Genomic DNA, 57,671 nt, shown 5'->3' with positions numbered 1-57,671 from the left:
GATCTTATATTGAAACCTATGATCATTGGATAGCTTTCATTCTTTTGATCTATTTGGGAATCAACATGCTGCGTGAGGCCGATGCTGCTGACAGCTGTAATTTAAAGCAGCATTATAATATCAGGGAAATGCTGACATTGGCTGTAGCTACCAGCATCGATGCTTTAGCGGTTGGTGTGAGTTTTGCTTTTTTAGATGTGGATATCTGGACTGCGGCCGGGCTGATCGGTCTGGTAACTTTTATCTTTTCTATGGTAGGTGGTTTGGCTGGCTTCAGGTTAGGAGAGAGGATCGGCAGCAGAGCTACGTTAGTGGGCGGCTGTGTCCTTATCATTATTGGGACGAAGATTCTTTTGGAACATACCGGCTGGCTGTAATTTATAATTTTGAAAGGTAGTGTTGACAATGGCAGAAGCAAACAAAGAAAGAATTTTTGATGAATTTGTGGAATTGGTTTCTGTTCCCTGTCATACTCTGAAAGAAAGGCAGGTTTTTGAACTTCTGCAGCAGAAGCTGAAAGATCTGGGTTTTGTGACACAGGAAGATGATGCAGGTAAAGAATTAGGCGGCGAATGCGGCAATTTATGGGGATGGTTGCCGGGGAACAAAGTCGGAGCGAAACGTGTGCTGCTGACCGCGCATATGGATTGCGTGGAACCATGCGAAGGCATCAAGGTCGTTAAAAAAGATGGTAAGATCCTGTCAGATGGGACTACTATTTTAGGCAGTGATGATAAATCCGGTGTAGTGGCTATTCTGGAAGCAGTGCGGATGCTGCAGGAAACAAAGGCTGAACACGGTGATATCCAGGTTTTGTTCACGATTGCTGAAGAAGGCGGTGTTAACGGATCGCGCTGTATGGACAAGAGCCTGCTGCATGCCGATGTTGGCTATGCTCTGGATAGTGAGGGCCATCCGGGAGAAATCGTTACGGCTGCTCCTGGACAGGACAGGGTACATTTTAAAGTGCACGGTAAAACTGCCCACGGCGGACTTGCTCCTGAAAAAGGCATCAATGCGATTCTGGTTGCAGCTAAAGCTTTAGCCGGTGTTGAAAAATATGCCAGGATTGATGAAGAAACGACTTGTAATATCGGCGTTATCCATGGCGGGTTAGCTACTAATATTGTTCCTGATCTAGTAGAGATCCAAAGCGACGTTCGCAGCCGTAATCTGGATAAACTGGCTGCTCAGCGTGATTATCTGGTTAATACTGTCAATGCAGGTGTTGTTGCTAATGGCGGTAAGGTGGATGTGGAGATCATTCATAAGTATCAGCCTTTTGACCTTAGTCATGATTCTGACGTTGTGACGCTGGCACTGGAGTCCTGCAAGGCAAACGGTTTTACACCGGATGTTACGGTGACTGGCGGCGGCAGTGATGCAAACTTTATTAATGCTTATGGTGTGCCCTGTGTCATTTTAGGCACTGGTATGAGTGAAGTGCATACGGTCGATGAATTTATACTGGAAGAAGATCTTTATAACAGTGTGCTGATGGTTTACGGAATTCTGCAGGCTGCGGCAAAATAAAAAATAAAAATACCTGTTATCTAAACGTTGATTATGTTTAAATAACAGGTATTTTTTTATCCCAGCTGCACGCTGAGCTCGACACCGAAAACTTTGGCAAACCAACGGATATGCTGTTTGATCTGATGCATCTCGATGCTGGGTATACCTTCGGCATGTAATGTCAGTACAGCATGTTTTTTTTCGATACGTGGCTGAATGCCGCGTATCTGATTGGTTTGTGAATAATCAAGGCTTTCCGCAAGCGCCAGCAATAAAGATAATTTATTGATAGCCTGCCAGTGATTTTCGTTTAACAATTCTTTGTAGTTTCGATCCCGAAAATAATTTTTGGAGATGCCGTTATGCCAGCCGGCGATAGCGGAAGTTATCAGCTGTTCACGATGTGAAAGCCCAAAAATCTGAGCGTTTTGGATCATATACGCACTGTGCCGGGCGTGGCTGTAGAAGTTGATGGTGATACCGATATCATGCAGCAGAGCCGCTGTTTTCAGCAGCTTTCGATAATCCTTGTCCAGCTTATGTAAATCTTTCCAGGCGTCAAACATAGTCAGTGCAAGCTCGGTGATATGTTTGCTGTGCGTAGTGTCAGGGGTATAGAGAGTTAAAATATTCTGCGTACTGCGATCCAGGATATCGGGCGCGATCAGGGGCATATTTTCGGATTTGGAATAGTAATCGAAAAATAATCCTTCACGTAAACCGCAGCCGGAAATGATCATTTGTTTACAACCGGTTGTTTCCAGTAAACAATTAATGATACCGGCACCGGCTAAAATAATATCGGCACGTTCGCTGCTGAGGCCGGCTATTTTACGGCGCTGTTCTAAAGTTGTGCTGCGCAGCTGGCTGAAAATATCATGGAAAGCCTGTGCTGAAAATTTGTAGTTATGGATTTTTGAAGACGGGTATTTACTGCGCTTCTGCTGCATTTTGCCAAGGGTACGCGCCGTACCGCCGACGCCTATAAGCGGCAGTCTGTTTTGTTTGAGCCAGGGATGCTGTGAAAGACGGCTGAGCAGGAAAAAGCTCATATCGCTGTAAACATTAGGTGACATAGTACCGCGTGTATTGAACATATCGGTAGTGTTTACTGCGCCGAAGGGCAGAGAAACAGACTCAACGATCTGCCTGTTTTTAAAGAGGATCAATTCGGTACTGCCGCCGCCCAGGTCAAAGATAATACCATCTTTAACCGGCAGCGTATTGATAACGCCCAGATAACTGATGTAGGCCTCGGTATTACCTGTAATGATATGCAGGGTAATACCTGTTTCTGCTTCTACAAGACGCGTCAGTTCAGGGCCGTTTGGAGCTGAGCGGATAGCGGCTGTAGCCACGGCAATGGTTTTGTCGGCATTATAAAGCCGGCACATATAAGCGAAGCTTTTCATCGTTTCCAGGGTTGAAGCGAAAGCTTCTTCTGTTAAACGACCGGTTTTATCAAGCTTCTGACTGAGCCGCAATGCTTCTTTTTGATTATAAACCATGTTGTAAGCGCCATTTTTATAAATATGGCTGATTACAAGACGGGCTGAGTTAGAACCGATATCGATGATTGCGATACGCTGCATATTTTTCACTCCCAGTAAATAGAAAACGTTCCTCGATTAAAAAGATATATTTTATATATTACTCACAGATTAAAAAAATCCTGCGTAATTTAAGTGATTTTGTAAAATTTTACGTAAAAAATTGTAAAAAGTAACGTTTGTGCAAGGATTTAGAGGTCTGATGTCGAATTTAATATAAAATAGAGGAGGTTTGTTTGTGAAAAAGAAAAGCTATACAACCTTTGCCGCGATACATCTCGGATCAGAGATGATCAGCATGCAAATAGTTGAATACCGCAATATGAATAAGGTAAAAGTAATCGAACAATGTAACCACAGAGTCAAATTGGGCGAAGAAACTTTTAAAAATAAAATTATCCCTTTCAGTATGGTCAGCGAAATCTGTGAACTGCTGCAGGGCTACAAACGCCTGATGTCCGAATATGGTGTGGAAGAATGCAGTGTGCAGGCAACGACCGCTGTGCGTGAAGCGTTGAACCAGGTGTTTTTGCTGGATCAGATTTATATCAAAACTGGTTTGAAAGTAAAAGTTGTTGATATGCCACAGGAAATTTATACGAAGTATACGGCGATTAGGCAGACTTTGCGCAGTGAAGGCATTAACGGCAAAGATTATGGTATGCTGCTGATGGATATTTCTTCGGGTGGGTTGGGCATCACTTTTGTTGATGATGAAAAAATTAAATATCAGCAGAATTTTCATGTAGGCATCATCAGGATTAAAGAAAGTTTTAACCGTAATCAGCGTAATGGTATGCAGTTCAATCTGGCGCTGACAGAGTTTCTGGCTAGTACGATGGGGCCTGTGCGTGAAGCTCTGAAGGATGCCAATATCCGCTATTTGATCCTTTCCGGTACGGAAACCGAACTGCTTTTACAGATGTTGGGACTGGATACTCAGGCTAAGGTAACAAGGATTAAAGCCGAGGAGTTTATGGAACTTTTTAATAAGGTCCACAAACTAAATCTGCCGCAGATCATAAAGGTATTCAAGATAAAGGAAAGTGTGGCAGAATTAGTACTGCCGACGATTCTTTTATATGAACAGCTGCTGGCTTTAGTGCCGACAAAAGAGATAATTATTACCGCCGATCGTTTTATCGATGGTATTCAGCTGCTGCATATAGGACCGAAGACAGATAAAGAGTATGCTGCCGAGCTTGAAAAAGAGCAATTAAGCCTGATCCATAATATCGGCGAACATTATAATTATGACGTTAAGCACGCCAAACAGGTAGAACGGCTGGCGCTGGCAATGTTTGATAAATTAAGTAAAAGCCATGGTATGGATGAGCACTGCCGCACTTTAGTGCAGGCTACGGCGCTGCTGCATGATATCGGTAAATATATTTCGATGCGCAGTCATTCGCTTTATACCTATAAGCTTATTATGTCAACGGACATTTTAGGGTTCAGTGATAATGATAAAAAAATCGTGGCGCTGGCAAGCTATTACCATGCCAATCAGCTCTTTGAAAACAAGGCCGGCAGCCCGGAAATGGAAAAAGAACTGACGCCGTTAGTAGCGAAAATAGCTGCCTTAGTGCGTCTAGCTGATGCGATGGACCGCAGTTATCAGCAGAAAATCAAATTTTGCAAAGTCAGCATTAAAGATGGGACGATGTTAATTGAAGCTAAAAGCAAGGTCGATTTGACTTTGGAAGAATGGACTTTCGCTGGTAAAGCGACATTTTTTGAAGAAGTTTACGGCTTGAAAGCAATTTTAGAACGGGTGAGTGAATAGATGAAAAGCATAGATTTGAACAAACCTGAATATTTTTTTAACCGTGAATTGAGTTGGCTGAAATTTAATCTGCGCGTACTGAAGGAAGCTGCAGTCAAAACGACGCCGCTGCTGGAACGCTTGAAGTTTGTTGCGATTACCGCGTCTAATCTGGATGAATTTTTTATGGTGCGTGTGGCCGGACTATGGGATAAGTGGGAAGATGGAATCAATCAGCGCGATGCTTCCGGACTTACAGTCAAGGAACAATTGGATGAAATCAGCGCTTCTGCGCATGAACAGGTCAAGCTCCAGTATAAATATATGCTGTCGATTCTTAAAGAGCTGGAAAGTAATGGTATCAGGATCTGCCGTGTAAGTAAGATCAGTGAAAAAGGACGCGGCTGGCTGGATGAATATTACCGTGAGGTTGTTTATCCGGTTTTGACGCCTATGGCTGTTGATGCTTCCAGACCGTTTCCGTTTTTGGCGAATAAGACACTGAATTTGGCGGTAGAGATCATTAATCAGGACGAAGAGCAAAGCATGGGTTTGGTACAGGTCCCTTCAGTATTGCCGCGGCTCGTCGAGGTAGAGGGTGAAGGCAAGCGGACCTTTGTATTTTTGGAAGATATTATCATTGAAAATTGCCATGATCTTTTTAACGGCTGCCAAATTTTGGATGTAGTGCCGTTTAGACTTACGCGTGACTCTGATCTTGACGTTGATGAAGACGATATAGATAATTTGCTGAAGGAAGTAGAGAAATCTCTGCGTAAACGAAAACGCGGCGCAGCAGTGCGTTTGGAATTAAATAAAACAGCTAATCTGCGTATCAAAAAATTCCTCAGTAACAATCTTGATTTATCAGAACAGGAAATTTTTGAAATTAACGGACCGCTTGATGCGACCTGTTTCTTTAAATTTGCCAGTCTGTCTGGTATGTGGCCGTGGCTCTATGAGCCTTTTGTGCCGCAGCGTCCTTTAGAATTGCCGGATGACAGCGATTTATTTAGCGCTATCAGGAAAAAAGATATTTTACTGCACCATCCCTATGAAAGCTTTGATCCTGTTGTAAAGCTGGTTAGTGATGCCGCCTCAGACCCCAAGGTTCTGGCGATTAAGCAGACTTTATACCGTGTCAGCGGTAATTCACCTATCGTAGCCGCACTGGCGCGTGCTGCTGAGAATGGAAAGCAGGTCACGGTATTAGTAGAGCTTAAGGCACGGTTTGATGAAGAAAATAATATTATCTGGGCCAGACGTCTGGAACAAGCCGGATGCCATGTTATTTACGGACTTGTAGGACTGAAAACTCATGCTAAGATCATTCTTATCGTACGTAAGGAAGCCGATGGCATTAAACGTTATGTTCATCTTGGCACTGGCAATTATAACGACAATACAGCCAAGCTGTATACAGATATGGGACTTTTAACCGCTAACGATCAGTTCGGCAGCGACGCCTCGGCGTTTTTTAATCTGCTGTCAGGTTATTCGCAGCCGCCATTATGGAATAAACTGGTAATGGCGCCTTTAGGGCTGCGCGATAAAATTTATGAGCTTATTGATAATGAAATAGCGCAGGTCAAAGCTGGCAACAAGGGACACATCATTGTAAAAATGAATTCTTTGATCGATCAGCAGGTCATTCAAAAATTATATGAAGCTTCGATCGGAGGCGTACAGGTAGAATTGATTGTACGCGGTATTTGCGGATTGCGGGCAGGAGTGGAAGGTATCAGCGAAAACATCACTGTTCGCAGTATTGTAGGCAGGCAACTGGAGCATAGCCGCATCTTCTGGTTTGCTAACGGCGGAGAACAGCAGCTGTATCTGTCCAGTGCCGATTGGATGCCCAGAAATCTCAATGATCGTGTGGAACTGTTTTTCCCGGTCGAGAGCGAAGAGCATATTAAGCGTATCAAAGAGATTCTTGACTTGTATCTGCGGGATAATGTCGGTGCGCATATGATGCAGTCTAACGGGACCTACAGACGTGTCACCAATAAAGCAACGCCTGTAAGCGCTCAGAGCTCCTTATATGAGGAAGCGCTTTTGGCGGCCGCTGCTGATAAAATTCCGATGGAAGTAAGACTGCGGCCCATGTACAGCAAAGACAGTAAAGAGTAATTTAATCGCGTAAGTAATACTGCTTATTGTAGAATTTGCTGCGAGTTGCTATAATGTATGCAGAAGTTTTGAGGAGGAAAAAGAATGAGCAAATTTGCTGTAACCTTGAACTATCATGGCAATTATGGCTATGTTGAATATGATAGCGAAAATAAAAAAGCAGAAATTGTTTTAGGCGTTGCTGAAGCAAAAGCCAAAGTAGAAAAATTTTTAAATGAAAAGCTGACTTTGGATGTGCAGGAAGGCGATACGGTCCGGCAATTTGTTACTAAAACACTGGATCCGTTGGAAAACCTTGATAATTTTAAAATTTGCCTGACAAGACTTTGGTTCAATACGGACGTATTGGTGGAATGGAGTATGCCTCCGGGAATGACAGAAAATTTGTGATTGAACGCTTTCTCTATTTGTGTTATAGTAAAAGGGTTCTGAAAACAATAGAACATTTACGTCTTGGTAGCTCAGTAGGATAGAGCGATCGCCTCCTAAGCGATAGGTCGGGGGTTCGATTCCCTTCCAGGACACCAGTAAACACACGCGTTTGCCGATTTTGGCAGACGCGTTTTTTTGTTGGCCAAACTATTATTGGAAAAATGTGGATATGCGTTTTAGTACTAAGGATATGAAACTCATGAAATTTTATTTTAGTTCAGATTAATATGGAATAATTGACTTTCAAAGCAGTAGAGAAAAAATAACTGAATAATAATCAAAACAAAAAAGCCCTGCCTTATAAAGGCGGGACTTTTTTGTTTTTAGCTGTGAGGATATTTAACAATTGGTTTATTTACAATATAAAAAGCTGCCAAGGTTTGCTTGAGGCTTAAGCTACTGCTGTATTAGCGCACAGTTTATTTTTGTGTGGAAAATACTTTAGTAAATTAAGCAAAGTAAAAAAATAACTCAGATCAGTAAGACGTAAAAATGATTTGGAGATTATTTCTCCGTAGAAAATTATATGTTGGCGGCAAGCCCATGCAGGCGGGATTGTTACGATAGAAGTTCTGGCGTTTTACTCTAACTTTTTTAAAAAAACATATTAAAAAGTAAATGAAAATTTCTTGCTTGGATATTTTGTTTGTAACGGGTGTAAGATTTATCCGAAGCAAGAAACCGCATAAAGAAAAATGCTGCAAAGCTGGCTTTATGTATGATTTGCCGAAAGCCAAGATTCCCATCCGCTGCTGACGGCAAATAATCGAAAGGAGAGGTTTTATTATGAATCAAGACGACAACAGTAATAAAATAGGTGTCGTTGCTGCAACATTGATGGTTGCCGGTAATATGATGGGTTCCGGCGTATTTATGTTGCCTGCGAATTTGGCGGCAATAGGAGGCGTTGCAGTATTTGGCTGGATAGTTACCTGTATAGGTGCTATTGCTCTGGCACTTACATTTGCAAAGTTATCTTCTATTGATCCTGCTGCCGGCGGTCCTTACGCTTATACGCGTCAAGCCTTCGGCGATTATATGGGGTATCAGACAAACCTCATTTACTGGCTGGCAAATGTTATCGGTAACGTTGGTCTGGCAGTTGTAGGTATCGGTTATCTGATCAGTTTTTTCCCGGCTTTAAAAAATCCATTTGCTTTTGCTCTGGCGCAGATCTGCGTTATCTGGCTGTTTGCTTACGCTAATATGATCGGCCCTAAACTGGTCGGGCGTATTCAATCAGTAACCACTACTCTGGCATTGATTCCTATTATCGGTACCGCAATCTTAGGCTGGTTCTGGTTTGACGGCAAAACCTACATGGATGCATGGAACGTAACGGGTAAAAGCACTGTCAGTGCTATTGGTATGACATTGAACTTTACTTTGTGGGCTTTTATTGGCGTCGAGAGTGCTTCTGTATCTGCCGGCGTTGTTAAAAATCCTAAAAAGAATGTTCCAATTGCAACTATTGGTGGTGTAATTTTAGCCGCTGTCTGCTATGTTTTAAGTTCTTCTGTTATTATGGGCATGATTCCGAACCATGCACTTGCAAATTCATCGGCACCTTTTGCTGATGCCGCAAGACTGGCCTTCGGTGAAATCGCTGGTAACGGCGTAGCTATCTGTGCGGCTTTAGGCTGCCTGGGTTCGCTGGCAGGCTGGACGCTGCTGGTTGGACAAAGTGCTAAAGCTGCTGCTGATGACGGTTTGTTCGGTAATGTTTTTGCCCGTACCAACTCTAAAGGCGTGCCTTCTGCAGGCTTGGCTATTGTTGCTGGTATCATGACAATACAGGTTTTGGCAACCATGTCGCCTTCTGCCAGTCAGCAATTTGGTAAGATCGCATCAATAGCCGTTATCCTGACTTTACTGCCTTATATTTATTCCAGTATTTCTATCAAGGTTTTAGGTTATGGAAAGTTATCACCGAAAGATTACAATAAATCATGTATCATCGGTTTGATAGCAGCTGTCTACAGTATGGCTGCACTTGTAACATCCAATGGTAACCAGACACGGTGGTCACTGATCTTCGTTATCGCTACGATCGTATTCTTCTCCGGCGCTGTTACCAGAAAACATGAGCTGGAAGAGCTGCACGAAACTCCTGGCGGATTCTCGCCGAGATGGGTTCGTTACACTTCCCTGGCTATTACGATCCTTACCTTGGTCGGTACGTTCTGGTACTCTGTCGGTATCGATAAAAATATGGAACTCAAACATCGTACTAACATAACGACTACTACACAAGCTCCGGATAAGGTAGGTTCTACTACTACTCAATCTGTTAGCATAGATAACTAAAAAATTAATTAAGGAGTGAAAAAAATGATTATTTCCAAAACAAAAGGCAAAAGAATTTTGTTGGTACATGACCTTTGCGATCATAATACCCTGGATGAAAGTGCTCTCGATAAACTGAGTAATGTTTTAGGAGAACATGAAATTGAAGTGCTCACCGCTACAACAGCATTCGATGCCGAAATGATGATTGTCGCTGACCCGATGATCCAAGCAATACTTCTGGACTGGGATCTGGCAGAAGACAATACACATCAGGCTGCTAAAGATGTTTTAAACAAACTACGCAGCCGTGCCGAAAACGTACCTGTATTTTTATTTGCAGATCGTGCCGACGTTGCTGATATTCCTCTGGAAGTATTGAAAGAAACCAGTGACTTCATCTGGTTGTATGAAGATACTGCTAACTTTATTGCCGGCCGTATCGAAGCAGCGATTGATACTTATTTGAAAAATCTGCTGCCGCCGATGTTTAAGGCTTTGGCTAAATTCTCTCAGGTGCATGAATATTCCTGGCATACTCCGGGTCATACCGGTGGTACTGCTTTTATGAAAGCACCTGCAGGACGTGCTTATTTTGATTTCTTTGGCGAAAATCTGTTCCGCAGCGATTTATCGATCTCTGTCGGCGAGCTTGGTTCTTTGCTTGATCATTCCGGACCGATCGGTGCCAGTGAAAAATATGCCGCTAAAGTATTCGGCGCTCATCGTACCTATCATGTTACCAACGGTTCTTCTACCTCTAACAGAGTAATCTTTATGGCTTGCGTAACTCATAATCAGGTTGCATTGTGTGACCGTAACTGCCATAAATCCATAGAACAGGCGATGACCATGAGCGGCGCTATCCCTAACTATATGATGCCGCTGCGTAACTTCTACGGTATTATCGGCCCTATTCCGCCGCAAGCTTTGCAGGCTGAAGCAATCAAGAAAACTATTTCTGAAAACTCCTTGATTACTAAAGATATAGATTCTACTCCTGTACATGCAATCGTTACCAACTCCACCTATGATGGTTTGTGTTACAATGCCCGTCGTGTTGAAGAATTACTTGGACAAAGCGTTGACCGCATGCATTTTGACGAAGCATGGTATGGCTATGCCCGCTTCAATCCTATTTATAAAGACCGCTTTGCCATGTACGGCAATCCTGCCGACCACAAACCAACTGATATGACGGTTTTTGCAACTCAATCCACCCATAAATTACTGGCTGCTCTTTCTCAGGCTTCCTTCATTCATATCCGTGAAGGTAAAAAGAATGTCGATCACAGCCGTTTTAATGAATCCTTTATGATGCAGGCATCTACCTCCCCGAACTATCCGATTATTGCTTCTAACGATATCACAGCAGCAATGATGGATGGTAAAGGCGGTAAAGCTCTGACTGACGAATCGATCCATGAAGCAGTAGCCTTCCGTCAATTGATGGCAAAACTGAATGCAGACTTTGCCAATCAGGGCGAATGGTTCTTTAACTGCTGGCAGCCTGATTTTGTTAAAGACGCTGAAGGCAAGAAAATTGCTTTTCGTTTGGCCAATCCCGAATACCTGGCTACCGAACCGGAATGCTGGGTCCTGCATCCTAATGACGCATGGCACGGCTTCGGTGATATCGAAGACGGATACTGCATGTTAGACCCGATCAAAGTATCTATCACCACTCCGGGCATCGGCCCTGACGGGTTGGGTAAAATGGGCGTACCTGCTTCCATTTTGTCCGCTTATCTTACTGCCAATGGCATCATTCCTGAGAAGACAACTGACTTTACTGTTCTGATGCTGTTTTCTATCGGTATTACTAAAGGTAAATGGGGCACTTTGATCGATACCTTGATCAAATTTAAAGAAGACTATGACAACAACACTGCTTTGGAAGAAGTATTGCCTGATGTTGTTAAAGCAGCTCCGCAGCGTTATGCAGGTATGGGCCTGCGCGACTTGTGCGAGGAAATGTTTGCAGCAATGAAAGAGCTCAAAACGACAGAATTTATGTCCGAAGGTTTCGCTGTATTGCCGCATCCTGATATGAGCCCGGCGGCAGCTTATGAACAACTGGTGCTTGATAATGTTGAAAAAGTAGATCTTGACGGTGTTGCTGAGCGTACCTTAGCTACAGGTATTGTTCCTTATCCGCCTGGAATTCCGCTGATCATGCCTGGTGAAAATGCCGGTCCTGCCGATGGCCCTGCACTTGGTTATCTGAAAGCCTTAGAAGGCTTTGACAGACAATTCCCTGCTTTTGAACATGATTCCCATGGCGTAGAAGTAGAAAATGGTAAATATTACGTTACCGTTTTGAAAAAATAACGGTCAGCTACCGTTCATATAGATACCCTTTCCCCTTGATAACAGGCGTCATCAGTTTCGGTGGCGCCTGTTATTTTTATACCTTTTTAAAGGTGGTAATGTAAAATACAAAACCAGGTCTGAGAGTGAAGAAATAAATAAAGCTTGCGTTTTTACTGTGTATGGCTGACAATAAAAGCAGAGAACTTTTGGTAAAGGTTGTGAATTGTGATGAAGAATATAGATTTGACAGAGGTCTTGGCTGCTGCTAGAGGCGAAGTCCCAGCTGACATAGTGTTAAAAGGCGGTTGTATTTTCAATAGTTTTACAGGTGAATGGGAAATTGGCGATGTAGCTATAGTTGGAGAAACTATTGCCGGTATCGGCAGCTACAGCGGCAAAAAAGAAATTGATGTTACCGGTAAATATGTGACTCCCGGTTTGATGGACTCTCATCTTCATATTGAAAGTACAATGGTTGCTCCGCGTGAGCTGGCAAAAATTTTACTTTTGAATGGAGTAACGACGATTTTTGCCGATCCTCATGAAATTGCTAATGTCCTTGGAACAGCAGGGATTGAATTGATGCTTACAGAAACAGAGGCAATACCTTTAGACGTTTTCTTTATGTTGCCTTCTTGTGTGCCTGCTACTGAAATGGAGACCAGCGGGACCGTGCTTACGGCTGCAAAGCTGAAGCCGCTGGTCAGTCATCCAAGAGTGCTGGGATTGGGTGAGATGATGAATTATCCGGGGACGATCAATGCTGCGGCAGCAGTGCTTGATAAACTTGCGTTGGCTGGCTGCAGCCTGTATGACGGGCATGCTCCAGGTGTAAGCGGTAAAGCTCTCAATGCTTATCTGGCCGCAGGGATCAGTTCTGACCACGAAGCAACAACGGCGGATGAAGCAATGGAGAAACTGCGCCGAGGTGCTTATCTGATGCTGAGAGAGGCTTCTGGGGCCCATAATTTGTTAGCCTTACTGCCGGCAGTAACGCCGCTTAATTGCCGCCGCTGCTGTCTGGCAACAGATGACAGGCATTTAGATGAGCTTGTGAGTGAAGGCAGCATCAATTATTTGATTGAGATTGGTACAGCGCATGGTTATCCTGTTGAACAGTTATTACAGATGGCGACCTTGAATACAGCAGAAAGGTTTCGACTGTATGACAGAGGTGCATTAGCACCCGGTTATAAGGCGGATATCTGTGTTTTTAATAATCTGGTAAATTTTCAGCCACAGCTGGTCCTAAAAAACGGTGTCGTTATTGTAAATAAACAAAAACTGCTCTGGCAGTCACCGCCGCTGCTAAAAGCTCCTGAGAATACCATGCACTTGGAAGATGTGCGTGAACAGCAGCTGCGCTTGCCGGTAATGAATGGCAGAAAGGCCCGTGTTATCCGCATTGTTCCAGAGCAGATTTTGACTGAAACAGAATATGTGCAGCCTAAAGCAGAAGCTGGTTTCGTTGTGAGTGATACTGAGCGTGATATTCTAAAACTGGCAGTTTGGGAAAGACATGGTAGTAATGGGAATACAGGTGTAGGCCTGGTACGGGGCTTTGGTTTGCAGCGCGGTGCTTTGGCTTCGACTGTAGCGCATGATTCGCATAATCTGATTGTGGTCGGGGTTGACGATCAGGATATGCTGACGGCTGCAGTTGCTTTGCAGGAAGCAGGTGGTGGTCTGGCAGTGGTGGCAGATGGAGAAGTAAAAGCTATGCTGCCTCTGCCTCTTGCCGGTCTGATGAGTGATCAGAATACTGAATATGTGCAGCATAAGCTGCAGCAGCTGAACTTTTGGACTGCTGAACTGGGAGTGCCGGAAAATGTGAATGCTTTTAATTGCCTTTCATTTCTGGCGTTACCGGTTATTCCCAGTTTGAGGCTCAGCGATAAAGGCTTGGTCGATGTTGGTAAATTCGCAATTGTTGATCTATGGGAATAAAATATAAAAAAAACGCTCCTTAAAAAAGGAGCGTTTTTTATGTTTCAGGCTTGTACTTCAGTTTTAGGGGCATCTGTTGGTGGAGCTGCTTGCTTTTGGACCAGCGGTGTTTCAAAATAAACGCTGGTACTTGGGAATGCACAGCCAAGATTTTCTTCTTCTAACATTTTCATAATATCGATGTTGATTTGCTGGCGGACATCCATAAAACTGGCGTAAGCGCTGGCCTTAGTATAGCAGATTATTCTGATGTCCAGGCTGCTGCCACCGAAATCCTGAAAATTGACGGTGATGCCGTCGTCATAAACACCATCATGATGCATGAGATATTCGCGCAGGCGGCCGACAAATTTTTCCATTTGCTGATAGGTCGTGTCGTAGGTCAATCCCAACACAAAATCAAGCCGTCTTTTTTCACGTTTACTGAAATTGGTGATGGCCGTGTTGGAGAGCAGGGAGTTGGGGATATAGACAAGTTCCTGTGGAAAAGTACGCAGACAAGTGCTGCGGAAAGTGATTTTTTCTACAGTGCCTTCGATGCCGTTAGCCGAGATCCAGTCGCCGATCACAAAAGGTTTGTCAATGATGATGACCAGACTGCCGAATACGTTGGCCAGAGAATCTTTAGCGGCTAGGGCGACAGCCAGTGAGCCAATACTCAAACTGGCGATAAACCCGGTAATATCGTAATTCCATTCTTTGGCGATCATGACAAAACCCAAAATGATAAGCAGGATGCGTAAGGTTGTGGAAACCACATTGGATAGCGCCAGATCAAATTCAACGCCTGCTTTAAGGAGTACCTTCATGGCGATACCATGCGTAGTGTCGCTGAGGTTGTAAAGGCCCCAGATGAAACAGATGATGAAAAAGCTGCGCAGAAGCTGATCGATAGAAGGATGGTCAGCTATAAAGGTCAAAGGCGAGCAATTAAGCGCTGCATAAATAGCAAAAATAAATAGGAAAAAATGCACTGGCTTTTCAAAAGCGTTCAGCAGGTCTTCTCCGTATTCAAAGGATGTTTTGCTGTTAAAACGATGCAGTACACGCAGTAATACGGCTCTGTAAAAATAACGTAAAAATGTAAAAAAAACAAACGCCAGAAAAGGTCTGAGCCAGGGCTGCAGAAGAATAAAAAGAGCGTCCAGATCCATTGTAGTTACTCCTCTAAAAGATATTTGTAGATATTGTAACATTTGCGTAAACAAAAAACAATAATTCACATAAGAGTCATACAATTATCTAACTATTTATCATAAATATGTTATAATATATTTTAATCTTCGTTAAGGAGGACTTTGTGTGGAATTTTTAGTAGAGTGGGCATTCGGAGCCTTGATCGTGGTTGTAGGTCCGTTGCTGACGCTGCTCGACCTGCCGGGCAATACAATTATGTTAGCTGCAGGCATAGGTTATGCTTTTTTTGATGAAGCCAGATACTTTGATGGACGTCTTTTATCGGCGCTGGTGCTGGTTTATGCTTTTGGTGAGATTTGGGAATTTATCGTATCGTTTTTTGGAATTCGGCGGCATAAAGTATCGTGGGGTGCGGTATTTCTGATTGCTGTCGGTACTTTTATAGGCGCTGTCATCGGTACAGGCTTTTTCCCGGTGCTGGGCTCTGTTTTGGGCGGCGCAGTTGGTTCGTATATCGTTGCCTTCGGTTACGAGTTTATGCGTACCAGGAATAAGGAGAATGCGTTCGCGCTGGCCTGGAAGGCAGCACAGACACAGTTTGTTGCCATGCTTGGCAAAATTGTCGCATCGTTTGCGATGGCGCTGCTGCTTTTTAAGCAGATTTTTTTGAATAATTGAAACAGTACAATATTAAAGGAGGGTAAAAAATGGCATTTAAATTTTTACACAACAATTTTAATGTGCTTGACTTGGAAAAAAGCCTGAAATTTTATGAGGGCGCTTTGGGACTAAAAGAGGTCCGCCGTAAAGTAGCAGGTGACGGCAGTTTTATTTTGGTTTATTTAGGCGACGGACAGACTCCGCATCAGTTGGAATTGACCTGGCTGCGTGACCGTAAGGAACCGTATAATTTGGGCGAGAATGAGTTCCATCTTGCATTTGAAGCTGAAGACTATTCTGCTGCCCATAAAAAACATCAGGAAATGGGCTGTATCGTGTATGAAAATCCAGCGATGGGTATTTATTTTATTGCTGATCCTGATAATTATTGGCTGGAAATTATTCCCAAACATTAATTTTTAAAGAGAGGTGACAGTAATGACCGATCTGAAAAAAATGACTGTGGCTGCCAGCGGTAAACTGCGGCAGGTGGCCTATGATATATTGAATGAACAGACTAGACTGCTGTCATGGCAGCAGGGCGGCAAAGTGCCGCAGGAACAATTTGACAGCTGGCTTGCAGAAGCTGAAGGACTTTATTCTATTGGCAATATTAAGGTTGATGAAGCTTTCCTGGCCAAAGCACCGAAGCTGAAGGTAATTGCTCAGGCATCGGTTGGATATGATAATATTGATATCGCTGCCTGCAGCGCACACGGAATTGCAGTAGGTAATACGCCGGGCGTACTGGTGGATGCTGTTGCCGATCTTGCGTACGGGCTGATTTTAGATAGTGCCAGAAGTATTGCCCGTGGCTGGCGGCACGTTGAAAGCGGCAAATGGGGCGAACGGAAGGGCCTTGGCTTCGGCGTTGATCTGGCTGGAAAAACTCTGGGAATTGTCGGGTTGGGTGACATTGGCAGTGCCGTAGTGCCCAGGGCCCAGGCCAGTAAAATGAAGGTTATTTATCATAACAGGCACCGGCGTGCTGATGAAGCAGCGCTGGGCATCAGTTATGCTGGATTTGACGATTTGCTGCAAACGGCGGATTTTGTTTTGGTAACAGTTAATTTAACACCGGCAACGGCTGGAATGTTCAATGAAGAAGCTTTTGCTAAAATGAAACCAACGGCGCGTTTTATCAATATTTCCCGCGGCAGAGTCGTCGAGACGCAGGCACTTTATGAAGCTCTGCGAAGCGGGCAGATCGCTTATGCGGCGATTGATGTGGTTGAACCGGAACCATTGCCCGGTGATCATCCGCTGCTGACACTCTCCAATATTACGGTAACCCCGCACATTGCCGCATCAACGGTGGAAACACGTGATGCCATGGCGAAGCTGGCAGCTGCGAATATTTTGGCAGGTTTGGCGGGGTATCCCTTACCGGCGCAGGTGCAAATAAAAGACTGACAAGTAAAACAGACCAGAAGAAAGGAGGGGGAGCAGTGAAGAAAATGTTATGCCTGCAAGATGTATCAGGTGTGAGCGAAGTCGATTTGGCTGAACGCCTGCGTATCATTACCGGCTGGAAAGCCTGCAGAACTGAAGAATGTGAACGGCGGTTTGAGATCGACGGGGAAGAGGCAGTATTGAGATGCCGCGAAACGGAGTTGCAGCCGCCGGTAAAAAACAGTGAATTAAGGCTTATTGCGAAAGAAGGCATCGTAATCATGGCGGCGAAGCTGCTTCCTCTTCGCGAGATGACTGTTGTTTATACCAGTAAGGAGCTAACGAAGCTGAGTACGGTTGTCGAAAAACTTTGCTGCCGGATGTCGCTGATTATAGCCGAACCGGATCTGAAGCAGCGTTTGGCCCAGGAGAACGGAACCTATGATTTTAGGAAGCTGCCTGCCTATAAAAATGGCAGTCTGCAGGCGATGGCCGTTTGCCATCTTCCTTGGCAGATTTATGTGGTCAGTAAAGCCTGGCAGCAATTTCTGCAGCAGCCGGAAGAAAAGGTTTTTGTCAGACAGCTGCGGGTAAAATTGCGCCGGCTGCGTTCGACTTTGAGTTTTTTTAAACCGGTGCTGCAAAAAAACAGTACAGTTGCCTGGCAAAATACCCTGCGGCAGCAGGGTGAAATACTGTCACGGCTGCGTGAGCTGGATGTGGCTTTAATGACCTGTGAAAAAATAAAGTTGCAGGCAGCCGCTTCAGGCGGTAAGCTGACAGTACCAACTCAGGTGGAAGAGCTCCTGCAGAAGCTGCGTGTGGAGGAAACTGCAGCATGTCTGCAGAAGGCGGACCTTAGCATCATGACCAAAACGCTGGCGCAGTTTAGTATTTGGTTGCATGAGAGGCCACTGGCTTCAAATCTGGCTGATAAAAAAATCAGGAAATTTATCAGCAGACGTTTGAATGAGTGGAGTGAAAAACTGGAAACTATTGATAGAAAATATCCGGATTTTCATAATATGCTGGAACTGCACCAGATCAGGATTAAGATCAAACGTTTTCGTTATGCGCTGCAGACTTTGCCGGAAGTACCGCGCGACAGTAATCTGCTGCGGCGGTTGAAAAGACTGCAGGATATGCTGGGCTTTTTACATGATGATTTTATCAACGCTAAGTTAGTGCAGTGTTTTCTCGAGGATGCTGGTAATGTGCAGCTGCGCTATGAGGCAGGGCTGTTTGCCGGATGGGAACGCGCTAAAGCAGAGGCGGCGGTAGAAATGCTGCCCCAGTTGTGGGAAGATTTCTGCGGCGCGTTGAACGCCTGGCGTAAAGCAAACTTGTAGACAGGAGCGCTGTATGAAAGAGTGGGAAGATTTTTTAAAAGGTTATGGCTTTGTGCCCTGGTCAGCTGGCGGGATGCAGGGATGGTATCGTCAGACTGCATTTGTCAAGGATTGTCTGGCAGGTGAAATTGCCCGCTATTATGCGGATGATTATATAGTGATCCGTCATGAAGGCGATAGATCAGTAAATTGGCTGCGGGAACATTGGCAGAGCAGGGAAGACGTTATGACGCACAGGTTTCTGCTGTTGGACTGCCATGAGACCAGATTGACAAAAAAAGTTTTTTGGCTTGGTATACGCGGCTGGTTGGAAATATTGCAGTATAAGGAGGGGGATGCGGAAAAGCGTTTTGATGATTTGATCTATTTAGCGCAGCAACGGCGCTGCGGCAGAATAATTCTGCAATAAGTTCGTGAAGGGGATATTTTATGTTACTGACCATTTTTGTAATTACGATTCTTTGTTTTGCTGTCGCTTACAAATTTTATGGCGGCTTTCAAAGCCGTTTTTACGATTTAGACCCAAATCGTAAAACTCCGGCTACTGAATTACAGGACGATATTGATTATTGCCCTGCTCATCCGGCGGTTTTGATGGGGCATCATTTTGCCTCGATTGCTGGTGCCGGACCTGTTGTAGGTCCCATTGCGGCAGCGGCAGCACTTGGCTGGCTGCCAACATTACTTTGGATTATTATCGGTTGTATTTTTTTTGGTGGTGTACACGACATGGGTGCTTTGGTTGCGTCTATTCGTCATAAAGGTATGTCGATCGGCGAAGTTGTCCGTCAATGGATCGGTGCCCGCGGCCACAAGTTATTTCTTGCTTTTACCTGGCTCAGTTTAACACTGGTAATTGCTGTATTTTTGGAATTAGCAGCACAGACCTTTGCTGCTGACCCCGCTGTCGCTTTCACAGCGACCCTGTATATTTTTCTGGCGATGGTTTTTGGTGTCGCTATTTATCACTATGGTATATCTTTAAAAGTCAGTACGATTATTATGCTGCCGATTTTATTCGGTTCGCTGATATTTGGTATAGAAAGCTCCTGGGTGCAGTCAACCTTTGCTCTGAGCCTTGATACCTGGCGTATGGCTTTGATCGTGTATATCTTTGCCGCTTCAGTATTGCCTGTTTGGCTGCTTCTGCAGCCTCGCGATTATCTGGCCTCGTATATGTTATATTTTTCCGTGTTTATCGGCGGTGTGGGCATGATTTTTGGCGGTGCCAGCTATGAAGTAAAATTACCTGCATTTAAGGGGTTTGTTACTGCTTCCGGAGACTGGCTCTGGCCTCTGCTTTTTATTACAGTAGCCTGCGGTGCTATTTCAGGCTTCCATTCTCTGGTTGCTTCCGGCACTACGTCCAAACAGCTGAAGCGCGAAACTGATGCTGTTCCTGTTGGTTATGGTGCTATGCTGCTGGAAGGTGTTGTTGGCGTTATTGCGTTGGGTACGATTATGATGAGCGGCGAAATGCTGCAAGGCGGTCCGACTGTTGTGTATGGCAACGGCTTAGGCCAGTTTGCTTCGCTGCTGGGTATTTCTCCGCGCGTTGGTACTGCACTTGGCTTACTGGCTCTCAACTCCTTTATTCTTACCTCGCTTGATACGGCTACCCGTTTGGCGCGTTATCAGCTGCAGGAATTTACAGGCATGAGCTTGAACAAATATCTTGCTACAGCTATCAGTGTTGGTGTGGCCTTAGCTCTTATTTTTGTTAAGACCGGTAAAGTTGCTGCATGGCAGATGATCTGGCCTGTTTTCGGCGCTACTAACCAGCTGGTTGCTGCGATTGCGCTTTTGGCAATGGGTGTTTGGGTAATTCGTTCTCTGAAAAAAAGCGCCGGATTCATTATGTACCCGATGGCTTTTATGCTGGTAACTACTATTGTGGCTTTGGTACAGATGATTGCCGCTAATTTGAATAACTATATCGTATCAGGAATTTCTACTGTTTTGCTGATACTGACTGTTTTACTGCTCAAAGAAGCATATGCGGCGCTGAAGGCCGCTAAAGCAGAATAGAAAGGACGGTGACTTATGACAAAAATACCATATAAAATCAATTTATCCGAAGATGAGCTGCCGAAATATTGGCAGAATATTCGCCCTTATATGCAGGAGGCTCCGGACCCGTTTATCAATCCGGTGACCTTTAAGCCTTGTACTGCTGATGATCTGCGCCCTGTTTTCTGTGACGAGCTGATTGAGCAGGAGCTGGATAATACCAATAAATTTATTGAAATTCCGGAAGAAATCCGTGATTTTTATAAAATGTATCGTCCATCACCATTGACCAGAGCCTATAATTTGGAAAAAGCGTTGGGTACGCCGGCAGAAATTTACTACAAATTCGAAGGCACTAATACTTCCGGTTCGCATAAACTCAATTCTGCTGTTGCTCAGGTTTATTATGCGAAGCAGCAAGGGCTGACTCACCTGACTACGGAAACAGGTGCCGGACAATGGGGGACTGCTCTTTCGATGGCCTGCGGTTATTTTGGCATTGATCTTTCCGTATATATGGTTAAGGTTTCAGCCGAGCAAAAACCTTATCGTAAGGCCGTTATGGAAACTTATGGTGCCAGAGTTATTCCTTCACCTTCGGATACTACTGAAGTAGGACGCAGGATTTTGGCAGAAAACCCCGGTACAGGCGGGTCCTTGGGCTGTGCTATCTCAGAAGCAATGGAAGTATCGATGAAAACAGATAACTGCCGCTATGTATTAGGCAGTGTACTTAATCATGTAGTGCTGCACCAAAGTATTATCGGCCTGGAAACTAAGCTCGGACTTGATAAATACGGTGTTCAGCCGGATATAGTCATCGGCTGTGCCGGTGGCGGTTCGAACCTTGGCGGGTTGATTACGCCGTTTATGGCAGATAAGCTTGAAGGAAAAAATAATATTCATTTTATTGCCGTTGAACCGGCTTCCTGCCCTTCCTTGACCCGCGGCAGATATGCTTTTGATTTCGGTGATACCGGACAAACTACACCGCTGATGCGGATGTATACTTTAGGCAGTGGATTTATGCCTTCACCTAACCATTCCGGTGGACTCCGTTATCATGGTATGTCGCCGATCGTCTCTAAACTTTATCATGATGGGATGATGGAAGCGCGCAGCGTGGAACAGACAAAAGTGTTTGAAGCAGCTACGATGTTCTGCCGCTGTGAAGGTACATTGCCTGCTCCTGAAAGTTCACATGCTATTCGTGTAGCGATGGACGAAGCAATTAAATGTCGTGAGACCGGCGAGAAAAAAGTTATTATTTTTGGTTTGACCGGTACTGGCTATTTTGATTTAGCCGCTTATCAGGCTTATAATCAGGGAACTATGGTAGATTATGTTCCTACTGATGAAGATTTGAAAAAAGGCTTTGCTACGCTGCCAAAAGTAGAATATTAAAATTAAACTCCTGCCGCATATTGCGGCAGGAGTTTTTTGTTAATCTTCACAGCAGTCTTCCAGCAGTTTTTTTGCATCGATATATTGAGCAATACCTGCCGCTACTTTTTTAGATTCCTTCATTGCCAAAACTACGGTTGCAGGGCCGTGTACTACATCACCGCTGCTGAAAACCCCGGCTCTGGTAGTCATACCGTAAGGGCGTTCACGGGTAATAACAAAACCACGGTCGTCGACCTGGATACCTTTGGTAGTAGAAACGATACGGGCGGCAGGTCGCTGTCCGATAGCCAGGATAACACAATCACAGGGAATGACTTCCTGACCGCCTTCGGTTACGAACTGACCGTCATCAGTTTTGGTGATGTTTTGTACTAAAAGTCCAGCCAGATCTGTTTCGTCAGATTCTGCCGGTTTGCGGCGGATATTGTTTAAAGCACGCATCTGCTTTTTGTTCAGATAAGCGATGGGCTGCTTCAGAAAATTGAATTGTACGCCTTCTTTAACTGCCGCTTCGTATTCAGATGGGAAGCTGGAAATTTCGGCTTCGGTTTTATGATAGACGATAGTCACGTTTTCTGCACCGCGGCGTATTGCCGTACGAGCGGCGTCCATAGCCACGTTGCCGGCACCGATAACTACTACGTTATCGCCGTCATGCAGCAGTGTTTCACTTTCGTCTAATTTTCCGGAATCTGAAAGTACTACCATACGCAGAAAATATGTGGCAGTCAGAATGCCGGACAGTTCTTTACCTGGGATATCTAAAGTACGTGGCAGAGAAGTGCCTGTACCCATAAAAACAGCATCATAGCCCTGTTCGAATAAATCATCAACTGTAAAGTCCGGCCCGACCAGCATGTTGGTCTTGATTTCTACGCCTAAATGCAGCAGTTCAGTGATCTCGCGGCGGACAACGTCTTTTTGCAGACGAAATTCCGGTATGCCGAACAGCAGAATGCCACCAGGTTCTGATTGTCCCTCAAGAATAGTGACGGCGAAATTCATTTTAGCCAGATCGCCTGCCACCGTCAGACCTGCAGGTCCGCTGCCGATAACGGCAACTTTTCCGCGTTTGCCGGTAGAAGGAGGAAGTGGCTTCAGATTATTTTCGTGAGCGAAATCAGCGATAAACATTTCCAAACTGCCGATTTCGATTCCGTGTTTATTTTTAGTTAAAACGCAGTGAGCTTCGCATTGACGTTCATGCGGGCATACACGTCCGCAGATAGCGGGCAGGTTGCTGCGTTCGGCAATTGTTTCGTAGGCCAGACCGATATTGCCTTCACTGAGTGCGCGGATAAACTGCGGGATATTGTTGGCTATCGGGCAGCCGGTGCGGCAGGTGGGACGTGCACAATTCAAACAGCGGCGCGCTTCATTGATAGCTTCCGACATGGTCATTGTTCTGCTCATTCGTTGTTACCTCGCTTTTCATTTTGCTCGCGATGTTTTTTGATGATTTCTTCCAGTTCTTCCAGTCTGCTGTCCATACGTACCATATAATCTGCTAGACGGTCTTCGTAATCGGCAACTGGATCGGGAAGCTGGTTATGGTTCAGATCTATCATGCTGTCAGGGCTGCTCATATCGCTGGCGGCAATGCGGACTCCATCTTTGGTAACGATACGGCCGGGAACACCTACTACTACCGAGTTTGGCGGTACTTCCTTTAATACTACCGAACCGGCGCCGATCTTGGAATTGGAGCCGACTGTAAAGGATCCCAGTACTTTAGCACCGCTGGAAACGACTACGTTATCGCCGATCGTAGGATGACGTTTGCCTTTTTCCTTGCCGGTACCACCGAGGGTTACTCCCTGATAGAGCGTGACATTAGAACCAAGTTCTGCGGTTTCGCCAATAACAAGGCCCATACCATGGTCGATAAAAAGTCCGGGTCCAAGAGTTGCTCCGGGGTGGATATCGATACCGGTCAGAAATCTGGAAAATGTATTAAGCAGTCGGGGAATCAGTACCCAGCCTTTTAAGTATAATTTATGCGCTAAACGGTGGAGCCAGATAGCATGCAGACCGGGATAACAAAGTGCTGCCTCCAGCCTGGTTTTGGCTGCAGGATCGCGGTGCATAACTGCATCAATGTCGGTTTTAATTTGGTCTAACATGACAGACTCCTTTCGTAAACAGTTTTAAAGTGACTTCTTAACTTATATATTTTAGCACAGGGTATTTTCCAATGCAAATTATTGCAATGACAGACATTATCGCAGAAAGTTAAAAATATGAATAAAATATACAAAATATAATGGAATTGTAAAATTTTGTAAGTTGTGGTAAAGTTTAAAGAAATAAAAGTTCATAATCAAACAAAATGCTGAGAATTAAACCTGTACCACTGATAGTATTTATGCTATAATTAAAAGCGATTTACAAGAATAAAGTGTATACTATTTCAAAGCGAGGTGTTTATTACGGACAAAGATGTGATGAAAGCAAAAGTATGCGCCGCTATTGATGCCTGGGCCGCTAAAGTCGAAGCTTTAGCGCAGGATATCGAAAGGGAACCGGAACTTGGCTTTAAAGAAACTAAAACAGCAGCTAAAGTCACTGCTTTTTTACAGCAATTAGGTTTGGCACCTCAGACTGGTTTGGCCCTGACGGGTGTCAAAGCCCGCGTTGTAAGCGGACGTCCCGGACCTACTGTGGCAGTGTTGGGCGAACTGGATGCGATAGGGTGTCCGGACAGTTGTAAAGCAGATCCTCTGACCGGTGCGGCGCATGCCTGCGGCCATAATTTACAGGTTGCAACAATGGCTGCTGTAGCCTGCGGGATTACGCAGTCTGGTGTTTTGAGTGAATTATCAGGCGATGCCGTATTTTTTGGCGTTCCTGCTGAGGAGTATGTAGAACTTGCTTACCGCAACAAATTGATCAAAGAAGGCAAACTACATTTTCTTACCGGCAAGGGGCAACTTATTTATGAAGGCGCTTTTGACGATATCGATATGGCGATGCAGATGCATGCTGATAAAAATATGCCGGCAGCAACTGTATCCATTGGTGAAAGCAGCAACGGCTTTATTGGTAAAACAATTCAGTATGTAGGTAAAACAGCTCATGCAGCCGATGCGCCTGATCAAGGTATTAATGCTCTCAATGCGGCTATGCTGGGACTGATGGGAATCAACGCTTTGCGTGAAACTTTTCGTGAAGCAGACGTTGTTCGTGTTCATCCGATCATTACTAAAGGCGGCGACTTAGTAAACTCTGTTCCTGCCGATGTCAGGATCGAGACCTATGTACGCGCTAAAACCATGGAAGCGATCGAAGCGACTCATAAAAAGGTGGATACTGCATTGAAAGCCGGCGGCGATGCCGTAGGAGCACAGACGGTTATTGCCACGATGCCGGGGCAGTTGCCTTTGGCCTGCAATAACAGGCTGAACGAGTTGTTCGTAACCAATGCTAAAATTGCCGAACCCAATGTAGCAGTTAAAGACGCCGGACATTTCAGTGCTTCAACTGATATGGGTGACGTATCGCATTTACTGCCGGTTATTCATCCCTTTATTGGCGGGGTCGACGGCTTTTTGCATACGGCAGATTTTCATGTAGTCGATTTTAAGCATGCTGTATTGTTGCCTGCTAAGGCTTTTGCGATGATGATCATTGATTTGCTGGCCGACGATGCCGAATTGGCGCGTCAGATCAAAGCGGAGCACCACCCGCTGCTGACAAAAGAAGAATACATCGCCAAGCTTGATAAATATTTTCAGTAATTATAAGCTGTAACAGGAAAATGATGGAAAAGGGAAGGTGGATTTTGTGAAAAACATTAAAGTTCATGCCATCGTTTTAGCATTGATCATCATTGCGGAAATGATTGGTAACGTTTCTTTCAAGATCGGCGTAGGTACTATTGTACTGCTGCCGATGCTGTATGCCCTGATTATGGGTATTTTTATGGCACCTAAATTCTTAAAGGTAGTTAATCAAAAGGATATGCTGGATGCAAGCTCGCTGATCGGCATTACACTGATGCTGCTGATGGCACGTTACGGTACTTTGGTTGGGCCGACGCTGCCTAAAATTCTGGCGGCTTCTCCGGCTTTGATACTGCAGGAGTTTGGTAATCTGGGCACTGTTTTCATCGGTGTGCCTGTGGCTATTTATTTGGGCCTCAAACGTGAAACTATCGGTGCGGCTCACTCCATTGCCCGTGAACCTAACGTAGCTTTGATCGGCGAGCGTTATGGTCTTGACTCTGCTGAAGGGCGCGGAGTTATGGGAGTGTATATTGCCGGTACGGTTTTTGGGACTATTTTCTTTGGTGTTATGGCCAGTTTTGCAGCTGCGTACCTGCCCTTCCATCCTTATGCGCTGGCAATGGCAGCCGGCGTCGGCTCTGCCAGTATGATGACTGCTGCTGTAGGTTCTTTAAGCGTTATGTATCCGCAGATGGCGGATCAGATCGCTGCCTTTGGTGCAGCCAGCAATATGCTCTCCGGTCTTGACGGCCTGTATATGTGCATCTGGATGGCTTTGCCGCTGACAGAGTGGCTGTATAAGAAAATCTACCGCTTCAAATACGGTGTTGAACCGACAGGAAAGGATGCTGCAAAATGAAAATCAAAGATACACTGATCGTATTATTTATTGTCGGCGCCATGTCTCTTGTCGCCAACGCTATTGGCACCAAATATACTATCGTGGAAGCAATTCCCGGTCTGCTATTTTTAATATTTTTGGCAATTGCCGGTGTTGTTCTGGCAAAATATTTGCCGGGACGTATCCCTGCTGTTGCTTATATCGTAACTTTGGGCTGTATCCTGACTTATCCGACTATGCCCGGCAGTGACGTGATCAATGAAGCTGTTAAAAAAGTAGGCTTTTTACAGCTTTGTACTCCGATTCTCGCTTATGCCGGTATCGCTATCGGCAAAGACCTTGATGCTTTTGCCAAGAGCGGCTGGCGGATCGTTGTAGTTGCCTGTGTAGTTTTTACAGGCACTTATATCGGCAGCGCGATTATTGCGCAGACTATCTTGAAGGCACTGGGACAGATTTAATCAGCAGTATTTTCAGGCACTGGCCTTTGGCCAGTGCTTTTTCTTTGACCACGTTACTAAATTTACAGAGGTAAAAGCGAATGAGTTGAATTTATCGGCAAGATAAAGTACAATAGAAGTTAGAATTTTACCATATGGGAGGTATGATTATGGCTGAAGTTTTAGCAAAAACTACATTTTCCAGTGTTATTCACAACAACGAAGTTTGTGATGAAATAGTTAAATGGGGCAATGCTAACGGTTATCCTGTTACGAAAGCAAAATTACAAAATAAATTAGATGCGTATGTAGGGTTTTCGCCTGAGTATATGATTTTGGCAAAACGGCTGCCGCCTATTCCCGGAGGCTGGGATGTGACTGTCGAAAGCTACGAACCCGAAGAACGTATCATTCCGCTCAATGTTAAACCGGAAACAGGAGAGATCAACCGCTTTATCGTTAAAATGATGGAAGAATATGTCAAAGAAGGTCTGAAAATGGAGCTTGCTGAAAATATTTATGAATCTTATGGTACGCACCTGCGTGATTTAAAGGTCGTAGGTCATCCGATTCTCATCAATAATTTTGAAGATTTTATCGAAAATATGCGTTGATTGCCAGAACCTGCGTTTTACGCAGGTTCTTTTATAATTGCAGTCAATATTATACAAGATGGCACGGTAGATTTTTGGTAGGATAAGAAAAAGGAGCCTGCGGTGAAAAATGAAAAACGTTTTGTAAAATATGATAAAGAACTGCAGATAGAAGCCTATTGGTTTCAGGGAATCCTGCAGAAATTCCCGCAGCATTTTCACGAATATTATGTGCTCGGGTTTGTTGAGAAGAGTGGCCTGCGTCATATGTGCTACGATAATGTGGATTATTATATAACTACCGGTGATGTGCTGCTGTTCAATCCCTGCGTGCCGCATAACTGCGAACCAATGGATAATGATCTGCTTGATCTGCGCTGCCTGAATATTAAACCGGAGATTATGAGTCAGTTTATGCAGGAATTGACAGGCAGTGAGGAAGTGCCGCTGTTTGCCAGCCCTGTTTTACGCGGTGACGAATTGTCTGGATCACTCCTGCGTGAACTGCATCAAATGATTATGCAGGAACGGGAAGACCTGGTGAAGGAAGAAACTTTTTATTTTTTGCTGGAACAGCTTGTTGCTGCCGGTATCAGTAAAACCTCTATCGAGGCGAAAGCCCCGCCTGTACGCAGAGTAACAGAATATCTGCTGGGGCATTATACAGAAAAAGTGACGCTGGAAGAACTGGCAGCTGTGGCTTGTATGAACAAATATTCCCTGCTGCGGCTGTTTACAAAAACGGAAGGTATCACGCCTTATCGTTACCTGGAAACAATAAGGATCGGCAAAGCTAAGGAACTGCTTGCTCAGGACCTGGAGCCTGCTGAGGTTGCATTGATGACCGGCTTTAGCGATCAAAGCCATTTCAGTAAATTTTTTAAAGAGGTCATTGGTCTGACACCAGGGCAATACCGTAATATTTTTAAAGTAAAACAATAGGAGAAGCTATGCAGAATAAAATTTTGATGGGGCATCTTTTTGCTCTTGTAACGATCTTGCTCTGGGGTACGACATTCATTTCAACTAAAGTATTGCTGCGCAGCTTTACTCCGATAGAGATTTTGTTTTTCCGCTTTATTATGGGGCTGATAGTTTTGTTTCTGATCTATCCGTATCGGTTGAAGGTGACTGATAAAAAACAGGAATGGATCTTTGCCGGTGCCGGATTAAGCGGTATTACTTTGTATTATCTGTTTGAAAATATTGCGCTTGTGTATGCTCCTGCGTCTAACGTGGGAGTTATTACGGCCACAGCACCATTTTTTACAGCATTACTGGCCTGTCGTTTTTTGGCAGGCGAAGCTCTGCAGAAAAAATTTATAGTGGGGTTTGTACTGGCGATTGCCGGTATCGCCATGATCAGTTTCAACAGTGCTACACAACTGCAGATTAATCCTTTAGGAGATTTTCTGGCTTTAGCGGCAGCTGCTACATGGGCAGTTTATGCTGTATTGTCTAAAAAAATCAGTTCATTTGGTTACAATGCCATCCAAAGCACACGGCATACTTTCATGTATGGTTTGGTATTTATGCTGCCGGCACTGCTGTTTATGGATTTTCGCTGGGGTTTTGAGCGGCTGGCTGATCCTGTCAATCTGTTTAATTTGTTATTTTTAGGTGTCGGAGCGTCGGCGATGTGCTTCGTGACCTGGAATATGGCAGTCAAGCTGCTGGGAGCTATTAAGACCAGTGCCTATATTTATCTGGCACCTGTAGTTACTGTGATTACCTCTGTTATTGTTCTGGATGAGAAAATCACAGCGGTTATCGCCTTCGGTATGCTGTTGACGATGACAGGACTGCTGCTTTCAGGTGATGTTGTAGCTTTGGTCAAAGCAAATATGCGCGGTAGGGGAAAGTAAAATATTTTGTAAAAAGAAAATTTAAAATAACGTCTGCGAAAATGCAGGCGTTATTTTTTATGATATTTATGCCTTATAGGATATAAAAAAGCACCCGCAGATAAATCTGCGGGTGCTTTTAAGCAGTTTTTACATATCCTGAATATGGGCTTCAGCTACGTCAAAGTCTTTGACTATAGCAGCATCGGGTTTTTTATCCAGCAGGCTGACAACATAAATAGCCAGAGCTGAAATGATGAAACCGGGAACGATTTCGTAAATATCGGTGTAAGCAAAAAATTCTTTCCAGATAAGCACTGTGCTGCCACCGAAGAAAACGCCTGCAATAGCGCCTTTGATAGTAGTGCGGCGCCAGAAAAGGCTGAACAGTACAAGCGGGCCAAAAGAGGCGCCGAAGCCTGCCCAGGCATATGCTACCAGCTCCAGGATATAGTTGTTGGGGTTGGAAGCCAGCGCTAATGAGCAGCAGGCCACTAAAATTACAGATAAACGGCTGACAAAAACCAGTTCTTTTTCACCGGCATTTTTACGCAGCAGCGCTTGGTAAAAGTCGGTGGAGATTGCTGAAGCTGTTACCAGCAGCTGGCTGGAAGAAGTACTCATGATCGCGCCCAAAATAGCGGAAATGATGATGCCGGCCAGGAAGGAAACGAAGAATTCATTGTTAAGAACCATAAAAACAGTTTCGGCATTGACGCCTGTCAGCGTATCGCCCAACAACACGCGTCCTACAAGTCCGACCGTAACTGCGAAGAACAGTGAAAAGATTACCCAGACCATAGCGATACGGGTTGCCTGAGGGATCTCTTTGGCAGAGCTGATGCCCATAAAGCGTACCAGGATATGCGGCTGGCCGAAGTAACCCAGACCCCAGGCCAGCAGAGAAATAATTGCCGTAGCGCTTAGTGTGACGCCGGTAGCATCGGTAAAAAAGCTGAAATAGTTGGCGTTCATATTATAAAGTTTTTCAAAGGCTGTTACCGGACCACCGGCTTTAAAAATACCGGTTACAGGAACGATGATGATCGCAAAGAACATCAGGCAGCCCTGGAAGAAGTCGGTGCGGCAGACCGCTACATAACCGCCGGTAAAGGTGTAAAAAACTACAATGCCTGCCGTGATGAGCAGTGATTCAAAATAAGGCAGTCCAAAAACAGTATTGAATAAGCGTCCGCCGGCAACGAAACCAGAAGCTGTATAGATAAGAAAGAAAATAAAAATAAAAATTGCCGAAACGACACGCAGGATTTTTGTTTTATCGCGGAACCGGTTTTCAAAAAAATCCGGTAAAGTGATCGAATCGTTGGCTATTTTGGTATAAACACGCAGCCGCTTAGCCACAAACAGCCAGTTCAGCCAGGTTCCGATTGCCAAGCCGATAGCGATCCAGAATGCGCTGACACCTGCTACATACGCATAGCCCGGCAATCCCATCAGCATCCAGCCGCTCATATCTGAGGCTTCGGCACTCATTGCCGAGACCCATGGCCCTACCTTACGTCCGCCTAAAACATAGCCGGCCAGATCCTGTTCTTTTTTCATATGGAAAATCCCTATGCCGAACAGTGCTAAAAAATACAATCCAAATGCAAAAATGATGCCCCAATCTTGCTGCATCGCGACCCCTCCTCTTTAATTCAACAAAAACAGTATAAATATTATACACTTTTTTTAACCGCAGGTGCAAGAGTCAGCCTTTCCTTGACTGAATACGGCCACTGATATATAATATTTGAAGAAGTTTTGTAGACCGTTCCTTTTATTTATTGAAAGGAAGGTGCAGGCATTGAGGGGCTTGCTCCGTTTCGAACATAGGTTAACGCGGCGAAAGGGAGTAAGCTCTAGTCGTTTTTATGGAGTGAAAAGTGTTATGCAGCCTGTGAAAATACATATTTACAGCCAGTCACACAGCAGCGCAGGGACGGAAAATATCGAGACCACAGCTTACGGGAGACTGGCAGAAAAAAATAATAAATATTATGTTTTTTATGATGAATCTGAAGCAGCAGGTCTGGCAGGCACAAAAACTACTATCAAGTGGGATTATGAGAGAGTCATTATTCTACGCAGCGGCACGGTGGATTGCAGGCAGGAATTTGCCGGAGGTCTGGTCAGTGAAAGTATGTACCGGACTCCATATCTGGCTTTGCCGATGCGGCTGACGACAGAGTATTTATATGTTTATTGCCGAGACAAAGTCTGGCATATCGATTTGGAATATGTTTTAGAACTGGAAGGACAGACACGCAGCAGATTTAAGCTGAAGATGGAAATCGAGGAGGATGTCAAGCGTGAATATGAAGGAAGCACTGGCTGCTGCCATTAAAGCTGCCGCGGTTAAAGCGATTGCCGCCGGTACTATCAAAGAGGGAGACTTGCCGGAGGTATTATTAGAGGTGCCGCCGCAAAAGGAATTTGGTGATTTTGCCACCAATTTTGCCATGCAGTCAGCCCGCGGCTTAAAATGTAATCCGCGTTTAGTGGCTCAGGCTGTGATCGACAATCTGGACTGCCCTTATGTTGCAAAGGCTGAGATCGCGGGACCGGGGTTTATTAATTTTTATCTGAAACAAAATTGGACAGCCGAACTTTTGGCAAGTATCGTAGCGGCAGGTGCTGATTACGGCAATCTGCCTGCCAGAGGCGGCGAAAAGATCCAATTGGAATATGTGAGCGCCAATCCTACCGGACCGCTGCATGTCGGCCATGGCCGTGGTGCTGCGGTAGGCAGTTCACTTGCCAATCTTCTGAAAGCGGCAGGCTATGATGTTACCCGTGAATACTATATCAATGATGCCGGCAATCAAATCAATAATCTGGCTGCTTCGGTCAATGCCCGTTATCTGGAAGAGCTTGGTGTGGATGTGGAGTTCCCGGAAAACGGTTATCATGGTTACGACATTGTGGAAACTGCCAAACGCATCGTCAAGATCTACGGCGATAAATTCCTGCATATGGATGAGCAGGAACGTTTGCACGAATTCCGTACGATTGCCTTAAAAGAAAAGCTTGCTGCTCTAAAGGAAGATTTGGAAGCCTTTAACGTCACATTTGATGTCTGGTTCAGCGAGCAGACACTGCATGATGCAGATAAGATCAAAGAAGCCTGCGAACTTTTGACGGAACGCGGCTATATGTATGAAAAAGACGGAGCATTGTGGCTGAAAGCTACTGCTTACGGTGATGATAAGGACCGCGTCGTGATCCGTGATAACGGTGTGCCTACTTATTTGGCTGCTGATATTGCTTATCACTGGAATAAATTCAGCCGCGGTTTTGACCGTGTCATCAACCTGTGGGGCGCTGATCACCATGGGTATATCGCCAGAATGAAGGCAGCTGTAGGCGCTTTAGGGTATGATCCTGAGCAGCTGGAAGTTTTGATCCTGCAGATGGTCAGTCTGTACCGCAACGGTGAGCTGGTCAAGATGTCGAAGCGTACGGGTCAGAGCGTCACTTTGAACGAGCTGATCGAAGAAGTCGGTACTGATGCTGCCAGATTCTTTTTTGCTATGCGTTCGATCGACAGCCAGCTGGATTTTGATCTGACTCTGGCTACTGAAAAATCTAATGAAAATCCTGTGTATTATATTCAATATGCACATGCCCGCATTTGCAGTATCATGCGTCAGTTGGCTGAGGAGAATGTTGTTGAAGCGGCTGCTGCCGATTATAATCTGCTGACAGATGCGACAGAGCTGGAACTGATCAAAAAACTGGGCGAATATCAGGAAATGCTGGAGCTTGCGGCTAAAGAACGCGCGGTACACCGTGTGGCGCATTATGTGCACGATCTGGCCGGACTGTTCCATTCCTTCTATAATCAGTGCCGTATCCTGGGTGTGGACCCGGAAGTGCAGCAGGCACGGATCAAGCTGGTACAGGCGACCCGCCATACTATTAAACATGCTTTGAATATTTTGGGCGTATCGGCACCGGAAAGAATGTAATTTTTGGAGATAAAAAGCCATTTTATGAGGAACGGGAGGACAATCATGACGAAATATATTTTTGTAACAGGCGGTGTAGTTTCTTCGCTGGGGAAAGGGATCACAGCGGCTTCGCTTGGACGTTTGCTGAAAAGCCGCGGCTATAAGGTAACGATCCAGAAATTTGATCCTTATATCAATGTTGATCCGGGGACAATGAGCCCTTATCAGCACGGCGAAGTTTTTGTCACCGATGACGGTGCTGAGACCGACCTTGATCTGGGTCATTATGAGCGCTTTATTGATATTAATTTGTCAAAGAGTTCCAATGTGACCGCGGGCAAGATCTATTTGTCCGTTATCAATAAAGAACGCCGGGGCGATTATCTGGGACGTACAGTGCAGGTAATCCCTCACATTACTAATGAAATCAAAGAGCGCGTTTACCGCGTTGGCCGTGATGATAATGCTGATTTTGTTATTACAGAGATCGGCGGTACCGTCGGCGATATTGAAAGCTTGCCGTTCCTTGAAGCTATCCGTCAGGTAAAAAAAGAAGTTGACCGTAACGACGTCTTGTATATCCATGTAACACTTGTTCCCTATATAGCTGCTGCAGGTGAGCTCAAAACCAAGCCGACCCAGCACAGCGTTAAAGAGCTGCGCAGCATCGGCATTTCCCCGGATATCATTGTCTGCCGCAGTGAACGTCCTATTTCCAAAGATATGTGCGAAAAAATGGCTATGTTCTGCGACGTTGATCCGGAAGCTGTAATTCAGAATCTGACCGCGGCAAGTATTTACCAGGTTCCGATGCTGATGGAAGAACAGGGTATGGATTCCATCGTGCTCAAAAAATTGGATATGCCTGATAAACCAAAAGATATGACTTACTGGCATGAAATGGTAGAGCGTATACTGAAGCATTATGACCGCAAAGTAACGATTGCCGTAGTTGGTAAATATGTTGAATTACAGGATGCCTACATCAGTATTACAGAAGCATTGAAGCATGCCGCTGTTGCTAATGAAAGCGAACTGAAAATAAAATGGGTAAACGCCGAGAATATCGAAGCTCCTGAAACTGATATGCAGAAAATTATGGAAGGTGTAGATGGTATTTTGGTGCCTGGTGGTTTTGGCGACCGTGGCATAGAAGGAAAAATCAAAGCTGTGCAGTATGCCCGTGAGAACAAGGTCCCGTTCTTTGGTATCTGTCTGGGTATGCAGTGTGCTGTTATCGAATATGCTCGTAATGTCTGCGGTTTGGAAAATGCTAACAGTGCCGAATTTGTAGCTGACTGTAAGTATCCTGTCATTGATCTTATGCCGGAACAGGTAAGTGTAGAAGATAAAGGCGGTACGATGCGTTTAGGTCTTTATCCTTGTAAAGTTTATCCCGGTACTTTGACTGAGAAGGCTTACAAGGAAGAACTTGTTTACGAACGTCATCGTCACCGTTATGAAGTAAACAACGCTTTGCGTGAGCAGATAGTTGACGGCGGTCTGAGAATCGGCGGCACTTTGCCTAACGGACGTCTGGTTGAGATCGTTGAGATCCCGGAGGACAGACATCCCTGGTTTCTGGGTGCACAGTTCCATCCGGAGTTTAAATCCCGCCCCACTAATCCGCACCCATTATTTAGAGATTTCATTGCCGCTGCTTTGCGGGAACAAAAATAAGACTCTGAAGAAAAACCCAAAAGCAGACTGCGAGTCAGTCTGCTTTTTTTGTAAAAGGAGTAGAAAGTATGCTGAAAAAAATTTTTATCAGTGCGATTTTATTGATCGCTGTCCTGTCTTTTGTAGTGTCGCTGCTTTCAGGTAAAAATAATGATGAAAAGGTTATTGCTGCCCCGGCAGACAGGGTAGCAGTCATCAATATCGAAGGGACTATCGTCAGCGGTGAACCGGGCGAGAATATCTGGGGTGAAACTACGGGCGCTTCTTCAGGCCGTCTGATGCGTGAGATCCGTGAGGCGGCTGCCGACAGCAGTGTAAAAGCACTGGTGCTGCGTATCAATTCCCCAGGCGGCAGTGTTACCGCAGCAGAAGAAGTTGGCCGTGAACTGAAACGTTTTAAAGAAACTACTGATAAACCGATCATTACTTCGATGGGCGACAGTGCTGCTTCGGCAGCTTATTGGCTGGCTGCTTACAGCGATACTATTTATGCCAATCCGTCTACTTTGACAGGCAGTATCGGGGTCTATATGCCCTATATGAATACGCAGGAACTTTTCAAAAAAATCGGTATCTATACTACTAAAATCAAAAGCGGTCAGTACAAGGATATTATGTCCGCTGACAGACCGATGACTCCGGAAGAACAGCAGATATTACAAAATATGGTCAATCAGATGTTTGAGAATTTTGTCGCCGTGATCGCTGAAGGGCGTAAAATGGATATCACTAAAGTAAAAGCTTTGGCGGACGGACGTGTTTATACCGGTCAGCAGGCTCAGGCAGTCGGGCTTGTCGATGAACTTGGCAATTATTATGACGCTTTGGAGGCAGCAGGTAAAGCCATCGGAGTAGATGGAATACCGGAAATTAAAGAAAACAAGCGTCAAAAACCCTGGGAAGTATTTTTCAGTGCCCAGTTATCTAAAATGATGCTGGGGCAGTTGGAAATGCTGCTGCAAAAAGACGCGGCTGGAATGTCTTCACCGCAGGCGGCGAGGTGATGCCTTATGAGGCGTAAAACCTTTGACGTTTTGTTTGAAACCAGAGATGGCATGCGTTTGTTGGTACAGGAGCGCTGCATGTGGCGCAGCTTGTGGTATTTTGCCTTAAGCGTGGGTCTGTTCAGCGGCGTTGTAACAAATCAGTTGTTTTTAGATCAGACGCTGTCGGTAAGGTTTGCTGTTATTGCGGCCGCTGTTTCCATTGCCGGCGTAGTTTTGTCGATGTATGGTTTTTTGCTGCACGGGATTTTGGAAACTTTAGGAGCCATGGCCGGTGATGCTGTGGGATTGATCTGTCTGCTGGGTTATACGACTTTACCGTTTCTGGTCATGACTCCGGTAGCTTTGCTGGGGACAAAACTGGGCCTGCCGGGGATGCTGGTAGTAGTGGGGGCCTGTATTACAGCGAAGCTGTGGATGCTGTACCTGCTGATCAGAGCCTTACAGGTGGTTTACCTGATAGATTTTAAACGGTCGCTGGCAACTGTAGCATTCAGCTTGTTGCTGCTGTATATCGCTTTTGTGCTGCCGCTGCAGATCGTGTTTGAATTGCTGATGCTTAAGATAAGTTGATAAATTTAACTTAAAATAAAGTAATTTTTATTTTACTCTGCAAGTTACGGCAGAAAGTGATATAATTAATATGATTTTATATGATCGTATCAATAAAGGAGATGGTTGAGGAATGAACAGAGAATTATCCATGGAGTTCGTACGTGTTACCGAAGCTGCAGCAATTGCCTGCGGCCGCAGTGTAGGACGTGGTGATAAAAACGGTGCCGATCAGCTGGCGGTCGACGCTATGCGCAAGGCATTCGATACGGTAAATATCAGCGGTACAGTAGTTATCGGTGAAGGTGAGATGGATGAAGCGCCGATGCTGTATATCGGTGAGAAAGTCGGCGGCGGCGGTGCCGAAGTCGATATTGCCGTTGACCCTGTTGAAGGTACGAATCTGGTAGCTAAAGGTCAGCCTGGCGCAATCGCGGTTATTGCCATCGCACCGAAAGGCTGCCTGCTGCATGCTCCTGACATGTATATGGATAAGATCGCTGTCGGTCCTCGAGCTAAAGGCTGCATCGATATTGATGCGCCGGTCAGTGAAAACCTGGAACGCGTGGCTAAAGCCTTAGAACGTAAGGTTTCTGACCTGACCGTCGTATTGCTGGACCGTGAACGTCACTATGGTATTATGGATGAGATTCGCCGTGCCGGAGCACGTATTCAGTTGATTACTGACGGCGACGTTAACCCTATCGTCAATGCCGGCATTGAAGGTACCGGCGTGCATATGTATATCGGTAAGGGCGGTGCTCCTGAAGGCGTACTGGCTGCTGCCGCTATCAAATGTCTCGGCGGTGATATGCAGGCACGGTTGTGCCCTGAAGATGATGAACAGGTCAAACGCTGCCTGGAAATGGGCATCTGCGATTGCCAGCAGGTTTTGAGCTTGGACGATATGGTCAAAGGCGACGACTGCATGTTCACTGCGACGGCTATCACCGAAAGCAATTTGCTCAGCGGTCTGCGTTATTTCGGCGGCGGTGTACGTACACATACTGTTTCCATGCGTTATAAAACCGGTACAGTACGTTTTGTTGACGCAGTACACAGCTTTGACCGCAAAGATTTTGCCGTTAAACTGTAAGTTTTACAATCTTCAAGGGTTTTAGCTCAGGCTAGAACCCTTTTGTTTTCAAGGGTAAACTGATGAAATTGCAATTATTGGACGCTATTGGTGAAATAACGGAAGCCCGTACCGCTGCCGGGTTGTGGCAGCAGGGTCAGGGGTGTTCGCTGACTGGTCTCAGCGGAGCCGCAAAAACAGTATTTTTGGCAGCTCTGGACCGGCTTTTGCCGGAACAGGGCTCTTTAGTGTTTCTGCTTAGCGGCAGGGACGATATTCGTGAATACCGCAGGACTTTGAATTGTTTTTATTCGGATTTGCTGATGCAGGAATTGTATCCTGTCGATTTGCCGCTGGTGCAGGCTGATTCGCGGAATCGTGAGATTCAGGCTGGGCGCGTGGCGGCGATGCGTATCTTGCAGGGGGAAGAACGGGGTATCGTTTTTGTGACTGCGGAAGCATTGCTGCAGAAGCTGCCGATACCGCAGAAGGTTTTGGGAAGCGGCGTTGTCGTAACATTGGGGCAGCAGCTTGAGCAACAGGAGCTGCTGGAACGTCTGATCGAACTGGGATACGAGCGTACTACTCAGGTAGATGCCATCGGTCAGTTTTGTCTGCGCGGTGATATTCTTGATATTTTCCCGATCAATAGTCAGTATCCTGCCAGGATCGAATGGTTTGATGATACTATTGATGCGATGCGCAGTTTTGACCTGGATAATCAGCGCAGTATTGAATCTTTGAGTGCTGTTAAAATCGTGCCGCTGCAAATTGAGTCCGGCGAAGATTTTTCAGCTTCGGTACTTGATTATTTAGCTGCTTCGACGCGCTTGGTAGTAGATGAGCCATCACGTTTATTTGAAATTTTACAGAAACTGTACATTGAAAGTTCTGGTTATGCCGATGAATTATGGTCGCCTGCCGAGCTGGAAGGTTTTTGCGCTCAGAAAAGAGCCTGGGTCGTAGCAGCGCTGGGACACAGCCGTTTGCAGCTGTTTAAGGATATCAATGTGCCTGTGCGGTCTGTAGCGCCGTATAATAGAAATCTGGAATTGCTGACAGGCGATCTGCAGGGCTGGCTGGCTGACGGGCAGGTGCCTGTGGTGATGATGAGCAGCGATATTAAAGCGCGCGGGCTTGCTGACAGTCTGCAAAGCCGTAATTTAAACGCTGCTTTTGTAAAAGAGGGCGCACTGCTTAGACCGGGACGCATCACTGTCATCAGCGGCGAGCTGACGGCAGGGTTTCGGTTCTGGAATGAAAACTGGCTGCTGCTGACAGAAAATGATATTTTTGGTATGCAGAAAAAAAGACGGCTGCATACCAAAAACAGCGGTGCTCAGCTGCAGTATTTCTCGGAAATCAAGGCTGGAGATTATGTAGTCCATTCAGTTCACGGTATTGGACGTTATATCGGCGTGGAGAATGTCCTTGTTGACGGCGTGCATCGTGATTATCTGCTGCTGGCGTATGCCGGTGACGACAAACTGTATGTCCCCGTGGAACAGGTTGGCATGCTGCATAAATATGTCGGTAACGAAGGGCAGGCTCCAAGGCTTTCTAAAATGGGCGGAGCCGACTGGAAACGTGTGCAGAGTAAAGCCCGTGCCGCGATTACCGAGCTGGCTGAAGAACTGCTGCGATTATACGCGCAGCGGAAGATCGTCCCTGGTCATGCTTTCGCTGAGGATACCGAATGGCAGCGTGACTTTGAAGAGCGCTTCCCTTATGAAGAAACTCCGGATCAGCTTAAAGCGATCGCAGAGATCAAGGCTGATATGGAAAAACCTGAGCCGATGGACAGATTGTTGTGCGGTGATGTCGGTTATGGTAAAACAGAAGTTGCTATCCGCGCTGCTTTTAAGGCAGTTATGGATGGTAAACAGGTAGCAGTAATGGTGCCGACGACTGTTTTGGCGCAGCAGCATTTTATGACCTTCAAAGAACGAATGCAGCCTTTTGGGGTCAAAGTAGAGATGGTAAGCCGCTTCTGCACTCCCAGGGAACAAAAACGAATCCTGAATGATCTGGAAAATGGTCAGGTGGACGTTCTGATTGGGACACACCGTTTATTACAGCAGGATGTGCTGTTCCCCGATCTGGGATTACTTGTCATCGACGAAGAACAGCGTTTTGGTGTGGCTCAGAAAGAAAAAATCAAACGTTGGAAAACAGGCGTTGATGTGTTGACCTTGTCGGCGACGCCGATTCCGCGTACTTTACATTTGGCGCTTGTCAACGGACGCGATATGAGTGTGATCGAATCACCGCCGGAGGAACGGCTGCCGGTAGAAACTTATGTGGCCGAATATAATCCTGGAATGATCAAAGAAGCGCTGGAACGTGAAATGCGCCGCGGCGGCAGGATTTATTATGTGCATAACAGGGTTCTTGGTCTCGAAAATATTGCTGCCGATCTGCGCAGTCTGGTGCCGGGGATCAATATCAGGATCGCTCACGGTCAAATGTCAGAGGATATGCTGGAAGATGCAATGATTGCTTTTTATGAAGGCAGCTGTGATGTGCTGCTGTCGACTTCGATCATCGAAAATGGTTTGGATGTGCCCTTGGCCAATACTATTATTATCGACGGAGCCGAAAATTTTGGTTTATCGCAGCTGTATCAGATGCGCGGCCGGGTAGGGCGCTCCTCTCGTCTGGCTTATGCCTATTTCGTTTATAAACGTAATCGTGCTTTGAGCGAGGTCGCAGAAAAACGTTTGCAGGCGATTCGTGATTTTACAGAGCTGGGCGCCGGGTTTAAGATCGCGATGCGTGATCTGGAGATCCGTGGTGCCGGTAATCTGCTGGGGGCGCAGCAGCATGGACATATTGCAGGTGTGGGTTTTGCTGCCTATTGCGATATGCTGGAGCGTACGATCCGTAAGCTGAAGGATGGCGTTGAAGACGGTATCCCTGAACCGGATCCGGTTCTTGAGATCAGCGTTGACGGATATATTCCCGATGACTATATAGCTGACCCTCGTTACAAACTTGAGCTGTACAGACGCTTTGCCGGCTTGGACTATGGAGAAAAAGACGATCTGCTTGACGAAATTATCGACCGGTTTGGAGAACCTCCGGAAGAGGTGGAAGTTTTATGGCGTGTGGCCTGTCTGCGGGCTTTGTGCCGACTGCTGCATATTCGCGGTATCAGTGTCAAACCGGGCGAGCTGCGTATTACCTTTGCTGAAAATGCTGCTATCGATCCGACTGCCCTGATGAAGCTTATCAGTGAGCAGCAGCAATATATGAATTTCAAAAGCGGCGTGCAGGCCCAGCTTATTTTCCGCACAGTCAAATTAAAAACTGACAGTTTGACCTGGCTGGAAAAAAATCTGCCGCGGCTGGCTTTTGATTAAGCTATACAGAGACAATAAAGTTGATTATAATTAATTAAATGAAGAAATCAAGGGAAGGACGAGGGTATGACCAAGGATAAGTTTTTACGTGGCGCCATGATATTGACGCTGGCTGGGCTGATGGTCAAGATCATTGGCTCGGTCAACAGAATACTGTTATCCAGACTGCTTGGCGGCGAAGGTATCGGGCTTTATCAAATGGCATATCCCGTTTATCTTTTGATGCTGTCCGTATCTTCGGCCGGTATCCCGATTGCGATTTCGATCATTGTAGCCGAAAAAGTGGCAAAAGGAGATTTTGCCAGCGCCGGCAGGGTATTCAGGGTCTCGCTGGGGCTGATGGCCGCAACGGGGCTCGTGTTTGCTGCCGGGCTATATTGTGCGGCCGGCTGGCTGGTCGATAGCGGACTGGTACGCGATCCGCGGGCTTATTATGGATTGGTAGCCTTAACTCCGGCGGTGTTTTTTGCTACGATCCTGGCCAGCTTCCGTGGTTATTTTCAGGGGTATCAAATGATGACTCCGCCTGCGGTCTCACAGATTCTGGAGCAGTTTGTACGTGTTGTGACGATGGTCGTACTGGCCTATTATCTGCTTCCGTACGGATTGGAATATGCGGCGGCCGGGGCTGCTTTCGGTGCTGTGCCGGGTTCTATTACCGGACTTATCGTACTGAGCTTTTTTTATCTGAAGAACAAATTGCGCTGGCAGCAGGAAATCAGCAGGCAGATCACTGAAGAACCCGAAAGTATCAGGAAGATAGCCAAACGGCTGTTATTGCTGGCACTGCCTGTTTCCTGCGCTAATATTATGGTGCCTGTGACGAGCAGTATTGACATGCTGCTGGTGCCTAATCGCTTAGTGGAATCAGGTTTTTCGGTCGAAGAGGCTACGACCCTGTTCGGTTACCTTACAGGGATGGGTATGCCTTTGGTCATGATGGCTACTATTCCGACGCTTTCCCTTACAGCAAGCCTGGTGCCTGCTGTTTCAGAAGCATTTACTCTGGGCGATAGGAACAGTATCGACCAGAAAACAAATATGGCCATGAAATTATGCTGTTTACTGACTTTTCCTGCCGCTGCAGGAATGTGGGCTTTGGCTCAGCCTATTTCAAAATTACTGTATGGCACGCCTCTTGCGGGCGAGGCAATCAGAAACCTTGCTCCCTCTATTTGCCTGCTTGGTATCCACCAGATAACCACAGGTATGCTGCAGGGAATGGGACAGACTATTATTCCTATGTGGAATATGCTGCTCAGCGCGTTGGTCAAAGCTGCTGCTGTTTGGTATCTTACGGCGCTGCCATGCAATATTGTCGGTGCCGCCTGGGCCTCTAACATTAATTTTGGCTTGGCAGCCGCTCTAAACATCTTCTTTTTGATTCGCAGCGGCATCACTTTTAAAGTGTACGCTTTGGGGAAAATATTACTGGCGGCAGTTTTGATGGCAGCAGTCAGTATGCTTTTATACAATTATTTAATAGTTTATTGGGGCAATACTTTTGCGACGGCGGTAACGATTTTTGCAGCTGGCATCGTTTATCTATTGACTTTGATAGCAAGCGGAACGATCGGCAGGAAAGAATTGCAGAAACTGCCTGTGATAGGTTCCAGATTCAAGTAAAGGGATGGTAAGATGGAAAAAGGAATTACTGTTGTAGGATTGGGGCCTGGCAGCGCCGGGCATTTGTCGCTGGAAACAATGGCAGTGCTGAAAAGCGGCGGCAAGGTTATTCTGCGTACGGCTGTACACCCAACTGTAAAGGAACTTGAGCGGTCTGGTATAAAATTTACGTCCTGCGACGCTGTTTATGAACAGGAAGCGTCTTTTGAAGACGTCTATCAAAAAATTGTTGCTTCCATTTTACAGGATGCGAAAGAGCAGGAGGTAGTTTATGCTGTTCCAGGCAGTCCTTTGGTTGCTGAACGAACTGTGGTGCTGCTGAGGGAACAGGCTGCAGCGGCCGGAGTGCCTCTGAAAATTTTACCGGCGATGAGCTTTTTGGATCTTGCATATGTCGATTTAGGCATTGATCCTATTGCCGGGTTGCGTATTGTTGATGCCCATGATTTTGATGCGCTGGCAGATGCGGGTAAATATCCGCTGATGATCACGCAGGTCTATAGTCAGCTGGTGGCGTCGGATGTGAAAATCAATTTGATGGAAGTACTCGCTGATGAAGCGCAGCTGTACTTTTTACGTAATTTAGGCCTGCCTGATGAAGAATGTCTGCCGCTGAAGCTCTATGAGCTGGACCGGCAGCCGCATATCGATCATCTTACCAGTGTCTTTATTCCGGCACAGGAGCAGACTGTTGTGCAGCATGTCAATGCTTTGCAGGAAGAAAAAACGCTGTGTTTTGATGACGATGATGATTTTTACTGTGATATCGAGGATTTCCGCTATGATGCTGAACTGCTTCCGCTGACAGAAGTTATGCGTAAGCTGCGTGAGCCAGGCGGCTGTCCCTGGGATCGCGAACAAACGCACAGCAGTATTCGCCGTAATATGATCGAAGAAGTCTATGAATTTTTAGAAGCTGTTGATAATCACGATTTTAAAGGTATGGAAGAAGAACTTGGCGATATTCTGATGCAGGTTGTTTTCCATGCGCATATGGCAGCTGACGCAAACCTGTTCTCTTTGCAGGATGTTATTGATGGAGTGACTGAGAAGCTTACCCGCAGGCACCCACATGTATTTGGTTCACGTAAAGTTTCAGGCAGTGATGAAGTAATAAAAAACTGGGAAGCCATTAAATTGGAAGAAAAAAAGGAACGGACGCATGTTCTTGATGGAATTTCTCCGGGACTGCCGGCGCTGATGCGTGCTTACAAGCTGCACAGCAAGGCTTCCAAAGTAGGTTTTGACTGGCCGGATACCGCAGGCGTCTGGGAGAAGGTTCTGGAAGAACTGCACGAACTTGAAGAGGCAGTAGCCGGAGGCAGCCTGAAGGAAATGGAGCATGAGCTGGGAGATTTGCTGTTTATTTTGTCCGGTTATGCCAGACATATCGGATTGGAACCGGAAACAGCTTTGAATGCTGCGAATAACCGTTTCATAAAAAGATTCGGTTATGTAGAGAAAAAAGTACAGGTTTCAAAGAAAACATGGCAGGACTTTTCATTGTCTGAATTAGACGCTTTTTGGGAGTTGGCAAAGGATTTTGAGAAAAATAATTAAAAAAAGGCGTTTTTTACACAAAAATTAAGAAAAAAATAAAAAAAAGATGAAATGTTAGCAGGAATATTGCTTTTGATAGCGAATTAGAGTTTTAGTGAATAACCTTAGTCGTTGTGTTTAAGCGGTTTTCGCCTAAACTGGCGCATACAAAATTTAAGGGGGATTTATTGTGAACAAAACTGAACTTATTGCTGCAGTAGCAGAAAAAGCTGGCCTCACCAAAAAAGATGTAGAGAAAGCAGTAGCTGCTTTACTCGAAACCGTAAAAGGTGAAGTTGCTAAAAAGGGCAAAGTACAACTGATTGGTTTCGGTACTTTTGAAGCTCGTACTCGTAACGCTCGTACCGGTAAAAATCCTCGTACCAACGAACCCATCAAAATTCCGGCAGCAACCGTTCCCGCTTTCAAAGCTGGTAAAGCTTTCAAAGACGCTGTTAACGCTGCTCCTGCAAAAAAACACAAAAAATAATCTTGGGTTTCAAGAATGCCGGGCCAAACAGCCCGGTATTTTTGTCTGATTAATTAACAGGAAGGAGCTCAAAATGGCTGAGATGCGCAGAAAAAAACGCCGCAGCTCTAATGACTTTTTATGGGTCCTGATTATTTTGCTGATCATCTGCTTGGGCGTATTGGGCAGGCAGGAGTACAAGATCTACCAGATCAATAAGGAAATGTCAGCCACTCAGCAGCGTGTCGACGAATTAAAAAAAGTTCAGGCTGAGCTTGAAGCTGAACGCAAACGTTTGGACGATTTGAAATATATTGAAAAACTGGCGCGTGAAGACCATAATATGGTTGGCAAGAACGAAGTACCGCTGTTTATAGTTGATGAACAGGAAAAGCAGCAAAAACAGGAAACAGAAGCTGAGGAAAAGAAAAAATAACAGCTGTACAGTCGATTTTACTGGCGTACAGCTGTTATTTTTTATCTTTTTTCATATATTTGTACAATGCAGTTGACACTGATTTTAAAAGAAGGGTATAATACTTACTGTATAAAGATTTTTTAAGGGGGATTATCCGCTTTATGTCACTCGAAGTTGGTGCAATCGTTGAAGGTGAAGTTACTGGTATCACAAATTTTGGAGCGTTTGTGCAATTGCCTGAAGGAAAAGTTGGTCTTATACATATTTCCGAAGTCTCCAATGTATATGTAAAAGATGTACATGATTTTTTAAAGGAAAAAGATAAGGTCAAGGTCAAAGTGTTGTCTATTGACGAACGCGGTAAGATAGGTCTGTCCATTAAGCAGCTGACACCGCCGCCTCCGGCACCTCCGAAACCGCAGCGTCCGGTAAGTCAGGAACGTCGTGCACCTAAAGTGGCACCTCCTGTTTCCTTTGAAGATAAATTATCGCGCTTTTTAAAAGACAGCGATGACAGATTATTAGATCTGAAACGCAATACGGAGTCTAAGCGCGGCGGCCGTGGCGCCAGCCGCGACAGATAATGTCTAAAAAGGCACTTCCAGCAGAGGTGCCTTTTTTATTTGGGTTGTAGGATAATAAGGTGAAACGATGAAAGAACACAGGCAAATTACTGAAATTCTCGATCAGGTAGAGGAACATCTGCCTGTCGGCAGTAAAATAATTGTTGCCTGCAGCGGTGGGGCCGATTCAATTGCTTTGGCTGATGCACTGCTGCTGCTGCAGGAAAAACGGAAGTATCAGCTGGTAGTTTGTCATGTAGAGCATGGTTTGCGTGGCAGCGAAGCTTTGGCTGATGCTGATTTTGTTGTGGAATTCTGCCGGATGCGTCAGGTTGCCTGTGAAGTTCTGCGTGTTGACGCTAAAAAATTTGCTGCGGAGAGTAAACTTTCTGTAGAGGACGCGGCTCGTAAATTACGCTATACTGTTTTATTTGAGATTCTCAGTAAACACAAGTCTGAGTATATTGTGACAGCACACCACCGTGACGATCAGGCAGAAACCCTGCTGCTGCATTTGCTGCGAGGCAGCGGTGCGGAAGGGCTTGGGGGAATGCGCTGTCACAATAACAGTATCGTACGGCCCTTTTTGCAGGTGAGCCGTCGGATGCTGGAAGCATATTGCGCAATGCGTAGCTTGGATTATCGTACTGACAGCAGTAATATGGATTTGTACTATACGCGGAATAAAGTGCGGCATATATTGCTGCCTTTGCTGGAACGGGAATTCAATCCTAATATCAAACAGGCTTTAGCACAGACTGCGACGTTGATTGCTGAGGATGCTGATTGTTTGAATGAGCTGGCAGAAGAGAAGTTTTTGCAGTATGTGCTGCAGGACGATCATTCCTGCAGCTGTGATACAGCCTGGCTGCTTTCGCTGCCTGCCGCGCTGTGTTCGCGTATCATCAGGATGATGTGGAAAAAGCTTGGAGCTGCAGGTCTGCTTACCTTTCAGCAGACGCAGCAGGTGATCGGCTTGGTGCATAAAGGCAGCAGCAATAAAAGGCTTATGCTGCCTGGCGGGACCTGTGCTGTATACAGCTATGGCAAGCTTACAGTTGCTGCAGCTGAAACACCGTCAGCGATAGCAGCGCAGAATTATGTTTTTGATTTGGCTGAGCTGCAGAAAGCTGGCAGGCTGCAAGTTGAGCTCCCAAACGGTATTTTAAGTTTGGGTTACTTTAAGGGATCAGCAAGTCCCTTGGGGCATGCAGCAATATATCCCTGGCATTTGCTGCAGGACAGGCAGCTGGAAGTGAGGCAGAGGCAGGACGGCGACATATTTTTTCCGGCCGGGTCTTTGGGAAGCAAAAAATTAAAAAAGTATTTTAACGACATTAAAGTACCTCCGGAACAGAGAAAAAGTCAGCTTTTAGTAACCTGCGGTAAACAGGTCCTATGGCTGGTGGGATGGAAAGCTGCAGGCTGGCATGAACAGGAGCAGGGCTGCGAAGCATGGCTGACATTGGATATTAAATATTTCAGTCTGGGAGATGACAAGTAGTGGATATGCATGAAGATATTGGTAAAATCTTACTGACAGAGGAAGAAATAAAAGCGCGGGTCCGGGAATTGGGAGCCCAGCTGAAACAAGATTATGCAGGCAAAGAAGTAGTAGTAATAGCACTTTTAAAAGGCGCCGCTTATTTTGCTACTGATCTGACTTTGGCAATGGATATGCCTGTCAAGATCGATTTTATGGTCGCGTCTTCTTATGGTAACAGCACTAATAGCTGCGGTAATGTCAGCGTTAAGCTTGATGTGGCTGAGGAACTGGCGGGACGGCATGTGATTCTGGTCGATGACATCATTGACACAGGGCTGACCCTTGAAGCTGTTTGCTGTATGCTGCAGCAGCACAAGCCGGCTTCTATCAAAACAGCGGTAATGTGCGATAAGGCCGACAGGCGCGTCAATGGTAAAAGTGCGGATTATGTAGGCTTCTGTATTCCTGACGAGTTTGCTGTAGGCTATGGATTGGATTACGCCGGTAACTATCGTAACTTACCTTATATCGGTGTTTTAAAGCCTTGTGTTTATGCGCGTACATGATTTTATCGACTAATGGTTGTAGAATTTCCGCATCTATATTATAATAAAAAAATGACGTTACTGTAATTTGGTAGACGATCGCAGTGGAAGGAGGAGCAATTCCTTGAATAGATTTTTTAAGAACGTGACGTTCTATTTGCTGATTATCATCGTGGCAATCTGGATGATCGATTATTATTCGGCCAGCACGGTCAGCAAAACAGACATCACTTATAGTGCGTTTATGAAGCACGTGCAGCAAGATGAGGTCAAACAGGTAACGATAGTTGATAATGTCATCAGCGGTAAGCTGAAAGATGGTAAAGATTTCTCAACTGTGGCTCCCAATGATGACAGCCTGATCCCGACTTTACGTGCCCGTGATATTGAAATTAAAGCCGAGCTGCCGCCGCAGCCGCCTTGGTGGACGACTATCTTAAGCTCGCTTTTGCCGATGCTTTTGATCGTCGGTATTTGGTTTATGCTTATGCAGCAAAGCCAGGGGGGCGGAGGCCGGGTTATGAATTTCGGCAAAAGCCGTGCCCGTCGTTATGACGAAGACAATATTAAGATTACTTTTAAAGATGTCGCCGGTGCTGATGAAGCGAAGCAGGAACTGGAAGAAGTTGTCGAGTTCCTGAAGCATCCGAAGAAATATAATGATCTCGGTGCCAAAATACCGAAAGGTGTTTTACTCTACGGGCCGCCTGGTACAGGCAAGACACTTCTGGCCAAGGCTGTCGCTGGTGAAGCTGGCGTACCGTTTTTCAGTATTTCCGGTTCAGATTTCGTAGAAATGTTTGTCGGCGTAGGCGCTTCCCGTGTCCGAGATTTGTTTGAACAGGCTAAAAAGAGCGCTCCCTGTATCGTTTTCATTGATGAGATCGACGCTGTCGGCCGTCAGCGTGGTGCAGGCTTAGGCGGCGGTCATGATGAGCGAGAACAGACCTTGAACCAGCTGCTGGTCGAAATGGATGGTTTCGGAGCTAATGAAGGCATCATTATGATTGCTGCAACCAACCGTCCCGATATCCTTGATCCGGCACTTCTGCGCCCGGGACGTTTTGACAGACAGATCGTCGTTGATCGTCCTGATATCAAAGGCCGTCAGGAAATTTTAAAAGTCCATGTTAAAGGTAAGCCTATCAGTCCTGAAGTCGAGCTTGGCGTTATTGCCCGCAGAACTCCTGGTTTTACCGGCGCGGATCTGAGCAATCTGGTCAATGAAGCTGCGTTGATGGCTGCCCGTAAAAATAAGAATAAAATCGATATGCCGGAAATGGAAGAAGCGGCGGAGCGTGTTATTATGGGTCCCGAGCGCCGCAGCCGCGTGATCAGTGATAAAGAAAAACGTCTGACTGCCTATCATGAAGGCGGCCATACTCTGGTAGGTATGCTGCTCGATAATACTGATCCGGTTCATAAAGTAACTATTATTCCGCGTGGGCGTGCCGGCGGTTATACATTGAGCCTGCCGAAAGAGGACCGTTACTATGCGACTCGCAGTGAAATGCTGGACGAATTGAAGGTGCTTTTAGGCGGCCGTGTTGCTGAAGCTCTGGTACTGAAAGAAATTTCCAGCGGTGCCAGCAATGACCTGCAGCGTGCTACATCTCTGGCCCGTCAGATGATCTGTGAATACGGTATGAGCCCTGAATTGGGTCCGATGACGTTTGGTCATCGTCAGGACCAGGTTTTCCTGGGACGTGATATTGGCAGAGATAAAGACTACAGTGAAGAAGTCGCTGCCAAGATCGATAAAGAAATCCGTAAATTTATTGATGAGGCTTACCAGAAAACGGAAAGTCTGCTGAATGAAAATATGGATAAACTGCATTTGATTGCGGATGCACTTATTGAAAGAGAAACTTTGGAAGGCGAAGAAATCGATCAGTTGATGAAATACGGTAAAATTTTATCTAAAGAAGAGAATACTTCTGAGATCGGAACTCCGGAGCCGGCAGAGGTGCAGCCCGCAGAATCTTCTGCAGCTCCCAGCGAGCAATAGTCTGTAATCTAAGACCGTCCCTTGAATTTCGGGGACGGTTTTTCTGTGACTTGACTTTTGGTTAACCCAGTGCTAATCTAAGGATAACATTGTGTGGGAGTGTGATGATATGCGGGAACGCATTTTAGAAATATTGCGCAGTAAAATGCCTGCTCCTGTTTCAGGGGAAGTGCTTTCTCAGGAACTGGCAGTATCGCGTACGGCGATTTGGAAGCATATCCAGGCTTTAAAAAATGAAGGCTATACTATAGAATCCGTACCTAAAAAAGGCTACATCCTGAAAGAAGTACCTGACAGATTGAAGCCTGCAGAAGTTGTTGCTAATCTGAAAACGAAATGGCTCGGACATCATATACACTACTGTGAGCTGACGACGTCTACAAACGAAATGGCTAAACGTCTTGCCGGTGAAGGCTGCGAAGATGGCCTGGTGGTGATCGCGGAAGAGCAGAACTCCGGCAAGGGGCGTTTGTCACGCGGCTGGTTTTCTCCGTTTGCCCGTGGAGTATGGTTTTCGGTTGTCTTAAAGCCGCCGTTCATGCCGCAGGAAGCGTCGAAGTGTACGCTGCTGGCAGCGATTGCCGTCGTGAAAGCCGTAAATAAGTATAAAGGCGTACAGGCATCGATCAAATGGCCTAACGACGTTTTACTGGACGGTAAAAAACTGGTGGGCATTTTGACAGAAATGAGCGCTGAATTTGGACGGATAAATTATATCGTTATCGGTACCGGTATCAACGTCAACGTACCCAAAGAGATGGTGCCGGAAGAACTGCGAGCAACAGCTGTATCGCTCGCTGATGTTGCCCGTGAGCCTATCAGCAGAGTCGAACTGCTGGCTGATGTGTTGGGCTATATGGAAGAACTGTATGAAAAAGTTTTGCATGAAGGTTTTAAACCGGTGCTTGAGGAATGGAAAAAATATTCTTCGACTTTAGGTCAGCAGGTCAAAGTTATTGCACCTGACCAGACTTATTTCGGTGAAGCTGTCGATATAGACGAAGATGGTCTTTTAATGGTAAAACGCGAAGACGGCAGAATCGAAAAAGTCATTGCCGGTGATGTTTCGATCCGGCCTGCCCAGGCCAAGCAGGGGGAATACGCGTAATGAAGATCAGAGAGATGCTTCTGGCCGGAACCTTTGTCACGATGATGATCATCAGTGCATATATCATAGTTCCTATTGGGCCTGTTCCCATTACGATGCAGCCTTTGGTCGTGCTTTTGGCCGGTATGCTTCTGGGAAGCCGCTTAAGCGCTGTCAGCATATGCGTGTGGGTGATGCTCGGCTGTGTGGGACTGCCTGTATTCAATCAGGGACAGGGCGGAGCTGTGATGCTGGTCGGACCTACCGGAGGCTTTATCATTGCATTTATTATTACGGCCTGGCTTGTTGGTTATCTTACAGAACGTGACCTGGAAGCAAGTTATTTAAAAAATCTTATGTATATGTGCGTGGGAATGCTGGTATGCTATGCGATAGGCCTCATCGGCTTCAAGCTCAGCTTCCAGTACTTTCTGCAAAAGCCCATGAGTTGGGACAATGCCATACTTTTAGCAGTTGCGCCATTTCTTCCATTTGATATAATAAAGGCTGCAGCGGCTGCGCTTATTGGCGCTAAAGTGCGCAAGGCTTTACTCCTGGCAGGTCTGCTTGAGCGGACTAAATAAGCTCCTTGAGGAGGAACATGAATGTTATTAGTAATTGATGTAGGTAATACCAACATTGTAGCAGGTGTTTTTGACGATAAAGAACTGGTCTGCCATTGGCGCTTTTCCACAGATCGCAGTAAAACTGCCGACGAATATGGTATTTTATTACGCAGTATGTTCAATTATACGCGGATGCCTATGGATCAGATTAAGGCAATCATTATTTCCAGCGTTGTACCGCCGCTGATCGTACCGCTCTGCCATATGTGCGAGCGTTATTTTGAGCTGACGCCTATGGTCGTAGGCCCCGGTATTAAAAGCGGTATCTCACTGCGCTACGACAACCCCAGAGAAGTCGGTGCAGACCGTATAGTTAATGCGGTTGCCGCGTTTGACAAATACAGCAAAAAAGGTATGCCGATGATCATCGTTGATTTCGGCACCGCGACTACATTTTGCGCCCTGCTGCCGACAGGCGAATATTTAGGCGGTGCTATCGCCCCTGGTATCGGTATTTCTACGGAGGCTTTGTTCCAGAGAACGGCAAAACTGCCGCGTATCGAGCTTATCAAACCTAAAAACGTTATCTCGCGCAATACTGTAAATGCAATGCAGGCGGGCGTTATTTACGGTTTTGTCGGTCAGATGGACGGCATTGTCAGACATATGAAGGAAGAATTAGGCGGTAATGCTTTTGTTGTCGCTACTGGCGGGTTTGCCAATACGATGGCGGCCGAGTCCGATTCTATTGACGTAGTAGAGCCGTTTTTAACTTTAGACGGATTACGGATTCTGCACGAGAAAAATTCTAAATAAGCAAAGACCCGCTGTCTGGCGGGTCTTATTTCTATAGTATTTCAAAATTGGGAGTGGATTATGCAGATCGGCACTTTAAAATTAGATGTACCTTTGTTGCTGGCGCCTATGGCCGGAATCACAGATCTGCCCTTTCGGGTCATTTGCAGAGAACTTGGCTGCGGTATGACTGTTTCGGAAATGGTCAGCGCCAAGGGGCTGCTTTATAAAAATGTCAAAACTTTTGATATGCTGCGCATCGATCCGGGTGAAAGACCTACGGCGATCCAGCTTTTTGGTTCTGTTCCGGCAGAACTGGCTGAAGCCGCAAGGATAGTCGCCGGGAACGGTGCAGATGTGATCGACTTTAATATGGGCTGCCCGGTGCCTAAGGTCGTCAATAATGGCGAAGGCTCGGCTTTGATGAAAAATCCGCAGCTGGCCTACGAAATTCTGGCGCGGATGACAGACGCTGTATCTGTTCCGGTTACTGTGAAATTCCGTGCCGGCTGGGATTCTGAACATATCAATGCGGAAGAAATAGCTGTACTGGCAGAAAAGGCGGGCGTAGCAGCCGTAGCAGTACACGGCAGGACAAGGGAACAGTTTTATAATGGCAGGGCAGACTGGCAGGTTATCGCCAGAGTCAAAGCGGCTGTAAAAATACCGGTCATCGGTAACGGTGATATCTTGACAGTAGCTGACGGACAGAGGATGCTTGCAGAAACAGGCTGCGACGGATTGATGCTGGGGCGCGGTGCCGACGGTAATCCCTGGCTGTTCAGCAGATTGCAGGCCGCCTTGTCGGGACTGCCTGTGCCGCAGGAACCGACCTTAAAAGAAAAACTTGCTCTGGCATTGCGGCATCTGGAGATGCTGATAGAATATAAAAATGAATCTGTTGCTGTTAAAGAGATGCGGCGGAATATCGGCGCCTATCTCAAGGGTATGCCTAAAGCTGCCGAATATCGCGGCAGGTTCCATCAGACAGAAACCTACGCCGATTTTAAAAAACTGCTGGCAGAATATATTGAGGCCGCAGAAAAATTCGGCGCCTGAAAACGGTTAAAATAAATAAGATAATACTAAATCTAATAGCAAATATTGTAGGAACACTTTAAATATGCTAAAATGATATGTCATCAGGGACAAGTTTTTTAGAGAAAGAAGTAGAACAATGATTGCCTCTCAGACAACTGAATGCAGCTGTAAACATATCGTAAGTGTAAGTTTGGGATCTTCTGAGCGCAATGCTAAAAGTACTTTGCAGCTTAAGGGGCAGACCTTTATAATAGAACGGCTGGGCACTGACGGAAATCTGCAGAAAGCCCGGCAGTTTCTGGAAGAACTGGATGGCCGGGTAGACGCGCTGGGATTGGGAGGGACCGATCTTTATGTATATGCCGGCGGTCGGCGGTATACTTTTCGTGAATCGGCCAAGCTGATCGAAAATGTCAAAAACACCCCTGTGCTGGATGGCAGCGGGTTGAAAAATTCTTTGGAACGTATTCTGATCAATCGCCTTGCTGCTGATAAAATCATAGACTTTCAAGGGAAAAAAGTGCTTATGGTCTGCGGTGTAGATCGTTTTGGTATGGCCGAAGCGTTGGTAGCCAATGGCGCTGACGTTACTTTTGGTGATTTGATTTTTGGGCTGAACTGGGATCATCCGATCAAATCGCTGCAGACTCTGGATAGTTTTGCAAAATTGCTGGCGCCGCTTCTGACAAAGCTGCCCGTAAGGTGGTTCTATCCGATGGGCGCCAAACAAAGCCAGAGAAAACCGCAGCACCAGGGCTATTTTTTAGAGAACGATATTATTGCCGGTGATTTTCATTTTATCAGGCGGTTTATGCCGGATAAGCTGGCAGGCAAGACTATTATTACCAATACTGTTACAGCCGGTGACCGCAAGCTGCTGCGCAATGCCGGAGTATACTGTCTGATCACAACGACGCCGTCTTTGGACGGACGCAGCTATGGTACCAATGTGATGGAAGGCCTGCTGGTGGCCGCCAGCGGTGCTGATAAACAGCTTGATGCGGCTGTCTACGAAAAATTACTGGAAGAATATAAGATAGAATCCGGGTTAGAATATCTGAACGGAGAGGAGGAGCACATTTAATGGAAAAGTTTGCATTTATCATACATCCGCTGTCGATTCATGATATGGCTCACGTATCGCCTGTTTTGAAATTTATTCCTGACAGCTGGCTGGAAAGTGCTCTGAAGCTGAAAAACCTTTTCAGGTTTCACATATCACAGGTATCAAGAGCCCTTACGCAGAAGCGGAAGGCTGGTTTATCGGCTGTCCCCTGACATCGAAGCAAATGGTTGAACTGCCGGAAGAATTTGTTATGGACAGGATCATAGAATCAGGGAAGATCGCTCAGGAACTGGGCGCTAAAGTGGTAGGCCTGGGCGCATTCACCTCTATCGTTGGCGATGCAGGCATCACAGTGGCGAAAAATTTAGATATAGCTGTGACATCGGGCAACAGCTACACAGTTGCAACAGCACTGGAGGGAACCCGTGAAGCAGTAAGGCTGATGGGAAAAGATCTGGCAACTGCGCATGTGACTATTGTCGGTGCCAGCGGTTCGATCGGTGCGGCCTGTACAAGGATTCTGGCACGCGAAGCAAAGGATATTACAATGGTCGCAAGGCATCTGCAGCCGTTGGAAGAACTGGCGCAAGAACTTTCGGGCAGTGTTGCCGGCAAATTGACGGTTTCCAACGACATCAAACACAGCCTGAAGGATGCCGATGTTGTGATCGCCGTTACCAGCGCCGTAGATTTTCTGATCGAACCTGAGGATCTCAAGGCCGGGGCCATCGTCTGCGATGTGGCAAGACCGCGTAACGTTTCGCGTGAGGTAGCTTCCAAACGCAAAGATGTGCTGGTCATAGAAGGCGGTGTGATCAAGGTACCGGGTAATGTCGATTTCCATTTCGATTTTGGCTTCCCGCCGCAGACTTCTTTTGCCTGTATGGCAGAAACAATGATTTTGGCACTGGAAAAGCGTTATGAAAATTTTACTCTGGGACGGAAACTGACTATTGAACAGATCGATACGATATCGCAATTAGCCCGTAAACACGATTTCAGTCTGGCTGGCTTCCGCAATTTTGAACGGGCCGTTACAGATGAAGAAATCGCGCATATCCAGGGTTTTGTCGAACAGGAACTGGCAATGCGTAATATCTGAGGTTGACAATAAACCAACAAAAAATTATAATTTAACCTAGTACATTATATTATTTATCCGTTGATCCCAGTGTCAGGCATTGCTGCTTGGCACTGTTTGTATTGTGAGGCGGCGGAAAAATATGATTTTAAAGGAGTAATACCATGGGTGCTAAAGAAACTATTTTAACGGCCGAAGGTTTAAGAAAACTGGAGGACGAATTAGAAAATCTTCGTTCTGTAAAACGTCAGGAAGTTGCCGAGCGTATTAAAGTAGCCATTTCTTATGGCGATATAAGCGAGAATTCCGAATATGACGATGCCAAAAATGAGCAGGCCTTTATCGAAGGGCGTATTATCGAGCTGGAGCAGATGATCAGCACGGCTACGCTCATTGACGAAACTGCGAAAAAGAAAAAAGGCACAGTTATTCTCGGTTCTACCGTTATCGTTAAAGATATGGAATTTGGAGACGAAGAAACCTATACCGTTGTCGGCACTACTGAAGCTGATCCTTCGCAGAACCGCATCTCCAATGAATCACCGGTCGGCGCTGCGATTTTGGGACAGAAAGTAAACACTGTCGTACAGGTGCATACTCCTGTAGGCGAGCTTTCATATAAAATAGTAAAAATTAAATAGATCTGATTTTTTAGGAGCGAGAAATATGTCGGAAGAAATTAAAAATCAACAAGCTGCCGAACCGGAAGCTTTAACAGAAACAGAAATCAATGAACAAATGCAGGTGCGCATCAATAAAATGCACCAAATCGAAGAAAAAGGCTGGAAACCTTTCGGCCATAAATTTGAATGGACCCACCATGCTCAGGATATTGCCGACCAATTTGAAGAATTAACGGCTAATGAAACTGTTGTCCGTCTGTCCGGCCGCGTTATGGCTATCCGCGGTCATGGCAAAACCTGCTTTATCGATCTGATGGATAAAACAGGCCGTATTCAGCTTTATGTACGTAAGGATGCCTTGGGCGAAGAAAACTATACCTTGATCAAACTGATGGATATCGGCGATATTATCGGTGTAGCCGGAACAGTTTTCCGTACGCACATGGGCGAATTGTCTGTTAAAGCGGTTGCTTTGGAACTGCTTTCCAAATCTCTGCGGCCTCTGCCGGAAAAATGGCATGGCTTGAAAGATGTCGAAATGCGTTATCGTCAGCGTTATGTTGACCTGATCGTTAATCCTGAAGTCCGCCGCACTTTTGTTCTGCGCAGCCAGATCATTAAAAGCGTTCGCGAGATTTTGGATGGCAGAGACTTCCTGGAAGTCGAAACGCCGATCATGCATTCTATTGCCGGCGGCGCAGCCGCACGTCCGTTTATCACCTATCATAACGCGCTGGATATGCAGCTTTATATGCGTATCGCGCCGGAACTGTATCTGAAGCGTCTGATCGTCGGCGGGATGGAACGTGTTTATGAATTAGGGCGCGTATTCCGCAATGAAGGTATTGATATCAAACATAATCCTGAGTTTACCATGGTCGAGATCTACCAGGCCTATGCTGACTATAATGATCTGATGCATTTGACTGAAACCATTGTTTCACAGACTGCACAGAAAGTGCTCGGCACGATGAAGATCAGTTACGAAGGCCAGGAGATCGATCTGACTCCTCCCTGGAATAGAATGACTATGATCGAGGCCGTAGCTAAATATACCGGACAGGATTTTTCCGGTATCAAAGACCTCGACGAAGCGCGTAAAATGGCAGATGCTATCAACGTGCCTTACGAAAAAACTTTCGGCATCGGTAAAATCATCAATGCCTGCTTTGAAGAACACGTAGAAGAGAAACTGATCCAACCTACGTTTATCACAGGACATCCGAAAGAAATTTCACCGCTGGCCAAAAGCAGTGAAGCAGATCCTGAAATTACAGACCGTTTTGAAGGCTTCATTTATGCGCGAGAGATCTGCAATGGCTTCTCCGAGCTCAACGATCCTATCGACCAGCGTGAACGCTTCCAGAAACAGGTGGAAGACCGCGCTGCCGGCGATGATGAAGCTCATATGATGGATGATGACTTCGTAACCGCGCTGGAATATGGTCTGCCGCCTACAGGAGGGCTGGGCATCGGTATCGACCGCCTGGTTATGTTCCTGACAGACAGCAGCAGTATCCGCGACGTTATATTCTTCCCGCATATGCGTCATAAAGTACAATAAAAGTAAAAAGAGTATAAATCCGCACCGTATTTTTCGGTGCGGATTTTTTCTTGAAAAAAACATAAAAAAGTTGTAAAAAAGGTGTTGACAGAAGTAACGGGGAATGCTATTATATACAAGTCGCCGAAATGCGGCGGCAGGCAGAACCTTGAAAACTGAACAATAACCAAAAACGAATGTGCGGGCGAGCGTTTCTTGAAAAAGGAGCGTTTGCCAAGTCAAAAAATAA

47 protein-coding genes, 1 tRNA gene and 2 pseudogenes (1 of these 50 running past the window's edge) are annotated in these 57,671 nt (G+C 45.8%); 45 read left to right on the top strand and 5 right to left on the bottom strand.

All coding sequences use genetic code 11. The features are described from left to right. Together C8D73_RS04115 and C8D73_RS04110 are read left to right on the top strand one after the other, a co-directional pair. Window positions 1-377 carry the 3' portion of a manganese efflux pump MntP gene (locus tag C8D73_RS04115; RefSeq protein WP_173020267.1) on the top strand. 145 nt of this gene lie to the left of the window's left edge, so 377 of the gene's 522 nt are visible here — the last part of the coding sequence; the start codon falls outside the window, past its left edge; it ends in the stop codon at window positions 375-377. A gap of 28 nt (window positions 378-405) precedes the next feature. After that, window positions 406-1,533, top strand: coding sequence for a M20/M25/M40 family metallo-hydrolase (locus tag C8D73_RS04110; RefSeq protein WP_021718058.1), 1,128 nt, complete (start codon window positions 406-408; stop codon window positions 1,531-1,533). 56 nt (window positions 1,534-1,589) lie between these two features. Here C8D73_RS04110 and ppx read toward each other — a convergent pair whose 3' ends face one another. Continuing rightward, entirely contained in the window at window positions 1,590-3,107 is a 1,518-nt protein-coding gene (ppx, locus tag C8D73_RS04105) for an exopolyphosphatase (RefSeq protein ID WP_021718057.1), read from the bottom strand. A gap of 196 nt (window positions 3,108-3,303) precedes the next feature. On the opposite strand from ppx, the gene C8D73_RS04100 reads away from it, so the two are divergent. From C8D73_RS04100 to ade, 7 genes are all read left to right on the top strand, one after another. Next, window positions 3,304-4,851, top strand: coding sequence for a Ppx/GppA phosphatase family protein (locus C8D73_RS04100; protein ID WP_021718056.1), 1,548 nt, complete (start codon window positions 3,304-3,306; stop codon window positions 4,849-4,851). Next, window positions 4,852-6,963 (top strand): RNA degradosome polyphosphate kinase, encoded by a 2,112-nt coding sequence (locus tag C8D73_RS04095; RefSeq protein WP_113077405.1) that lies wholly within the window; start codon window positions 4,852-4,854, stop codon window positions 6,961-6,963. It begins immediately after the preceding gene. An 84-nt stretch (window positions 6,964-7,047) separates the two neighbouring features. Continuing rightward, window positions 7,048-7,353: a hypothetical protein gene (locus C8D73_RS04090; protein ID WP_021718054.1), complete on the top strand. Its 306-nt coding sequence runs from the start codon at window positions 7,048-7,050 to the stop codon at window positions 7,351-7,353. 60 nt (window positions 7,354-7,413) lie between these two features. Then, window positions 7,414-7,490, top strand: a tRNA-Arg gene (locus tag C8D73_RS04085). Between the two features lie 691 nt (window positions 7,491-8,181). Next, on the top strand, window positions 8,182-9,702 hold the full coding sequence (adiC, locus tag C8D73_RS04080) for an arginine/agmatine antiporter (protein ID WP_021718053.1): 1,521 nt from the start codon (window positions 8,182-8,184) through the stop codon (window positions 9,700-9,702). Between the two features lie 24 nt (window positions 9,703-9,726). Further along, a complete protein-coding gene (locus tag C8D73_RS04075; protein WP_113077404.1) occupies window positions 9,727-12,012 on the top strand; it encodes an Orn/Lys/Arg family decarboxylase in 2,286 nt (761 codons plus the stop codon). 210 nt (window positions 12,013-12,222) lie between these two features. After that, complete coding sequence (ade, locus tag C8D73_RS04070) at window positions 12,223-13,941, top strand: adenine deaminase (RefSeq protein ID WP_113077403.1); 1,719 nt, start codon at window positions 12,223-12,225, stop codon at window positions 13,939-13,941. Between the two features lie 44 nt (window positions 13,942-13,985). Here the strand turns inward: ade and C8D73_RS04065 are convergent, their stop codons facing one another. Then, complete coding sequence (locus tag C8D73_RS04065; protein WP_167456989.1) at window positions 13,986-15,095, bottom strand: mechanosensitive ion channel family protein; 1,110 nt, start codon at window positions 15,093-15,095, stop codon at window positions 13,986-13,988. A gap of 148 nt (window positions 15,096-15,243) precedes the next feature. Between C8D73_RS04065 and C8D73_RS04060 the strand changes: the two genes are divergently transcribed. From C8D73_RS04060 to C8D73_RS04030, 7 genes are read left to right on the top strand one after another with little or no spacing between them, the layout of a single operon-like run. Further along, the gene (locus C8D73_RS04060; protein ID WP_021718049.1) at window positions 15,244-15,756 is read left to right on the top strand and encodes a DUF456 domain-containing protein; all 513 of its coding nucleotides are present in this window, start codon (window positions 15,244-15,246) and stop codon (window positions 15,754-15,756) included. Between the two features lie 29 nt (window positions 15,757-15,785). Then, window positions 15,786-16,154, top strand: a complete 369-nt coding sequence (locus C8D73_RS04055; protein WP_113077401.1) for a VOC family protein — start codon at window positions 15,786-15,788, stop codon at window positions 16,152-16,154. 22 nt (window positions 16,155-16,176) lie between these two features. Then, window positions 16,177-17,151, top strand: coding sequence for a 2-hydroxyacid dehydrogenase (locus C8D73_RS04050; RefSeq protein WP_021718047.1), 975 nt, complete (start codon window positions 16,177-16,179; stop codon window positions 17,149-17,151). Window positions 17,152-17,195: 44 nt separating this feature from the next. After that, window positions 17,196-18,479 (top strand): CHAD domain-containing protein, encoded by a 1,284-nt coding sequence (locus C8D73_RS04045; RefSeq protein ID WP_231997989.1) that lies wholly within the window; start codon window positions 17,196-17,198, stop codon window positions 18,477-18,479. 13 nt (window positions 18,480-18,492) lie between these two features. Then, the gene (locus C8D73_RS04040) at window positions 18,493-18,888 is read left to right on the top strand and encodes a hypothetical protein (RefSeq protein WP_021718045.1); all 396 of its coding nucleotides are present in this window, start codon (window positions 18,493-18,495) and stop codon (window positions 18,886-18,888) included. A gap of 20 nt (window positions 18,889-18,908) precedes the next feature. Further along, on the top strand, window positions 18,909-20,507 hold the full coding sequence (locus C8D73_RS04035) for a carbon starvation CstA family protein (RefSeq protein ID WP_113077400.1): 1,599 nt from the start codon (window positions 18,909-18,911) through the stop codon (window positions 20,505-20,507). A gap of 15 nt (window positions 20,508-20,522) precedes the next feature. After that, window positions 20,523-21,893 carry a TrpB-like pyridoxal phosphate-dependent enzyme gene (locus tag C8D73_RS04030; RefSeq protein ID WP_113077399.1) on the top strand — a complete coding sequence of 457 codons (1,371 nt, stop codon included), beginning with the start codon at window positions 20,523-20,525 and terminating at the stop codon, window positions 21,891-21,893. A gap of 39 nt (window positions 21,894-21,932) precedes the next feature. On the opposite strand, the gene C8D73_RS04025 is transcribed toward C8D73_RS04030, so the two are convergent. Both C8D73_RS04025 and cysE read right to left on the bottom strand, forming a co-directional pair. Beyond that, entirely contained in the window at window positions 21,933-23,309 is a 1,377-nt protein-coding gene (locus tag C8D73_RS04025; protein WP_021718042.1) for an NAD(P)-dependent oxidoreductase, read from the bottom strand. Then, window positions 23,306-24,025 (bottom strand): annotated as a pseudogene (cysE, locus tag C8D73_RS04020) (serine O-acetyltransferase); the annotation flags it as partial. The gene C8D73_RS04025 and the pseudogene cysE, both read right to left, overlap by 4 nt. Window positions 24,026-24,340: 315 nt before the next feature. On the opposite strand from cysE, the gene C8D73_RS04015 reads away from it, so the two are divergent. From C8D73_RS04015 to C8D73_RS03990, 6 genes are all read left to right on the top strand, one after another. Beyond that, a complete protein-coding gene (locus C8D73_RS04015) occupies window positions 24,341-25,633 on the top strand; it encodes an amidohydrolase (protein ID WP_113077398.1) in 1,293 nt (430 codons plus the stop codon). 46 nt (window positions 25,634-25,679) lie between these two features. Beyond that, entirely contained in the window at window positions 25,680-26,480 is an 801-nt protein-coding gene (locus C8D73_RS04010; RefSeq protein ID WP_113077397.1) for a DUF3100 domain-containing protein, read from the top strand. Further along, window positions 26,477-26,923, top strand: a complete 447-nt coding sequence (locus C8D73_RS04005) for a hypothetical protein (protein WP_021718038.1) — start codon at window positions 26,477-26,479, stop codon at window positions 26,921-26,923. The genes C8D73_RS04010 and C8D73_RS04005 overlap by 4 nt, the downstream gene beginning before the upstream one ends. Before the next feature lie 149 nt (window positions 26,924-27,072). Next, window positions 27,073-27,516, top strand: a complete 444-nt coding sequence (locus tag C8D73_RS04000) for a hypothetical protein (protein ID WP_021718037.1) — start codon at window positions 27,073-27,075, stop codon at window positions 27,514-27,516. Window positions 27,517-27,618: 102 nt separating this feature from the next. Next, window positions 27,619-28,437, top strand: coding sequence for a helix-turn-helix domain-containing protein (locus tag C8D73_RS03995; protein WP_113077396.1), 819 nt, complete (start codon window positions 27,619-27,621; stop codon window positions 28,435-28,437). An 8-nt stretch (window positions 28,438-28,445) separates the two neighbouring features. Continuing rightward, window positions 28,446-29,360, top strand: coding sequence for a DMT family transporter (locus tag C8D73_RS03990; RefSeq protein WP_113077395.1), 915 nt, complete (start codon window positions 28,446-28,448; stop codon window positions 29,358-29,360). Between the two features lie 129 nt (window positions 29,361-29,489). Here the strand turns inward: C8D73_RS03990 and putP are convergent, their stop codons facing one another. After that, window positions 29,490-30,977: a sodium/proline symporter PutP gene (gene putP / locus C8D73_RS03985; RefSeq protein WP_113077394.1), complete on the bottom strand. Its 1,488-nt coding sequence runs from the start codon at window positions 30,975-30,977 to the stop codon at window positions 29,490-29,492. Window positions 30,978-31,230: 253 nt separating this feature from the next. On the opposite strand from putP, the gene C8D73_RS03980 reads away from it, so the two are divergent. The 23 genes and pseudogenes from C8D73_RS03980 (at window position 31,231) to lysS (ending at window position 57,442) form a co-directional block, all read left to right on the top strand. Further along, a complete protein-coding gene (locus C8D73_RS03980; protein WP_113077393.1) occupies window positions 31,231-31,686 on the top strand; it encodes a YwiB family protein in 456 nt (151 codons plus the stop codon). Then, entirely contained in the window at window positions 31,652-33,310 is a 1,659-nt protein-coding gene (argS, locus tag C8D73_RS03975) for an arginine--tRNA ligase (RefSeq protein ID WP_021718032.1), read from the top strand. Before C8D73_RS03980 ends, argS begins: the two co-directional genes overlap by 35 nt. A 45-nt stretch (window positions 33,311-33,355) precedes the next feature. Continuing rightward, complete coding sequence (gene pyrG / locus C8D73_RS03970) at window positions 33,356-34,972, top strand: CTP synthase (protein ID WP_021718031.1); 1,617 nt, start codon at window positions 33,356-33,358, stop codon at window positions 34,970-34,972. A gap of 68 nt (window positions 34,973-35,040) precedes the next feature. Continuing rightward, on the top strand, window positions 35,041-35,976 hold the full coding sequence (gene sppA / locus C8D73_RS03965; protein WP_021718030.1) for a signal peptide peptidase SppA: 936 nt from the start codon (window positions 35,041-35,043) through the stop codon (window positions 35,974-35,976). Window positions 35,977-35,982: 6 nt separating this feature from the next. Beyond that, window positions 35,983-36,549 (top strand): YIP1 family protein, encoded by a 567-nt coding sequence (locus C8D73_RS03960; protein ID WP_113077392.1) that lies wholly within the window; start codon window positions 35,983-35,985, stop codon window positions 36,547-36,549. Between the two features lie 112 nt (window positions 36,550-36,661). Next, complete coding sequence (gene glpX / locus C8D73_RS03955) at window positions 36,662-37,624, top strand: class II fructose-bisphosphatase (protein WP_021718028.1); 963 nt, start codon at window positions 36,662-36,664, stop codon at window positions 37,622-37,624. 62 nt (window positions 37,625-37,686) lie between these two features. Beyond that, the gene (gene mfd, locus C8D73_RS03950) at window positions 37,687-40,965 is read left to right on the top strand and encodes a transcription-repair coupling factor (RefSeq protein WP_113077391.1); all 3,279 of its coding nucleotides are present in this window, start codon (window positions 37,687-37,689) and stop codon (window positions 40,963-40,965) included. 66 nt (window positions 40,966-41,031) lie between these two features. After that, the gene (locus C8D73_RS03945) at window positions 41,032-42,591 is read left to right on the top strand and encodes a putative polysaccharide biosynthesis protein (RefSeq protein WP_113077390.1); all 1,560 of its coding nucleotides are present in this window, start codon (window positions 41,032-41,034) and stop codon (window positions 42,589-42,591) included. Window positions 42,592-42,603: 12 nt separating this feature from the next. Then, the gene (yabN, locus tag C8D73_RS03940; RefSeq protein WP_113077389.1) at window positions 42,604-44,151 is read left to right on the top strand and encodes a bifunctional methyltransferase/pyrophosphohydrolase YabN; all 1,548 of its coding nucleotides are present in this window, start codon (window positions 42,604-42,606) and stop codon (window positions 44,149-44,151) included. A gap of 169 nt (window positions 44,152-44,320) precedes the next feature. Beyond that, window positions 44,321-44,620 carry an HU family DNA-binding protein gene (locus tag C8D73_RS03935; protein WP_021718024.1) on the top strand — a complete coding sequence of 100 codons (300 nt, stop codon included), beginning with the start codon at window positions 44,321-44,323 and terminating at the stop codon, window positions 44,618-44,620. A gap of 73 nt (window positions 44,621-44,693) precedes the next feature. Then, on the top strand, window positions 44,694-45,035 hold the full coding sequence (locus C8D73_RS03930; protein WP_021718023.1) for an FtsB family cell division protein: 342 nt from the start codon (window positions 44,694-44,696) through the stop codon (window positions 45,033-45,035). Window positions 45,036-45,178: 143 nt separating this feature from the next. Further along, entirely contained in the window at window positions 45,179-45,601 is a 423-nt protein-coding gene (locus C8D73_RS03925) for a S1 domain-containing RNA-binding protein (protein WP_021718022.1), read from the top strand. A gap of 67 nt (window positions 45,602-45,668) precedes the next feature. After that, on the top strand, window positions 45,669-47,084 hold the full coding sequence (gene tilS, locus C8D73_RS03920; RefSeq protein WP_113077388.1) for a tRNA lysidine(34) synthetase TilS: 1,416 nt from the start codon (window positions 45,669-45,671) through the stop codon (window positions 47,082-47,084). A gap of 5 nt (window positions 47,085-47,089) precedes the next feature. After that, window positions 47,090-47,632, top strand: coding sequence for a hypoxanthine phosphoribosyltransferase (gene hpt / locus C8D73_RS03915; protein WP_044491814.1), 543 nt, complete (start codon window positions 47,090-47,092; stop codon window positions 47,630-47,632). Window positions 47,633-47,735: 103 nt separating this feature from the next. Continuing rightward, window positions 47,736-49,619 carry an ATP-dependent zinc metalloprotease FtsH gene (gene ftsH / locus C8D73_RS03910; protein WP_113077387.1) on the top strand — a complete coding sequence of 628 codons (1,884 nt, stop codon included), beginning with the start codon at window positions 47,736-47,738 and terminating at the stop codon, window positions 49,617-49,619. A gap of 109 nt (window positions 49,620-49,728) precedes the next feature. Continuing rightward, on the top strand, window positions 49,729-50,727 hold the full coding sequence (locus tag C8D73_RS03905) for a biotin--[acetyl-CoA-carboxylase] ligase (RefSeq protein WP_113077386.1): 999 nt from the start codon (window positions 49,729-49,731) through the stop codon (window positions 50,725-50,727). Next, the gene (locus tag C8D73_RS03900; RefSeq protein ID WP_021718017.1) at window positions 50,727-51,290 is read left to right on the top strand and encodes a biotin transporter BioY; all 564 of its coding nucleotides are present in this window, start codon (window positions 50,727-50,729) and stop codon (window positions 51,288-51,290) included. Before C8D73_RS03905 ends, C8D73_RS03900 begins: the two co-directional genes overlap by 1 nt. Window positions 51,291-51,311: 21 nt before the next feature. After that, entirely contained in the window at window positions 51,312-52,088 is a 777-nt protein-coding gene (locus C8D73_RS03895) for a type III pantothenate kinase (protein ID WP_021718016.1), read from the top strand. A 60-nt stretch (window positions 52,089-52,148) separates the two neighbouring features. After that, window positions 52,149-53,126, top strand: a complete 978-nt coding sequence (gene dusB, locus C8D73_RS03890; protein ID WP_113077385.1) for a tRNA dihydrouridine synthase DusB — start codon at window positions 52,149-52,151, stop codon at window positions 53,124-53,126. A gap of 118 nt (window positions 53,127-53,244) precedes the next feature. Continuing rightward, window positions 53,245-54,192 carry a quinate 5-dehydrogenase gene (locus C8D73_RS03885; protein ID WP_113077384.1) on the top strand — a complete coding sequence of 316 codons (948 nt, stop codon included), beginning with the start codon at window positions 53,245-53,247 and terminating at the stop codon, window positions 54,190-54,192. Beyond that, a pseudogene (locus tag C8D73_RS03880) lies at window positions 54,192-55,276 on the top strand (NAD(P)H-binding protein). The gene C8D73_RS03885 and the pseudogene C8D73_RS03880 overlap by 1 nt, the downstream one beginning before the upstream one ends. 143 nt (window positions 55,277-55,419) lie before the next feature. Further along, complete coding sequence (gene greA / locus C8D73_RS03875; RefSeq protein WP_021718012.1) at window positions 55,420-55,896, top strand: transcription elongation factor GreA; 477 nt, start codon at window positions 55,420-55,422, stop codon at window positions 55,894-55,896. Between the two features lie 25 nt (window positions 55,897-55,921). Then, complete coding sequence (lysS, locus tag C8D73_RS03870) at window positions 55,922-57,442, top strand: lysine--tRNA ligase (protein ID WP_021718011.1); 1,521 nt, start codon at window positions 55,922-55,924, stop codon at window positions 57,440-57,442. Window positions 57,443-57,671 lie beyond the last annotated feature (229 nt).

Source organism: Phascolarctobacterium faecium DSM 14760 (assembly GCF_003269275.1).
GTDB classification, from domain to species: domain Bacteria; phylum Bacillota; class Negativicutes; order Acidaminococcales; family Acidaminococcaceae; genus Phascolarctobacterium; species Phascolarctobacterium faecium.
The sequence above is the reverse complement of the archived record's forward strand: the minus strand, read 5'-3'. Positions and strand labels throughout refer to the sequence as shown.

What these genes read in the sequence shown, in the direction of transcription:
- C8D73_RS04005 (WP_021718038.1), top strand. Translation starts at nt 26,477, where the DNA reads ATGAAAATCAAAGATACACTGATCGTATTATTTATTGTCGGCGCCATG.
- C8D73_RS03930 (WP_021718023.1), top strand. Translation starts at nt 44,694, where the DNA reads ATGGCTGAGATGCGCAGAAAAAAACGCCGCAGCTCTAATGACTTTTTA.
- ade (WP_113077403.1), top strand. Translation starts at nt 12,223, where the DNA reads ATGAAGAATATAGATTTGACAGAGGTCTTGGCTGCTGCTAGAGGCGAA.
- C8D73_RS03990 (WP_113077395.1), top strand. Translation starts at nt 28,446, where the DNA reads ATGCAGAATAAAATTTTGATGGGGCATCTTTTTGCTCTTGTAACGATC.
- C8D73_RS04050 (WP_021718047.1), top strand. Translation starts at nt 16,177, where the DNA reads ATGACCGATCTGAAAAAAATGACTGTGGCTGCCAGCGGTAAACTGCGG.
- C8D73_RS04045 (WP_231997989.1), top strand. Translation starts at nt 17,196, where the DNA reads ATGTTATGCCTGCAAGATGTATCAGGTGTGAGCGAAGTCGATTTGGCT.
- C8D73_RS04075 (WP_113077404.1), top strand. Translation starts at nt 9,727, where the DNA reads ATGATTATTTCCAAAACAAAAGGCAAAAGAATTTTGTTGGTACATGAC.
- C8D73_RS03925 (WP_021718022.1), top strand. Translation starts at nt 45,179, where the DNA reads ATGTCACTCGAAGTTGGTGCAATCGTTGAAGGTGAAGTTACTGGTATC.
- glpX (WP_021718028.1), top strand. Translation starts at nt 36,662, where the DNA reads ATGAACAGAGAATTATCCATGGAGTTCGTACGTGTTACCGAAGCTGCA.
- sppA (WP_021718030.1), top strand. Translation starts at nt 35,041, where the DNA reads ATGCTGAAAAAAATTTTTATCAGTGCGATTTTATTGATCGCTGTCCTG.
- C8D73_RS04095 (WP_113077405.1), top strand. Translation starts at nt 4,852, where the DNA reads ATGAAAAGCATAGATTTGAACAAACCTGAATATTTTTTTAACCGTGAA.
- C8D73_RS04055 (WP_113077401.1), top strand. Translation starts at nt 15,786, where the DNA reads ATGGCATTTAAATTTTTACACAACAATTTTAATGTGCTTGACTTGGAA.
- C8D73_RS03885 (WP_113077384.1), top strand. Translation starts at nt 53,245, where the DNA reads ATGATTGCCTCTCAGACAACTGAATGCAGCTGTAAACATATCGTAAGT.
- lysS (WP_021718011.1), top strand. Translation starts at nt 55,922, where the DNA reads ATGTCGGAAGAAATTAAAAATCAACAAGCTGCCGAACCGGAAGCTTTA.
- C8D73_RS03895 (WP_021718016.1), top strand. Translation starts at nt 51,312, where the DNA reads ATGTTATTAGTAATTGATGTAGGTAATACCAACATTGTAGCAGGTGTT.
- ppx (WP_021718057.1), bottom strand. Translation starts at nt 3,107, where the DNA reads ATGCAGCGTATCGCAATCATCGATATCGGTTCTAACTCAGCCCGTCTT.
- dusB (WP_113077385.1), top strand. Translation starts at nt 52,149, where the DNA reads ATGCAGATCGGCACTTTAAAATTAGATGTACCTTTGTTGCTGGCGCCT.
- C8D73_RS04025 (WP_021718042.1), bottom strand. Translation starts at nt 23,309, where the DNA reads ATGAGCAGAACAATGACCATGTCGGAAGCTATCAATGAAGCGCGCCGC.
- C8D73_RS04090 (WP_021718054.1), top strand. Translation starts at nt 7,048, where the DNA reads ATGAGCAAATTTGCTGTAACCTTGAACTATCATGGCAATTATGGCTAT.
- C8D73_RS04000 (WP_021718037.1), top strand. Translation starts at nt 27,073, where the DNA reads ATGGCTGAAGTTTTAGCAAAAACTACATTTTCCAGTGTTATTCACAAC.
- putP (WP_113077394.1), bottom strand. Translation starts at nt 30,977, where the DNA reads ATGCAGCAAGATTGGGGCATCATTTTTGCATTTGGATTGTATTTTTTA.
- C8D73_RS04040 (WP_021718045.1), top strand. Translation starts at nt 18,493, where the DNA reads ATGAAAGAGTGGGAAGATTTTTTAAAAGGTTATGGCTTTGTGCCCTGG.
- C8D73_RS04035 (WP_113077400.1), top strand. Translation starts at nt 18,909, where the DNA reads ATGTTACTGACCATTTTTGTAATTACGATTCTTTGTTTTGCTGTCGCT.
- C8D73_RS04030 (WP_113077399.1), top strand. Translation starts at nt 20,523, where the DNA reads ATGACAAAAATACCATATAAAATCAATTTATCCGAAGATGAGCTGCCG.
- pyrG (WP_021718031.1), top strand. Translation starts at nt 33,356, where the DNA reads ATGACGAAATATATTTTTGTAACAGGCGGTGTAGTTTCTTCGCTGGGG.
- mfd (WP_113077391.1), top strand. Translation starts at nt 37,687, where the DNA reads ATGAAATTGCAATTATTGGACGCTATTGGTGAAATAACGGAAGCCCGT.
- hpt (WP_044491814.1), top strand. Translation starts at nt 47,090, where the DNA reads ATGCATGAAGATATTGGTAAAATCTTACTGACAGAGGAAGAAATAAAA.
- greA (WP_021718012.1), top strand. Translation starts at nt 55,420, where the DNA reads ATGGGTGCTAAAGAAACTATTTTAACGGCCGAAGGTTTAAGAAAACTG.
- tilS (WP_113077388.1), top strand. Translation starts at nt 45,669, where the DNA reads ATGAAAGAACACAGGCAAATTACTGAAATTCTCGATCAGGTAGAGGAA.
- yabN (WP_113077389.1), top strand. Translation starts at nt 42,604, where the DNA reads ATGGAAAAAGGAATTACTGTTGTAGGATTGGGGCCTGGCAGCGCCGGG.
- C8D73_RS04065 (WP_167456989.1), bottom strand. Translation starts at nt 15,095, where the DNA reads ATGGATCTGGACGCTCTTTTTATTCTTCTGCAGCCCTGGCTCAGACCT.
- C8D73_RS03960 (WP_113077392.1), top strand. Translation starts at nt 35,983, where the DNA reads ATGAGGCGTAAAACCTTTGACGTTTTGTTTGAAACCAGAGATGGCATG.
- C8D73_RS04015 (WP_113077398.1), top strand. Translation starts at nt 24,341, where the DNA reads ATGAAAGCAAAAGTATGCGCCGCTATTGATGCCTGGGCCGCTAAAGTC.
- adiC (WP_021718053.1), top strand. Translation starts at nt 8,182, where the DNA reads ATGAATCAAGACGACAACAGTAATAAAATAGGTGTCGTTGCTGCAACA.
- C8D73_RS03980 (WP_113077393.1), top strand. Translation starts at nt 31,231, where the DNA reads ATGCAGCCTGTGAAAATACATATTTACAGCCAGTCACACAGCAGCGCA.
- C8D73_RS03945 (WP_113077390.1), top strand. Translation starts at nt 41,032, where the DNA reads ATGACCAAGGATAAGTTTTTACGTGGCGCCATGATATTGACGCTGGCT.
- C8D73_RS03900 (WP_021718017.1), top strand. Translation starts at nt 50,727, where the DNA reads ATGAAGATCAGAGAGATGCTTCTGGCCGGAACCTTTGTCACGATGATG.
- C8D73_RS04110 (WP_021718058.1), top strand. Translation starts at nt 406, where the DNA reads ATGGCAGAAGCAAACAAAGAAAGAATTTTTGATGAATTTGTGGAATTG.
- C8D73_RS03905 (WP_113077386.1), top strand. Translation starts at nt 49,729, where the DNA reads ATGCGGGAACGCATTTTAGAAATATTGCGCAGTAAAATGCCTGCTCCT.